Raw genomic sequence first — 57,671 nt, forward strand, 5'->3', positions numbered from 1 at the left:
AAAACATTTCCACAAGCGAAAAGAAGATTTTCTGATTGGACAAAACGTTTTCAATTTCATGCATGTGGTGCCGTTTCAAGCATCGTGAAAACCTTTGTTTCCCGTGAGAGAGCCATACTCGATACCATTTTATCGACTTTATCAACCGGGATAATGGAAGGGACAAATAATAAAATAAAACTCATCAAACGGAGAGGATATGGCTATCGAAATGATAAACATTTATTCTTGCGTATCCGCCTAGAAACAGGGTGCTAGTTTGTCAACCCCGACTTTTGATGATGATCCTAAAAAGTCTATATTAGGAAAAAAATCCAAATTTAAGTGTCGAATGACAATAAAGTTGTTTAATTTACAATAAAGTCGTTTAAAAAATAATAAAGTTGTTTAAAAGTGATCGCATAAACCCGCATTCTACCGTTTTGTGAACTACCCACCACTTAGCCCCCTTACGGGTTGCTTGAAGTGGGGGCTTCTTGGGTAATCGCCACTTTTGGTAGCTGACGAAATTGACCAAGCTAACCCTCTTGTTCCAAGAGTTTATATTTTATTAGGCGCTTGATAATAAGCGAATACCTTCTTTTTTGATGTTGAGTGCTGAATTGTAATCTCTATCAAGATTTAGTCCACAAGTACATTGATAAGTACGTTCTGATAATTTGATTTCTTTTACTGAACCGCATTTCGAACACGTTCTTGTAGAAGGGAACCATTTATCTATTTTGACAAGTTGTTTCCCTTGTTCATTTAGTTTGTACTGCAAGAAAGAAGTGAACATTCCCCAACCATTATCAGATACGCTTTTACCGAATTTAAGTGCTTGTGACATGCCTTTCATATCCAAATCTTCAATCACAACAGCATCATATTTTGTTACTAATTCTTTTGATTTATGATGAAGGAAATTCTTTCGTTGATTGGCGACTTTCTCTTGAACTTTAGCTACTCGAATACGTTGTTTATGCCAATTAGAAGAACCTTTCTTCTTACGAGATAGTTTGCGCTGTTCTTTTACTAATTTCTCAAGCATTTGTCGATAAAACTTAGGGTAATTGGCTTTCTTACCCTCACTATCGACAAACAACCCATCCATCGTAAAATCTAACCCCACTACTTTTTCGATTTTCTTGCTTTCAATCTCCATCTCGTACTCTGCCAGAATAGATATATAGTATTTTCCTGATGAAGTCATTGATAGGGTACAGGATTTGATTTTGTGTTCAAAAGGTATCTCCCTATGTTGCTTGATTTTGACCCATTTCAATTTAGGTAATTTGATATGACCATCCAACAATTGAATGTTCCCATTAACAACATTGGTTGTGTAGCTTTGTTTGTGTCGCTTACTTTTGAACTTTGGAAACTTGGCATTCCCTTTGAAGAAGGCTTTGTATGCTTTATCTAAGTTTAGTTGAGCGTTTGCTAACGCTAAAGAGTCTACTTCCTTTAGCCATTCAAATTCTTTTTTATATTTAGCAGGAGTAGGGTGTTTTAGCTTCTTCAACGCTTCTTTATCGTCTTTTAGACGTTCATACGTTTCTTTTCGCTCTGCCAACATTTTGTTATAGACAAAGCGAACACAACCGAAAGTTTTGCGTATAACCGAAGCCTGTTCATCTGTTGGATAAATTCTAAACTTGTACGCTTTATTTTGTTTAGTCATATCAAATCACCTCACTTTAACCCTTGATTTTCAATATATTTTTTCACCACTTCAATAGGTGAGCCGCCAGTCGTCAACAAACAAAAACTTCTTGACCAAAACATTTCTTTCCATAACTTTTTACGAACATGAGGAAAATCCTTTTTGATAAGTCTTGAACTGGCACTTTTATAAGCGTTGATGAATTTCGATAGTTCACTGTTAGGTTGTGCTTTGAACAAAATATGAATATGGTCAATATCGTGGTTCCATTCGACTAATGTGATGTTGTATTTTTCACTCAACGACACAAATTTATCTTTTGCATAGTCTGAAATCGTATCATCTATTACTTTCCTTCGATACTTCACAACTAATACAAGGTGGTAATACATTAAGAACACTGAATGATTGTTACTATCTAATTTCATTGTTATATCAATCCTTATTCTTTATAAGACTGATTATACCATATTGAGAAAAAAGACAAAATAAAAAAGTCTTTGGGCTTTCGCCCAACCGAAATTCATCTCCCCCTTACCGTTGGGCTACGCCCTTCACACGCTTGAAGAGGGAGACTTCTTTCGGAAGTGCGTTAAATGACTTTATTGTCACTAAACATTAAGACCCAAAGAATGCTTGTAAAATGAACATTCTTTGGGTCTCCCTTTTTTAGATTTTGGGCCGTAAATACTCCTTTTCGGACATCCTCTAAGTATCTTGAGATTAATGGGATGAAGATAATGGTCATCCATTCACATTTTATCAATCAATTATTCAGTTATTATAGTAGAGTATACCAATACCCGCATCACAAGATCGGGGATCTGCCCATCTACCAATTTCCCCCAGTCATAAATTTTGTCTGTAGGAATACTATCTTCGCGACCAATTTGAAGATAGGGTATACAGTTTAAAGTAGTTATACGTCTATGTAAATGAAAAAAAATACTGTATTGAGTTTAAAGGATTATTTCAAAATTCTGCATTAAAAGTTATTTATCAGGAACTCCGTCACTAAAAAAGCCCTCACAAGAGGAGTATTAATTCTATACTGAGGGTTAAATCAATTTTACTTTAATCCTACTCTTACTTCACCATCATGAAATATTTCAATAACATAACCTGAAGTAGGTGAAAATATCCATGTATCAAAACTTACAGCAGTAACGTCATCTATAACTTCAAATACTTTATCTAAAGTAGTTTGAATTAATGGTAATGTCCCTTCGTCCCAAATTACATAAACAACATTGCTGTATTCGTCCATGTTTTGGTGTAAAAAGGAGATTACTTCATCAACTGTATTCACTTCAGCATGATTAGACACTTTTTCCCATTCAATACGCCCCCACTCAGCAAATGGAAAAAAACTTTCAAAATTGCGTAATACTTGCTCTCTATTACATTCAGATAAGACATGTACATCCTCACCTAAAGCTTCAATACACTCAGCAAATAAACTCATCCAAATTCTCCTTATCTATTTAAATGTTTTAATAAAGATTTAAAGGTCCTTTCGTTCCCCTCAAACGGGATAGCGATTTTCCGGGCATTAGCCCCTTTACCATTTCGAAAATCTTCAATATTAATATGTGTCCCTTTGTTTGGATCATAATCTAATCTCCATCTTACTTTTCCGTCTGCAGACTGTCTACCAACAACTTGACCATACCCAGCACTTGACTTAAGAGTTCCTATATAAGGCTTTGAATTTGGACCTAAATCCCCTACTAAGTCTAGTGCTTTATTTAATGCTTGTTCATATGTCTTGACTTTATCTAAAACTTGTTCACCTTTACCTCCAATACCCTTAGTTTTTACTCTGTCACTCTTAGAAACCGAGAACATTTGCGGACTAATTTCATTCAGTTGTTTCGTTTTAAGGGTATATTTGTTTACTCCGATTCCCTCAGGTGTTACGTATCTTTCTTTTGCCACGGTAACCGGAACTTTTGTTTTGCCGATATTGTGACGTAATGAATTTAAGGCTACCTTGGCTTGGGTGAGTTTATTCGTGATATATTTTTGGCTGTATGGATAAACTTTTTTCAGGTTGACTTTGAGATTTCCTGCTACTTTTGATGGGCTTTTAGCTTTCGTGACACCTTTTACTTTCGAAACCGCTTTTAGTCCTTTGGTGGCGCCAACTCCGGATATGAAGCTTGGCAAGATGTTTCCTGTTGCATACATCATTCCGTTATGTTCTACGGAGTCTGTTATGGATTGGGCGAAGGATTCGGCGACACTTACTGGGTTTGTTATGAATTGTAGAGCAGTTTGTGTGTATTCATCAATGGTTTCATTTGCTTCATTTTTTAGAAAGTCGGGTTCGATGATGTCCGGAATCGCCCCGGATAGGGTAACCACCCCTAGGTCTGCGACGATCGTGACGACTCCTACAACGATTTCATAAACCCTAACGACGATTCCTTTTACTAGGTCCCTTGCGCCTTCTGAAACAGTTTCGACAGTATCCCATACCCCTTCAAAAAAGTTCGTATACTTACCTTTTATTTGGGCTGCTTTATGATGATAGTCATCATCCGCGTTCTCAAATTGGACGACTTTCGAATCGTACACGTCCCACAGTTCCTCCATTTTCCTCTCCAGCTTTTTCTTGGACGATTCGATTTTTTGACGGATTCTCTCTAACCTTTCTTTATTTTGACGGCTTCTTTCTTTTTCCTCGTCCGTCGGTTCCGTCAAGCGAAAAGAGAAGATGGAGGGAGATTCACCAGCTCTCGTAGCAGCTTTCGTGACATTGCCTATGATCCCAGACTCTATTTGACTTAAATTCGCCCAAATGTCATTTCGATCCACTCTCATCATCGCATCTCTGGCAATCGGTGTGATACGCTCTGTCGTAGCGGCGACATACCCTTCAAATAAGGATAAAAGATCTTTGATTTGTGCTTTATAGCTTTTTATATTTTTCTTTGAATGTTTGAGGAGTTCATCCCATGCCTCAATGCTTTCTCCTTCGCTGTTGTCAATAAAGACGGCAATATCCGAAAGGGAATCTTCCATGTTTTCTAGCGCATTTTTGTATGTATAGAGCTGTTCAATAATGTTATCAAGGATGCCGTAATTAATTTTTAAGTCCCGTTTCATTCACGTGCACCCCTGATCGATTCACCTAGTCCTTCGTCTGCATTTTTCATGTTTTTCAGCAATTCTTCTCCTGCTTGATGAATCTTATTGATCGTTTTCAATAAATCCGTATTGATATCATCGTTCATGTTGTCTAACAAAGCATCTACTTGATCGATGAAGTCTGAATGAAAACCTTTTAATTGATTTCTCGTATTTTCTCGAAACGTTGTCGTATAACTCGTAAATTCATCCATCGCCGTATCGAGTTTATTTAAAACCATTTGAAGTTCGTTCGTATCGATTTTTATGGTTGGTGCAGCCAAGCTATGGATCATCCCTTCTTTTTGAATTTAGCTAAAGTGAACGGATTGAATCGTCTCTATTAACTCGCTTAATTCCGTTACCATTTGATCGATGATCTCTTCCATTTCTTGTTCAACCGATGCATTTTCAAGGTCCATCTCCTCAAAATTTTTCTTAATTTCATGAAGTGCATCCCGTAAATGATGGATAACTCCTAAATCCCAGGTTCCATAAACGATATTATGACAAAACTCATCATCGTATAATCCCATTACGGTCACCTTCTTTTATCACTGATCGTTCTTCTTGAAGCTTCTTCATGTCAGCATCGGAAAACTCAATGGACTTCATCTCTTTATCTAAAATAAACTCTTTTTTAATTAAAAATTGATACGCTTCTTCTGTTTCATCTTTAAATCCGTGATGAATGACCTTTTTAATTAATGATGGAGTAAAATGAATTTGCGCACCGGGCTTCATTAATCCGACCGGGTAGACGATCCCTGTATACGGGAAATAAGCGTTATAACCCTTTTGGGCAATAAACCGGCCAGTTATGACAATTTTCACCGGTGACTCCCCTTGCTGTTCGAGGTTAAAATAAGTCGGATCTAATTCAACAACAGAGCCTAACGGCAATACATCTCTCATCATCTCGATCGAGTAAGCTAGCAAATCCGCATAAGCCTCTTCATGTACCGAAAATTTTTTCTCTAAAAATTGAATCGTATAAACGTCCATTTCGTTTTGATAGAATAGTTCACCATGGTGAGTATGTAAGGCTAACGATGGGATGTACTTTTTATAGGCGCGGTATAAATCTTGTAAAACCGATAAATCTTCAAGGAACAGATCAAAAAAATCTTTTATCATGAATCCGAATTCAATTTGCTTTTCCTTGTCCAAGGAACCAGTAATCTTTTCCACTTTTTCCATGGCCAACGCTTTTAATTTCTTTTTTAAGTCTTCGTTCATCAAATGTAGTCACTCACTTTCAAATACCCTTTATTCATTCTCGAGTCTTAAATCCCCTGTTCCCTCCAAAATATCCTCATCTATATCGGTCATTTGTCTTGGGCCAATGCTTAAAAAACACCTAAATAGATTACACATTAGGGTTCATTATTCCCATCCAACCCCATACTCTATAGTATAAATTTTACATATTCATAGATAAATAGGAACATTTTATCTTTTTACAATATCCTAATATGTAATCTAGCTGATAAATATAATCCATAAGGCGTGTTTAATTTGGTTATTGATCGAAGGAAGTACTTCATATCTGGCTTCCGTACCATTTACATTTGTACTCTAACATTGTTCTAATTGTGACCATGACACTTCGCTAATTGTTTTAGCTAATTTGTGGTTCACTTGGGGGTGACAAAATCCATAACTTATTAGCCATTGCAAACATTTATATTGCAAAAAATGAGGGAATTGAGGTGAATACATATTTTATAGAAATTATCACCCCCGACTTTTGGTGATAACCCCAAAATTTCTGTAATGAAGAAATTTGAGGATTGAACAAAAAAGAGCCCTCCTAGTATAGTACGAGGTGTCCGAAACTGCAGCGCAAGGACCCTTAATTTAGAACCAAGGAGGACTCAATAATGAATTATACACAAAATCAAAAAATCTCTCTCATACCTTCAATTCGATCCTTCCACGAATGTTTCTTCTTTTTAAGCACAAAATAACGACGTCCATAATAGGAGGTGAAAAGGTTGCCAAATTTAAATGATCGTAAATTTAGAAAAATCCAATCTGAAAGCCAAAAGCAAGGAAAAACCCAAGAGGAATATGCGGCAGAGCTTGCAGCAAACCGGGCTAGAAGTCAGCAAAAGAAAAAGTAATCCTAGATAAAGGGGCTGCCTAAAAAGTCTAAATTGGATAAAGCACGCCAAAATTAAGACCTAAAGAATGTTGATTTTACACCATTCTTTAGGTCTACTTTTTTAGAATTTTGGGCGTAAATACTACTTTTCGGATAGCGCTTTTTTTATTTAGCGATGTCTCTCACGCGAAGTAACCGCAATGCATTCAACGTCACAAGCAGTGTTGCTCCCATATCTGCGAAGATTGCAATCCAAAGCGTTAACCACCCAGGGACGACGAGAAGAAGTGCAAGAATTTTAATCCCGATGGAAAAGGCGACGTTTTGTTTAATAATGGCCAAAGCTTTTCGACTTAATCGAATCGTAAATGGAAGCTTCTTTAAGTCATCACCCATTAACGCTACATCCGCTGTTTCTAATGCCGTATCTGTTCCCGATGCTCCCATCGCAAACCCAACGGTTGATGCCGCTAGTGCTGGTGCATCATTGACACCGTCTCCAACCATCGCAACATCGTCAAACTTTGTTCTTAATTGTTTAATCACCTCAACTTTTTCATGAGGTAGTAATTCGCTTTTTACCTCTAATACGCCAATCTGTTTCGCTACAGCATTTGCCGTATGTCGATTATCACCTGTTAACATAATCGTTTGCTTGACACCTAATTGGTGTAATTGATGAATAATGGACTGGCTGTTATGACGAACCGTATCCGCGATCGACACAACGAGTAATAGTTGATCTTTATCCGCAAAAAGTATAACGGTATTTCCAGCTTCTTGTCTTTCTTTGATGATGGAGCGTACAGACGTTGCGTAGTTCCGCTTTAATTTTTCTTCAACAAAATTCGGGCTCCCCAGAACATATTCTTTTCCTTCTATCGTACCGACAATGCCTTTCCCAGTAATTGAGGCGAAATCCATTACTTCAATCTTTTCATATCGTTGATGTTGTTCGTGAGCATATTGGACGACTGCCTTCGCTAATGGATGCTGTGACAAGTTTTCAAGTGCTGCCATCTTCCCTAAGTCTTCCATCGTTCCTGTAAGGAAATCAATATGAGTCACTTTTGGTTTACCTTCAGTTAACGTACCTGTTTTATCAAACGCAATGGCCTGTAATTTTCCAGCCTGCTCTAAATAAATACCACCTTTCATTAAAACGCCATTACGAGCGGCATTTCCAATCGCTGTCACAACAGCTACTGGGGTTGAAATGACAAGTGCACAAGGACAACCGACAACGAGGACAGCTAACCCTTGATAAATCCACGTTTGCCAATCGGCTTGAAATAAAATCGGTGGAATGATTGCGACTAGTAAGGCAACAACCATAATAATCGGTGTATAGTACTTGGCGAAACGATCGATAAAGGCTTGAGAAGGAGCTCGTTCGGCTTGTGCTTCTTCTACAAGTTGAATCACCTTTGCAATCGTATTATCTTTCGCTGTTTTCGTTACGTTTATTTTTAAATTTCCATCTTCATTCAATGTACCAGCAAACACTTCATCGCCTACTGATTTTAAGACAGGTATTGATTCTCCTGTAATAGCCGCTTCATTTACCGTGGCAGAACCGACTAAAACCTCTCCATCCATCGCGATTTTTTCACCAGGCTTTACGTGTAAAATGTCCCCGACTTGAATATCATTGACATGAACAACCATTTCGTTATTTCTGCGGAAAATCGTCGCTTTCTTCGGAGCAATGTCCATTAATGTTTGAATCGAACGTCTTGCTCGGTCCATCGAGTACGATTCTAATGCTTCACTGATGGCAAACAATAGAACGACCGTTGCCCCTTCACCCCATTCACCGATAATGCTCGCACCGATTACGGCAATGGTCATTAACGTTTTCATATCAAATTGGAGTCGAATGAGGTTTTGAAGTCCTGCTTGAAACAGCCTCCATCCACCAATCAGAGTCGATGTGAAAAACGCTCCAATTGACAAAATGGACTGTTCCCCATTCATTAAAGAAAATACCCATCCGATACTTAAAAAGAGTGCCGAAAGAATGGTCTGTAGATGTCGTTTCCAAAACGGCTCTTTTTCTTCTTGACGTTCCTCATGTTCCGGGTATATTTTGATCTTGTCAAACGCCCCCGCTTTTTCTAACTCTGCAACTGACGCTTTCCCGTAAACGGTAATTTTCGATGCCCCAAAATTCACTTCCGCTTCTTCCACACTTTCAATGCTTCTTACATTTTTCTCAAATGTTTTCGCACAACCTGCACAAGAAAGACCTTGTACACGGTAAACAACTCTTTCTTCACTCACGAGATTGCAACTCCTTTTGATGAGTATAAGCTAAAACAATAATTTGCTGGACGTGATCATCATCTAATGAATAGTATGCAAGCTTTCCTTCTTTTCGATATTTTGCTAACCCTAAATTTCGCAGTAATCGCAAATGATGGGATGCTGTTGCGTTCGAACAACCGACGACGTTTGCCACATCACAAACACATAGCTCCTCTTCAATAACGAGTGAATAAGCAATCTTCACTCTCGTTTCATCTGCTAACGCTTTAAAAATTTTGGCCACATCTTGATGATGCTTTTGCTCTAATTCTTCTTTTACTTTCTCGACCTTGTCCGAATCAATACAAACGACTTCACATACATCTTTTTCTTTCATATACTCCCCTCTCAATCAAACGTTCAAATAATCGTTTGAATGTATTGTATGCATAAATTGGAATTTTGTCAATGAATTCGGAAATTTTGTATGTAGTTATTCTTTTTATTTGGATATGTACAAGAAAAGCGAAAGAGCCTTGTTCAATGGTCAGTTTTATTTGGGGCTCATTTTCATAAATTGGGGGTTACTTTCAATAATTGGGGCCCTATTATCATATATTGGGTTTTACTTTCATAAATTGGGCTCTAATCTTTAAGATTGGGGTTTCATGAAAAAAGATGCAAGAAATATTAAATTTTAAGAATAAAAGCGCCATAATTCGGCGCTTTTCATTACTCTGTTTTAATATCTTGTCTAAGTCGAATAAGACGATATAAGTTGATAATAATTGTTTTAGAAACCGCATACGTTGGGACAGCTAAAATCATTCCAAGTACACCTGCAATATTTCCAGCTACGAGAAGTAAAATGATTATCGTTAATGGATGTGTATCTAATCGCTTCCCAATAATTAATGGTGACATAATATTGCCATCAATTTGTTGCACAATCGTAATCACAATAATGACGATTAACGCTTTTGCTGGAGAATCAAGTAATCCAACGATAACAGCCGGGATTGCTCCAAGAAAGGGGCCAAGATAAGGAATAATGTTTGTCACCGCAATGACTAAAGCAAGGAGTAAAGCATACGGTAACTTTATTAAAACAAATCCAATAAAAACTAAGATACCCACTCCTAAAGAAACAGTCATTTGACCACGGATGTACGTAGACAACGTTTCCCCCGTTTCTTTCAATATACGAAGAACTTCGTGACGATAATCTTTCGGAAAAAATTTTACGACTGTTTGTGGGAATTTTTCTCCATCTTTGAACATGTAAAATAAAACAAATGGAACCGTTACGATAATTAATGTAATGTTTGCGATGACGCCGAAAACGACTTGAAATCCTTGAGAAACATTTTGTGTAATCGTTGACACGTAACTCGTTAATGTATTTTCGATTTTATCTAAGGAAATAAGTTCCTGTGAAACAACCCACTGAAACCATGTACTATGATACAAATCTTCAATGACAGTTCTAGATTGCGCGATATACGTTGGCATGTTTTCAATCAAATCATTAAACTGGCTCACAATCGTCGGTCCAATGGATCCTATAATTAATGAGACGACACTAATAAACAAAACGTACAAAAGGAGAATGGCTAGCGTCCTCGGTACTCTTCTTCGTTCAAAAAACACGACAACCGGATTAAGTAAAAAGTATAAAAACCCCGAGATTAAAATCGGAAAAAACAATGTTGTTGCAAAGATGACAATTGGCTTGAACAAAAAGGTGATTTTCGTACTAAAATAAATAATGAGTACGAGCAGTAAAATTTCTAATGTCCAAAAATGAACTTTCGATTTAAACACTTATTTTTCCTCCTAAATGATTCCGTTATTCACGATTTTACCCATATTATTAGATTATCATTCTTTTTTGCCTCTCACAGCATTTTTAATCGTTTCAGCTTCGTTAAAGCTATTCCTTCCCTCGTCATGTATTGAACTGTCTCTTGAAATCGAAATTTTTGATATAATTTGATGGCAGGAACGTTTTTCGTACCTGTTGTCACATAGTATACGTTTTGATCCCCCTCAAGTTTCAAAAGATATTGTATTAAATGAGAAGCTATTCCTTTCCGAAAGTATAGAGGAGAAATCATGACTCTTGTTATCGTAATCATATGAGGTTGTTTTTCATAAGCAATCGCCCCAACTAAATCGTTATTCAAAAAATATCCGTAAAAATGCTCATCAGAAAGCAGCAAAGAGCTTAATGTTTCACGGAGTGGCGGTAACTTCTCTGACCCTAAATATTCCGCTTCCACTTCATATGCTTTTTTCTGTAGACATAAAACATGTTCAGCCATTTTTTTCTTCGTTATATCTATTTTTCTAATCAACTTCATTGCCCCTAATCTAAAAATTGATTTTATCCAAAAAAAATTTCGATATAATGATAGTAGATTGATTTTGGAAGGTGATGTCGTGAATCGGTTGTTGGAATATATATCCTTAACCATTGGATCCTTAATCGTGGCTGTTGGTATTGAATTAATATTAGCACCAAATAGCTTAGTAGATGGCGGTGTTACCGCTATCGCGATTATGATGAACCATTTATTTGGAACACCAATCTTTATCATTTTTCTCGCTTTAAATATGTTAATCCTTCTTTTTACAGCAAAAGATGTTGGTAAACCGTTTGTCATTCGTACAATGTATGCCAATATTGTCACGACAATCGGCTTAATTTGGTTAACACCATTTCCGGCTATTACCGATTCAGATGTATTAATAGTCCTTTATGGAGGATTGTTAGTCGGCTTAGGAATTGGAATTGTCGTAAAGTTTGGCGGAGCAATAGACGGCACAGAAATGTTAGCGGTATGGTTTCATAACCATTTTAAAATCCCGATTAGTACATTTTTATTAGCAATTAATGCGGTCATCTTTACATTTGCTGCGTTCATTTTTTCCATTGAGCAAGCGATGTTTTCATTAGCCATCTTTTATATCGTGACGAAAATGATTGATTTTGTATTAGACGGCTTAAATCAAGGGAAATCGATTATGATTATTTCTGATAAATCCGAAGAAATCGGTGAACATTTAATGTCAAACTTAAAACTATCCATTACATACTTACAAGCAGTTGGTGGTTACTCAAATGAACGTCGCCTCATCATTTATTGCATTACAAACCGTTTTACTTACCCAAGAGTAAAGGAAACCGTCCTGAAAATGGATCCGAGTGCTGTCATTGAAGCAGCCTATGTTTCTGAAACATCGAATGTTAAAAAAACGAGCTATTTGCCGTTTTCAAAAGACTAAGAAAAGCGCAAGCGCCTTGATCATCCCGCGATGAAAAGGCGCTTTTTGCCTTTACGGCGTCACGTTTTTGACTCGAGAGGATAGGCGCTGGAGCTAGACATCGAAGAGTCCATTTACCCCTGAATACTTTCTCAAAATATAAATTCTGATCCTAAAACAAAAGGAGCTGTCTAAAAAGTCCATTTTTGTGTAAACCACGCCAAAATTAAGACATCAAGAATGCTGTAAAATCAACATTCTTGATGTCTACTTTTTTAGAATTCGGGGCGTAAATACTACTTTTCGGACAGCCCCACAGAAGATGTAACAAAGTGTCTTTCTCTCACTTTTCCCTTGATATTGTTTGAACCGTTGTAAGTAACAGAAGAGATATTAAGATCATAATTAAAACGAGTGTCCATGCGAGCGTCATATTTCCCGTATCCATTGCCACGTAAATGGCAGTTGGGATCGTTTGGGTTTTACCTGGAATATTCCCCGCAAACATTAATGTTGCGCCAAACTCCCCTAACGCTCTTGTAAAACTTAAGACAATTCCTGATAAAATGGCTTTTTTGGCCAGTGGAAACGAAATAAATCGAAATGTTTGCCACTCATTCGCCCCATCTACGCGAGAAGCTTCTTCTATTCTCAAATCAATGGACTCAAAACCTGTTTTAACCGATTGATACATGAGTGGGAATGCCACCACCGTTGAGGCAATAACACAAGCTGTCGCTGTAAACATAACAGGTTGATGAAATAGCCATTCAATCCCTTTTCCGATGATACTGTTTCTGCCAAAGACGATCATTAACAAAAAGCCGACAACCGATGGCGGCAAAACGATGGGCAATAAGAAAAACGTTTCCACTATATTTTTCCCGGGAAACGATCTTCTGGACATCCATTTACCCATGAATGTACCAACTAGGAATGCAAAGATTGTTGCGAGTGCTGCGACTTTAAAAGAAAGTATAATAGGATTTACAATTTGTTCATTTATCACGTTTCGTTCAACTCACTAAATCCGAATTTTTTTAGGATCTCAACTGACTTTTCTTCTTGGATAAAGTGTAAAAATTGCTTTGCTTCCGCTTCATGCTTTGTTGTGCTTACGACTCCCAGCGGGTAAACAATCGGAGAATGAAGTGTTTCATTTATCGGAATTGACGAAATAACATCTTTCGCTAATAATGCATCCGTTTTATAAACAATCCCTGCATCGACATTGCCTGTTTCAACATACGTTAACACTTGACGAACATCTTTACTAGTGACCACTTTAGTCTTTAATATCTCCCACAAACGAGATTGCTCTAGGGCTTCTTTTGCATATTGACCAGCTGGCACTGTTTCAGGATTGCCAACTGCAATCTGCTGAACTTTCTGCAAATCTTTTAAATCTTTTACTTCTTGTTTAACATCCTCAGAAACAATGAGTGCAAGTTGATTTTTCACCACATTGATGGTTAATTCTTTTGAAAGTAACCCTTCAGCTACTAGTTCGTTTATATGTTTTTCTCCCGCCGAAAAAAACAAATCAACAGGAGCTCCTTTTGAAATTTGTTGTTTTAAAGCACCAGATCCTCCGAAGTTTACATGAACCGTTACAGATGGATATTCTTTTTCAAAGGCTGCTATCAATTCCATCATCGCTTCTTGTAAGCTGGCTGCTGCTGAAACAGTAATTTCAACTTTTTCTTGTTTGTTTTGTTGTCCACTACATGCACTCACAAAAAGTAGTATGATAGCGAACATCGTCATTTTCTTTATTAACGACTTCACTTCAATCGTCTTCCTTTACTCGTTATTTCTTCTAATATATCATATCAAATGTTTGCATATATACTATGTTCATTTTTAAGGGAGAAATAAGAAATGGGGACACAATCGCCTTGTTTGGATAAGAAAAGCGGAAGCACCTTGCTCAACCTCAAACAAAAATGTTCTTACGATGAAAAGGTGCTCTTTACCTTTACGGTGTAAGGTTATTTGAAATGAAGAGATAGCTGGAGCTAGACGTAAACATCCCCATATCGAAACTTTAACACTTTAGCGAATTTAAACTGAAACAAAAAAACAATCCCCTTATTACCCTTTGTTTTTTGGATAATTAGGGGACGTTATTCTTTATAGTTTAAAATCGTTAAGAAGTATATAGGAGGTTTATTTTGCAAATTCATCTTTTACTCCTTTCTTTCAAAATTTTTATTACACTAAAGTCAGTTTCTCTTCTTTCTCATGGAGAATTTCCTTCGCAGCTCTTTCCCACCATAAATCTTCGTCTATAATTGGTAATTCAGGTTTAATTACATCGTATTTCGGTAATACAGCGTTTTCACCCATATCACAACAAACATCGAAAATATCATCAAAGTGAGCGAATGACATTTAAACCACCTCCCTCTCAAATACTTTGATTTCTCCGTTTATCTTAAGATTATGGGGAAGTAATCAATCAGTTAAGAAAATCGTCAGACCCTTTTCAATTAATAATATGATGGCTACCCCATTTATATGCAACATCTTCTAAACAGAGATTCTTTTTTGAGGAGAAAAGATGTTACCTTTCCTTCCTCATCTTTATTATAACACCATTTAATGGAAAGAGAGGTGGAGATATTGACAATATTGTTAACGCTTACATGATTTGGTTAAGAAGAAGTTAATGGTCTTAGTTCAAAAACATACCATTAATATTGCGAATAGCTACGCTTTTTTCAATCGTTGATGTGAGGCACTTGTGATTCACAGGATATGGGCCGTTTCCAAAGGACACTCCTGTTAAGTGTAGAATAAATGAATAAAAAAGAAAAAGCCTTGTCTCTCAGTTCTTTCAATTCCGAGTTCCGAGAGATAGGCCACGTCTTCAAATTGTATTTAGCGCGATAACTTCTCCTGTTGAGGCATTAACACCATATTGACAGTCCAGTTTTCCACACAAAATAAACTGTTTCTTCTTTTTATCATATACGTATCTTGGTTTAAGTTCGATGAATTCCTTCAATTGTTCGTATGCTTGGTCTTTATTCATTTCGAAAGGGTCAGAAGGGGCATAGTTATTGAAAAATTCTAAAAACGTTTTATTATCTATGTAATTCAAAGCTTGGAACGTTACAGGATCAATCATCACTAATAGTTTCCGTTGAAAAGCTCGATAATCTTGTTTAGTCTTTCGTAAAGTCGCCTGAATGTAACCTCTTTCACGATGTAATGTTTTAAGCATCCATTTTCCTGAGTCATCTGGAAACTCTTGGCGCAAAAACTCCTCCACAACAGCTATACACTGATTTTTCTCTTCTTTTGATATGGGCAATACATTCGGATGAGGTTGTTTGGAGAGTGCTTGCTGTATTGTAACGGTCTCTTGTAAATTTATTTCCATCCTATCGAATGTTTGTTGACTAGGTAAAAACCACTCTATCTTTTTATTGATTACCAAATAATCTCCATTATTCGCAATGAATTCAAACGAAATCGTCGATGTGCCATCATTGGTGACATAAATTTCTTCTATTACATAAACAGGAACCAACTTCTTCAGTTCGTCAGACGGAAATTCAATCAACTTCAACTGTTCTTTTGCTAAGGGTTCTATATCTTTAAGTGTAAGTGAATAACTTTCTTCCCTAACATTCTTACTTGAAGGAAATTCTCCAATAATCGAAAACATTACAAGTTTTCCTTCTTCGTCCCATTTAAATTCAATATGACCAGGTGGTGATACGATCACCCCATCGATGCTAGCTTGAAATTGAAGTTTTTTCTTTTCTTTTTTTATGAGCTGAAAATGCTCTTTATATGTTAGACCCGTTTCATTCTCTACCCATTTTATGATTTCGTCAAAATGGAGATTTTTAAACGTAACCTCCGGTGTAAACGATTTTTCTTTAACGAAAATGACACTCTTTACTTTTCCAGTATGTACATTCAACTCAATAACGGCTGTACCTTCTGGATTCACCCCTTCTTCCTTACGTGTTGTCACGAAAGATGGAAACCATTCCATTGACAATGTATACTCGGTTTCATTCAAAATCGTTACGTGCTTATTCAGTTGATAGTCAAATAAGTAATAGTTATTCAAATGGAACTTTTCTTTCGTATAGTTAACTAACCGTTCTATTTTGGCATCGATATGAATCAGCCTCCTCTAATTTTCAGGGAAAAGAACCCCATTTGTCAGCTTATGAACAGACTTATGAAAACCTATACTAGCAACTGATATCGTTACGAAAACTAAAACAATTTTAAATATGTAGCTTAGCCATTCAATGCTTAAGTACCGGTTTATCATACCACCGATGAAATGAAAAACAAAAACGCATATTCCAATATAAAGAAACAACAGTAAGAGACATCCAAGTTTTTGCCATATCTTTAACTGTTTCAGTTCTGATTCGTGGTTGCACGTAAAGAAGATTAATGCAACGATAAAGCTCAGTATACTCAATACTTCCTCCAAAAAACTCCCTCCTGGTAAAAAATGGCCTCTTTCCTCTTAATAAACGAATACAACCTCCTAAAAGTTTCAAATGACCTTGCTCTTGTAAGACATATTCCGATCTAAAATGGGAATATTAACATAAAAATGTGGAGGTGGATGTTTTTGGATACAACCATATTTCGAGCCATCAATATGCTTTCGGGCCGTTTTTCTTTATTAGATAAATGGATGATATTCATTTCTAACAAAATTCGTTATGTCTACATCCTTCTTTTACTTATGATGTGGTTTAAAAATATGACATACAAGAAAATGACAGTAAATGCCGTCATCTCTTCCTTTATCACTCTAATCCTGAATAGTTTCATTAAGTTTTTTTATTTTAAGCCACGACCATTTGTGAAGAGACGTGTAGGAATCCTCATTCCTTCAAAGCGTGACTCTTCCTTTCCTAGTAAGCACACATTGCTCGTTTTCGCGATTTCGACTTCCGTCTTTCTTTATGAACGTGTTCTTGGTTTCATCATGTTTGGGCTGTCTTTCCTTACAGGCTTTTCTAGAATTTGGGTAGGGCACCATTATCCTTCAGACATTATCGGAAGTGCCGTGCTAGGCTCTCTGACAAGCATGATTATTCACAAATTAATACGGTTTCAAACGAGTTTTGTATTTAAGTTATAATGCTAAAAAAACAACCTCTCCCTATGAAAAGGAGAAGGTTGTTTTTTTACAAAAATTTCTTATGCATTGTTTTGCCATCATAGCTAAAGACAACTGTTTTATTTTCTAATTTTGTTTCAATATGGGTATTTCTTCCCCATAGCTGGTATATATATGGAAGTACTTTTTCTAAATATTTCACATCTAGTTCAATGCCTTCATACCAATGCTTTAAATAAAGCTCACCATTTCGTAAATAATCACCGTCGTTGACCGTAATATAAGGGAATCCTCCGTTGACTCTCATGCTTACAAGCTGATCGCGAACAGCTTCCCAAGCTTTATCAACAATTTTGTAGTCGCGCCCCTGTTTTTGGAATAAATACATGTCTTCTCTCATGACTAGGTCTTTTGTTAAATAGTTACGAATAAAGGAAATATCAGATTCAATTTCGCGCACTTCAAATATTTTTTCACGCCCTGAATTCGGTTCAACTCCTTGACGCTTCATCTCTTCCGTCGGATTGTTGTACCGTTCCTCAATATCCTCAAAGATTTTAATGCCTAAATAATATGGATTGATACTTGTACGAGACGGTTGGACAACACCTGCATTTAGCTTTGCATACTCAACGGCTTCATCTGTACTTAAATCAAGCTCACGCATAATTCTTTGATGCCAATACGACGCCCAGCCTTCGTTCATAATTTTCGTTTCAAGCTGCGGCCAGAAATATAACATTTCCTCTCGCATCATCGTCAATATATCCCGTTGCCAATCTTCAAGTTCACGACTATATTCTTCAATAAACAATAATATGTCCTTCTCCGGTTTAGGCGGGAACTGTTTTCTCTTCTTTTTGATTTCTTTTGGTTTTTTCTTCTCCTCTATTGACCATAAGTCATCATAAGGGGAAATGGACTTAACTGGTTCATCGTCTACTTCATCATCGACACTCCATGCAAGCTTCGGACGTACAAGTGACGGGTCGATATGCTCTTGAATAGACAAGACAGCATCTAAAAAGGTTTCAACTTCTCGTTTTCCATACAGATGTTCATAAGATTTGACTCGCTCTGCTGTTGCTGCCATACTTTCAACCATATCGCGCTTCGTATTGCTAAATCGAATATTATTTTTAAAGAAATCACAATGGGCTAACACGTGTGCGACAATTAATTTATTTTGCACTAATGAATTCGTATCAAGCAAAAATGCATAACACGGGTCTGAATTAATGACAAGCTCATATATTTTACTTAAGCCTAAATCGTAGTGAAGTTTCATTTTATAAAATTGTTTCCCAAAGCTCCAATGCGAGAACCTTGTCGGCATTCCGTACGCACCGAATGTATAAATAATATCCGCCGGACAAATTTCATACCGCATTGGATAAAAATCTAGCCCAAATCCTTTCGCAACTTCCGTTATTTCTTCAATCGCATATTGAAGTGCTTTCTTTTCGCTTTCGTTCATCGTCATCCCCCTCCTCGTTCCCTTACAACAATTTATGAAACAAGTTCGGAGATGATGAAAAAACATTTAAAATCTTTAAGGATCCTAACAGGTGAAAAAATCATGAAGTTCGCTAAAAAATAATTTCAATCGGCTCTTCTTGCTTTCATGAAAATACTGTCTCTTGTTCCGAGGTTTGCCTTCAAGCCCTCCGCACCAATGCCAAGGTAACAGAAAATATTGAGGTAGAAGTCACAATTGACCTTAATTCTCTATTGTTTGTTGGTTTAAACTAGTCATAGAGAAGCCCCCTTGGTTTGTTTGGCTTCATCACCTATGACATTACCAAAAACGGGGCTTTTTTCATGTTTTTAGACTTTTACCTTTCTTCCTAGATTACTATTTACATAGTACTCCTTGATGGTTCAGCCTCCATGAGTTTTCGAATCAAATATCAGATTACTTTTTAACCACACACTTCTTTGGGTTAAGAAAAAACCTTGAAAGGCATATAGCCAGTCAAGATATGATAACAATAACATTATATTTTTATAAGCATCAACTACTTCACCTACTGATTTATCGGTGAGAATATCATAATTGTTTTATATATTCTTTCTAATACTATAAGGCTATTTTAAAGCAACTCCACTCCAACTTGTTTATAAAATTTAACTTTTAGTCTCTCTTCTTCCCCCACATTTATACATGCTGAACGGTGTCTGCTTCATTTTTCTCGTTATCCCTTGCGCTCTCACAAAGCTAAGGTTGTCGGTATGATCTAGTTTAAAAGCTCGAGATGTATCTTCAAGAACTCGACCGCCTTTTGCTTGGATGTCTTTCCCAACGTTCTTGAAGTCAGTGACTAGGTTGGTGGCGTCTTTTGTGACACCATCAGCACCTTTTGCCTTGATGTAGCCGGCACCTAGTCCGAGAAGTCCTTGGACGAAACTTGCTTGCCGCTGTTCTTCTGTTAATTTGTTTCCAAACATGTCATAGCCGGTGATGTATTCACCGAAGCCATTGGCACTGGCAAGGCCGTATAGGCCTATTTCTGTTTTTTGCAGAATGTCAAAGGATTTCGTTGTTTTATACGTATCGAGTGCGTGGGAAGCGGCATTGATGCCTTTTGTCGTTTTGTAAATCGCTTTTCCGCCTTTAAAAAGCTTTTCCTGCCCAACCTATGAGCGGAATGAAGCCCGCAGCTGCCATGGCGGCTGCTTTTACGCGGTCAGCCTCCGATAGTTTATCGCCGGTGATTTAATTCTAAAACGTAAAAAGCACTTGTCGCCTGTATTAGACAATCAAGTGCTTTAAGCTTGTTATCAATATATTTAAGATGTTAGTATGTTTGTATGCTTAATATATTTACATGACCAGTATGAGACTTTTTTTATTTCTTGACAAGTGTGTTTAAACCTACAAGCTTGTTCGCTCTCGTTTCTTGCTTATGTCTTTCATTACCTTGTGCACAAAAAATGTTGTCTCGCTTGTCATCCACCCTAGTATTTAAACAAAACTATATAATGGTACAGCATTTATGAGTTTTTGATTTTTCTCAAATACCAGATTCTAGTTATCTTTAAAAATCTTCTTCCCATGCTTCTTTTGCATCCAATAACCTTTGTGATAAAAACTCATAAAAGTTCTTTGCAGTAACATAGTCATCCAGTCCACCTTGTCTATTCCATGCTATTATTGGGCACTCATTATTCTCCATTTTACCTGTGTCTAAACAATAAGCATATTCTCCCAAATCTTCAATAACTACTAAATTCTCATTCATTCCTAAATTCCTATAACTCTCTGTTTCAATAATGACAGTCGCTATATTCGACTTAGCCACTCCTAAAATATCAACACCAAATAACCCACCAGAGCCATAATTAGTTAAAAACCACTTGTAACTTTCTGGTAATTCTAACCCTAAGGTTTCTTGAACATAATTAATCTTTTTTACATCTACTCCGCCAGTAAAGTCATCAGGTTCCATATTTCTCTTAATAAAATGGGTCAATTCCTCTTTATTCATTTAATATTCCTCCTTTTACAATTCATCTTGATCTATTTGTTTAGCTCTCCATCTCCAGTATTTCGATCTAAAGTTTTCATATTGCTTTTTTAACACAGGGTCATTTCTAAAGCTTCCACCATTCTCGACTAAACCGTGCAATATTCTATCATATTCCTTATGCAAACTACTTGGAAGTTCCACCATTGATCCTGGCTCTCTTTGTATTAAATGATGAAGTTCGATTTTCGTTCCATCTTTCCAAATTGGTGGTTTTCCACTTTTCATTAATTGATAATTTGTCTTACCTGTCTTAGGGTCAACTCTCTTGTAATCAATATCCAACCTTTGAAAAACCCGCCTACTAATATCTCGTACTTCTCCATTAACCTTAGTCGTTCCTGTATATTCCACAGCCTTATAGTTCTTGTATTCTTTTTCCGTACCCTTACCAAATCCCCCAACACCCTCAGCCTTCATCATTAGATGTTCTTTTGGCACGTGCTGAACGGTGTCTGCTGCATTTGATCTCGTAATCCCTTGCGCTCCCGCAAAGCTAAGGTTGTCGGTACGATCAAGTTTTAAAGCTCGGGATGTATCTTCAAGAATTCGACTGCCTTTTGCTTGGATGTCTTTCCCGATGTTCTTGAAGTCTGTTGCTAGGTTGGTGGCGTCTTTTGTGACACCGTCTGCGCCTTTTACTGTGATGTAGCCGGCACCTAGTCCGAGAAGTCCTTGGACAAAGCTTGCCTGCCGCTGTTCTTCTGTTAATTTTTTCCCAAACATGTCATAGCCGGTGATGTATTCGCCGAAGCCATTGGCACTGGCCAGGCCGTATAGGCCCATTTCTGTTTTTTGCAGAATGTCAAAGGTTTTCGTTGTTTTATACGTATCGAGTGCTTGGGAAGCAGCGTTAATGCCTTTTGTCGTTTTGTAAATCGCTTTTCCGCCTTTAAAAGCTTTTCCTGCCCAACCTATGAGCGGAATGAAGCCCGCAGCTGCCATGGCGGCTGCTTTTACGCGGTCAGCCTCGGATCGTTTTTCGCCGGTGATTTAATTCTAAAACGTAAAAAGCACTTGTCGCCTGTATTAGACAATCAAGTGCTATAAGTTATTTCAATTTCTATGTTTAATGTTTTCTATATGGACGATATGGTGCTTTTGTTTCTTTTATTCCAATGTCTTAAGATATTCTTCTAAAAACTTTTTTCCAGAGTTACTTTTAGGAACAATACCAAGATGCTTATACTTCCAAATTGTTTTTCGTTTGTGCAAATCCACATTTGAAAGATCATCATAATTATAGTCAATCTTAAACTGTCCCTCTTTGTCCAAAATAAATGTAAAGTTTGTCCAAGGCTCTTGTTCGTTGTCTTTAAACTCTCTCCAAAGTTCTTGAACAAGATCCACCAAACTATTCCATTTTTCTGAGTATTCAAGATCACTTAATGCAAAAATTTCAGTAATATCATGGCTGTAAATAGGTTTTTTATTACCTTCAGGATAATAATAGAAGTATGCAGTCTGCGAGCCTTCACCAATCTCACCGTATAGATAGACCTTAGACCATTCTTCTGGGATAGTGTCTACAACAACTTCTGCTATCTGTTGATATAATTTTCCTAATTGTTCTTCATTCATTTAACATTCCCCCCTGGAACATTATCAAATCGCCTATCTTCCCATTCATCGTCTCCGATTTTATACTTAATATGAAAACTTACTGGACGTTGCGAGTCTCCTTTATAGATTGGTGTAATTTTCACTTTTACTTCATCACCATATTCAAGTGCATTAGCCCATGTATTCTCAAGTTTTTTCCATTCCCCTTTATTTAGGTTTCCATTCATTGGAACAAGGTTATCAAGATTACCCGACCCATAAAAAATACTTGCGATTAAATGACCACCTTCATCATCTGGCAATCTATCATCTCGTCCCACTACCTTCTGCGCATATTTATTCCTTTTACCCTCGCCTACTTTAAGCGTACCTTCAGCACTTGAAATACGCCCTTGACTATCCGTTTTATAATTGTACCCTTCTTTACTTGTGTACTCTACATTTGGTTTTAATACCTTTTTACGACCATCCTTAGTATAATGCTCTCCATAGCTTACCTTTTTAGAAGTATTCCCCGTACCCTTACCAACTCCCCCAACACCCTCAGCCTTCATCATTAAATGTTCTTTTGGCACACTCTGAACGGTGTCTGCTTCATTTGATCTCGTAATCCCTTGCGCTCCCGCAAAGTTAAGGTTGTCGGTACGATCAAGTTTTAAAGCTCGGGATGTATCTTCAAGAACTTGACCGCCTTTTGTTTGGATGTCTTTCCCGACGTTCTTGAAGTCAGTGGCTAGGTTGATGGCATCTTTTGTGACACCGTCTGCACCTTTTACTGTGATGTAGCCGGCGCCTAGTCCGAGAAGTCCTTGGACAAAACTTGCCTGCCGCTGTTCTTCTGTTAATTTGTTCCCAAACATGTCATAGCCGGTGATGTATTCGCCGAAGCCATTGGCACTGGCAAGGCCGTATAGGCCCATTTCTGTTTTTTGCAGAATGTCAAAGGTTTTCGCTGTTTTATACGTATCGAGTGCGTGGGAAGCGGCGTTGATGCCTTTTGTTGTTTTGTAAATCGCTTTTCCGCCTTTAAAGGCTTTTCCTGCCCAACCTATGAGCGGAATGAAGCCCGCAGCTGCCATGGCGGCTGCTTTTACGCGGTCAGCCTCGGATAGTTTTTCGCCGGTAATGGGGTCGATTCCTTCTTTTGTTCTCTTATAATCATAATACCCGGTGAACTCACCTGTAAAGGTCGCAATGCCATCCCACGTTTTTTCGTACCAAGGTTTGTTCGCTTCTTCCTCTACTTGCTGTTTCAGGTCACGGACTTCCGCTTGCTCTTCTTTCGCCTTTATGTATGCTTCGGTCGCTTGGTCCACTTCATCTTTTACTTGGTAAATGTCACTGCGATGATAGGCCTTTTCATCAAAATACATGGGGGAAGCTACGCCACCTTTTGTCGTTGCGTTCATCAGCTCCCGATATAAGTTGATGACAAGCCCTTGATTTTTTTCCGATACGGCATATTCATGTAGCCATTGTTGGTCAAGCTCCCCCACCTGATGAACGGTTTCCTTTTTTTCTTTTTCCGCTTTCTCGATCTTTTCTTCAAACGATTGCGTGGAATACAGCTTGAGATCGACCAAATCCTCGATATTCGATAAAATGTTTTGGATGTCTTCCTTTTGTTGGGCGACCATTTCTTTAGACTGATTAAGCTTATTCGTTACTTCATGATCGACAAAAGAGGTAGAAACAACCGTCCCCTCTCCTAGGTCTGCCTCTTCCATGTCTCCTTCGATCCCTTGCAAAAAAGCAATTTGAACATCGATAAAGTCAAGCCAACCATCCATGACATCTAGTTGTGCCTCGTAAAAATCTTTAATGGCATCGGCTCCTTTCCCTTGAAAGGCTTGATCTAAATCAGCGACTCTTTTACACGCTTTTTTCACTTCTTCTAACTGTTCTTTCAATGACTGATACTGTTTCACCCGTGTTTTTACTGCTGAAACAAGTGTATGTGCTTCGTATAGTAAATCTTCCATGATTGCGAGAAGCCCTTTCTCTTTATTTTTTCACCATCGCTTGATCTTGCTCTTTCAATAAATTCACATTCGCCTTCGTATCCTCCACATTTTTTACAACGGCCTCTTTGCATTGAGAGACCAGTTGATGAATCTCATGTTCACGTTCGATCCATTTCTTCGTAAAATTCAACTTGTTATTCCCTACCGATTCTTCTGGTAAAGAAGGAAATGTCAGCTTTTCAATTGCTCTCTCTATGTCGTTTAAATGACTCATGACCGTCTCATAATCAAGCTTAATCGTCGCCATTACAATAACCTCTTTCGTATCTCTGTAAATTTGTGCTCGATCGCTGCATAGGCCTCCTCGCCTTTATGTAATAAATCACCCGCTTCATGACTTAAGTAGCTTGCAACTCTTAAGGCCTCTCGCTGCATCTCTAACAGATTGATCTTTTGTTGGATTTGATTAGTGTATTGTTCAACTTCCTCATGAAAAGTTTGTTCAATCTCCTTTTTGGCCCCACGCCTCGCTTTGTCAAAATGATCAGCACGATTCCCCGTCCAGCTTTGACCTAAATCCGGATCTAGTATTTTTCCCCATTCATTCTCTACTGCATGTTGTTCATTTATTAAATCCTTTTTCGCTTTCTTTAGCCTTGCTATTTTTTCATCGACATCTGCTGACTGACTCGATATGGTCTGAGACAAAGAGTAAAGAATATCTGAATAGCTCATGCGGACACCTCTGTATGTAAGATTACATTCCTCTATGTTATAGTATAAATTTGGAAGTACATAAGCTAAATAGGGAAAAATTCTCTTTTAGAATAAATAATGGATGGAAGAAAAAATGACTATTGTCGTTTACCAAGATCATTTATAGGATAAAAGATACATAACCTAAAGGTTCGAAATACTCAAAAAGAAACATTATAATGAATGTAACCAATTAAAGATAGTTTCCTTTGTATAACGAATCACATAAACGAAAAACGAGTAAATCTAATTTGGAATCGTCACGATCACCATAATGGGAAAGAACCATTTTTAGAGGGATTTGAGACGTTTCTTGAAGAACATGATGACGATGATGCGACAGAAACTAAACTTGTTATCAACGTAGACGGTGCTTAGTGGATTCGAGCGTGTCAGGATTATTTTCAAGATCAAGGTTTTTACTGTCTCGATCGTTTTCATATGGCAAAAGCCATTCGTGAATTATTCTGAAACCATCCTCGTTACCGAGAAATTAGAGTCGCCTTATGCTTACACATATTTACAAACGAAAAAGTGCATAAAAAGAGACATAAACAAACTTTCTTAGTAGAATAAAAGCGCCAACCCGTATCCTACAAAGCAGTGTTTATGTCTCATGAAAAAGTTAGCACATCATCAAGAAATCTACAATACGCTTTTATGGATTTAGGATTGAAGCTCTATTACTCGCAACCCGTTTTGAAACATTTGGTTCACTTTGTGGGCAGCATTTTGACGAAAGGCTTTCCTACTTTCAAGCGAAAATACATATCTTTTTTAAATATATAGACGAGATGAACAGAATAACGAAACACCAACCTGCCAAAAATTACAAAACAGCAAGTTTATTTGGCGTTTCCGTAGACTCAGTGAATGATTGTTCTTTATACAGAAATTAAAACAGCCGTACAACATATAAAAGAAATATATTAAAATGAATAAAGATACAAACGTCACTGATTTAGGAAGAATAATAAAAAGGAATTAATTTTCTTTGACTATGTTAAAATCTTCAAAAAAGAAAAGAGATGAAAAATGGGTATATACTACACAAACCAAACAATTGAAGCTTATCAAGAATTTAAGAAAAAAGGATTCTTCATTGGGAACGAAAAGTTTGTTTGGGAGGAATTTAAAGATCCTTATGGTTGGATGATTCAACAAATGAATAAAAGAATTAATCACGATGGTTCTTATCCAGTGTGGTTATGGACAAAAAAGCCTGATTTAAAGGCAGAAGGTCATTTTGCAAAAGGAACAAAAGCCGTATGTTTGACCGTGGAAATTCCGGATGAAAAAGTACTTCTTTCAGATATTTTCGCTTGGCATTGTGTATTAAGCGATATGTATTGTGGACTTACAGAGGAAGAATATGACTTATTCGATCAAGGGAAAAGTAAAATCTCTAAAGAGGAAAGCTGGGAAAATATTTTTCGTTTAGACGAATTAAAAAAATCTGAAATGTGGGGAATTAATGAACCACACATTCAAGGGGTTACTGGAAAAATTAGCTTAGCACAAATAGTGGATGTTGAATTTTTTATTGCTAAATAAATGATATACATATTAAATACAATCGGCATGAGTCGATTGCTTTTTTCATTTGTAGTTTTCGAATAAATTATTGTTAGGCGGACAAAGGACCCATTAAATCAAATTAAAGCACTTTCGTTTATATATTCCGCTAAATCACTAGTTGAAACCCCTGCACCAAATATTTTACTAAATCCTCTATATAGAGCGGCTAACATTTTATGATCCAAATCATCCAATGTAGCTGATAGCACATAATAGGTAAGAAAATCATGAAGTCCCGCTGAGCGAAACCGTTTTCATTTTTAAAAATCATAACATTTTGCCCTTCTTATTGTTAATCACATGGAAATCACAGGCGTAAAAAGCAATAATTGCACCACTCTAAGGAACAATTGCACGAACTTACACCTTAATTGCACGAATTTCAAAATAATTGCACCTAAAAATGATTTTTTGCACCTTTCCTCCTTTAATTGCATCTCAAATCCCTTATTTGCTTATAAATTTCCGCAATTGCACCTCCGTCATCGTATTGTAAATACAAAAAGAACACCTTCTTAAATAGGCAAGAAGGTGTTCTCCAAGTTTCCATTATGATTGTGCAGTCACCGTTTCGTTTTCATCCATTTGTTCAAGTGTTAATGCAGGACCGAAAAATTCATAGTGAATACGATCAACATCTACATTGAGGTCTTGTAATGAATGAATCATGGCGTTCATGAACGGAACAGGGCCACAAATATAGTAATCAGCATCAGCCATTACAAATTGTGATAAAATTTCTTTTGTGATAAAGCCATCACGGTCAGCATAAGAAATGAATGATTTTCCGTTTTGTAATGTTTCCATTGCTTCTTTCACTTCATTTTGGAACGCATGAACCGCTTCATTTTTCGCAGAATGAATAAATGTAACAGGTCGAGTTGCATGTTCTTTTGTAATCGTACGAAGCATGCTGATCATTGGCGTTACACCGACTCCACCACTAATTAAAACAACTGGTGTTTCCTGTGTAACATCTAGTATAAAGTCTCCAGCAGGTGGACTTAACTCCACTTCATCTCCCACATTTACTTTATCGTGCAACCAATTCGATACTTTCCCTTTCGGATCAGAATCCGCTTCACGCTTTACAGAAATACGGTAATAATCATGACCCGGAGCATCTGATAAACTATATTGGCGATTAAGTAAATATTCCTCTCCATCAATACTTACGCGAATCGTAATATATTGTCCTGGTAAATAGGATGGTAATGGTTCTTGATCTTTCGGTTTTAAATAAAAGGACGTAATGACATCGCTTTCTTTCACTTTATCTGCAACGATAAACGGTTTAAAATAGCGCCAACCGCCTTCTTCATTTTCCACTTCTTGATACATTTCTTCTTCCACGTCGATAAATACGCCAGCAATGACTTGATAAGCCTCTTCCCATGCTTTTAATACTTCATCTGTTGCTCCGTCTCCTAACACTTCCTTCATAGCAACTAATAAATTTTCACCGACTATTGGATAATGTTCTTTTTTAACACCTAAGCCTCGATGCTTGTGAGCGATTTGCTTCACGGCAGGAAGTATTTTTTCTAACTGATCAATATGAATAGCTGCTGCATATAGTGCATTGGCTAATGAAGTTTGCTGTCTGCCTTGATGTTGATTTGCATGATTGAATATATTTAAAAGCTCTGGATGCTTTGAAAACATTCTTTTATAAAAATGACTCGTAATCTCTTGTCCTCTTTCTGCTAATATAGGTGCAGTTGACTTAATAATTTCCATTGTACGCTTTGATAACAAACTTCCCACTCCTTTTAAATTTTTAAAAAGATGTATTTTACTTACATCTTTAAAGATACAATTCTTAATGATAAAAAGCAATATTTAAAATACATCTTTAACAAAGGTGTCACATTTCATTATTTGCTATTAAAAGGTGTATAATGTAAAGAATAGAAACAAAGTGAGGGAACAATACGATGCGTCTAACAAATTACACAGATTTCTCATTACGCGTTCTCCTATACGTTGCGACGAAAAAAAATGATGAGCTTTCGAACATAAAAGAAATTGCCGAAGTATATGGCATCTCAAAAAACCATTTAATGAAAGTGATTTATGAGCTCGGCAAAAATGGTTACATTGAGACAATTAGAGGAAGAAATGGAGGAATTCGCTTAGCACGTCCGGCTTCTGAAATTAACATCGGAGAAGTTGTCAGAAGAACAGAGGAAGATTTCCACCTCGTCGAATGTTTTGATTACGAAAAAAATCAATGTGTCATCACGTCTGTTTGTGGATTAAAGCATGTGTTAAACAAAGCATTGAAAGCCTATTTCAATGTATTAGATCAATATACGTTAAAAGATTTAGTCGGTAACCAAAAACTTTTATATTCTATATTACATAAGGGAACTGATTAAAGTCCCTTATGTTTTCTTTTTCATTTCAATGGAAAGGATTTTGTCTGTTTTCTCATTAAACGTAACTTCAATATAGAGGATAAATGGTCGTTCTGTTTCGCTCTCGACTTGCACTTTAAAGATATCTTTTTTCTTTTCTTCGTTTATTTTTTCCCTTTTTACATATTCAAAATCCGTTAGCTTTCGCGATGGAAACTGTTTTTTCACTTCCATGAATGCTAATCTACTCCATTTTTCATCCCCATTTTGTTGCTCTCCATATACATTAATCGTGAAAAGGCCTGTAATTAAAATACTGCATAAAGCGACAATTAAAACTAATAACCGTTGATAGTTCATGTTGCCCTCCTTGACGCCAATTTGCTTTCATCTTCCCCTCTGATTTGTAAAATTATGTAACATTCAGTAATTTTTTTTGATACTGTGAGCAAGACCAACATTTACAGTGTTTTAACAAATCGTATTTCCATACACTATCGATAACTCCTATAAAGTGAAACTCCATTTAGTGGGGTTTGTACCGTTACGGGCAGTTATCCCTTTTTTTACAACAAGGGACTTACTTCCGTTTAGGGTGGAACGAAGGAGGCATGAAAATGAATACAGTTGATTACGATAAAGCGTTGTATTATACGCATCGATCACAATGGGATAATTTACTCATTTTAATGGTGCGAACAGAAGATGATCTGTTATCAAAACGAATTGAACATTTCTTGCATGCATACAACTTTGAGCATGACTACCGCATGATTGAACAAAAGTTATATGCATTGTTACGATATATCGACCATGCATCTCATCAAAGTATTGAGCAAGAAGCTGCGATGATGTATACGTAAAAAGGACCGAATAACCGGTCCTTTTTAATTCATTTTTTTGTATAATTGTGCATACATTTTTAGCTCTTTCATCACTTCATCCACTTTTTGAGCCATTTCTTCTACAACAGCTTCAGACTCATAATCAAAATGGTTTGGATCTAAAATGAGTTGTTTTGGAATGACATTAGCGTAAACACCTCGCATAACCGTTCTCATATTTGTTAAAGCATTCATGCCACCTTTTCCGCCCCCAGCGACTGCTAGAAGGGCAACAGGCTTATGTGTGAATTCAGTTGAACTTAAAAAATCTAACATATTTTTTAACGCTCCACTCATACCGCTGTGATACTCGGGAGATAATAAAATGACACCATCAGCATTTGTAATCGTTTCTTTTAATTCCTTAATCATCGGAAGTTCATACTGTTCAGCTTCACCATTATATAACGGGAACATGTGCTCACTTAAATCAATGAGTGTCGTATTGTATTTCGTTGAAATAAATTTTGCGGCTATTCGTGTGCGCCCCTTTTTTCTCGGTGTACCATTGATAACGACAATATTCATATTTATCAATCCCTTTCGTTAATCTAAACCGTTTTTAACAGCAAAAAGAGCTGCCTGTGTTCGATCAGATACTTCTAATTTTGCCAATATATTTGAGACATGTGTCTTAACCGTTTTCTCTGTAATAAATAGGGAAGAAGCAATTTCTTTATTACTTTTTCCACGAGCAATTTCTTTAAGAACTTCTTTTTCACGTTTCGTTAACTCATATACTTTTGCTTTATAGCCCGCTTCATTCGATACAAATTGTGTCATAACGTGTGATGTAACTTTCGGGTGAAGAGAATTTTCCCCGTTCATGACTTGACGAATCGTTTTCACTAATTCATCTGGCTCAATGTCTTTTAATTGATATCCAGAAGCCCCTGCCTTTAAAGCTGGAATCACATGGTCTTGATCAGCAAAGCTTGTTAAAATAATGACTTTCACATTAGGGAAGCGAACCTTTATTACTTTCGTTGCTTCGACACCATCCATCTCTGGCATCATTAAATCCATTAATACGACATCCGGTTGTAATGTTTCCACAAGTTCGATTGCTTCTTTCCCATTTTTGGCTTCTCCAATAACTTCCACATCACTTTGGGTTTTTAAGAAAAACATCAGACCCCTTCGAACCATATGGTGGTCGTCAACAATGAGAACGTTTATCGTCAACTAAGATCCCTCCTTCGGTATCGGAATCGAAACGTGAATTGATGTTCCATTGCCTACTTTTGTTGTAAGGGTAAACGTCCCATTTAATTTTTCTGCCCGCTCTTTCATACTTGTTAATCCGAGTGACGGTAAAGATGATAATCCATCGTACGTAAAGCCATGACCGTTATCAGAAACGATCATTTCCACGCGACTTACACACCGTTGGATCGAAATGCTAACTTCTTTACTTCCAGAATGACGCTTACAATTGTTTAGCGCTTCTTGAGCAATCCGCCATAATGCTTCTTCAATATGATTCGGGAGTCTTTTCACTCCTGAAATTTCCATATGAAGTTCAAGGTCTAACATTTTTCCATATTGATCTAATGCAACAGCGATACCATCTTCTAAGCCCTTCGGACGAAGCTGCCATATTAAGGCACGCATTTCTGCTAACGCTTCTCGAGATAGGTCTTCTACATACGAAAGCATTTGAGAGACATTTTCTTCCTTTGTCATCTCTTGTGCTGCTCGAGCCGTTAAAGTTAACGAAAATAAAAGTTGGTTTACTGAATCGTGAAGGTCTTGCGCCAATCGATTTCGTTCTGCAATAAGTGCGAGCTTCTGTTCATTTTCTGTTAGTTTTATTCGTTTAATCGCGGTCCCAATTTGAAACGCTACCGATTCTAATAATGCAAGTTCTTCATTCGAAAAATGCGTTTTATTGGGAGAGGCAACATTTAAAAGCCCAAATTTTTCATCTCCTGCTCGAAGCGGTACTGTTGCATGATGCGAAATGTTCCAGGTGTCTCCCCACTTATAATTTTCTGCATCTTCTATTCGTTTACAGCTTATAATATTGACTGCTCGGTCAAGACGCCCATCTTGATACCGATCTAGACACCAACAATCCCCTTCACACATCGGCTTTTTATTCTCCCAACTTAATGCCGGTGGCAAATCATGATGGGCCGCGAGCTTATATTTTCCTTTTTGATCAATTAAGAAAATCCACCCTGTTTGTAATCCGGTAACATGTAAAAGCTTTTGTAGCACATCTCCCAGCATTTTTTCTAAATCATTTGCTTTATTTAATGTTTCAGCAATCGTTTTTAACGTCGTTAGTTCATCAATATGTTTATCATCCAATGCTATCTCACCCTTTGTTATCGACAAGGTCTTATCTTTATTTTATCAATTATTTGCAGTCGAGACGCTTCACAATCCGTCTGATTTTTTCTCCTACTAAAGTCTGAAATTATTACATTCAAGGTGTGTTGGCCATTCTAAAAAAAAATAAAAAGATAACAAAAACTGAAAGAGCCTTATGCTCTTTCAGTTTCCTTTAACATTTCATTTACTTTTTCCATGACGGCGCTTGTTAACTCTTCTAATGCCTTTTCACTATTTTCTAGTGAATCCGCTTGAACGGCAAAATAGAATTTCACTTTCGGCTCAGTTCCGGATGGACGAATACAGAACCATGAGCCATCTTCTAAGAAATATTTCAATACATTTGATTTCGGTAATTCAATCGCTTCTGTTTTATTCGTTTCTATAAAAGTACGTTCACTTATTTGATAATCTTCTTTCACAGTGATTTTCTTACCCGCCATTTGTTCAGGTGTTTGTTCGCGGAACTTTGTTAAAATGCCTTGAATTTGTTCCGCACCGTCTTTTCCTTTTAACGTTAACGATTTTAACCCTTCACGATAGAAGCCGTATTTATTGAAAAGTTCAAGCAAGCCTTCATACAACGTCATTCCTTTTTTCTTGTAGTATGCACACACTTCAACAGCTAAAATCGCCGCTTGCACCGCATCTTTATCACGGGCAAAATCTCTAATTAAATAGCCGTAGCTTTCTTCATACCCAAATTGGAATTCGTATTGTCCTGTACGCTCATATTCCTTAATTTTTTCACCGATAAATTTAAAGCCTGTTAACGTATCGATCGTATCTAACCCAAATGATTTTGCAATAGCACGACCAATTTCAGATGTAACGATTGTTTTTAATACAACGCCGTTTTGCGGTAGAGTGCCTTTTGCTTTCTTTTCAGATAAAATGTAGTGAAGCAATAATGCACCTGTTTGGTTACCTGTTAACACGACGTATTCACCTTTATCATTTTTCACTGCTACACCTAACCGGTCAGCATCTGGATCTGTTGCGATTAAAAGATCAGCATCTATCTTTTCCCCTTCTTGAATCGCTAACTCAAATGCTGCATGCTCTTCAGGGTTTGGTGACTTGACTGTTGAGAAGTTCGGGTCCGGTAATTCCTGTTTTGAAACAACGGTTACATTTTCGTAACCAAGTGCCGCTAAGCCACGACGAACCGGTTTGTTTGCCGTTCCGTGAAGCGGTGTGAAAACAACTTTCACATCAACTTCGTTTGCTAGCTCTGGATTTAAAGAGATAGTCGTTAATTTCTCCGTATAAACATCGTCAATTTCTTCGCCAATCACCTTAATGAGCCCCTGTTGTTTTAACAACTGTTCACTTTCTACTTGGACTTCCAGCTCGTTTTCTACTTCGTATACTTTCTCAATCACTTCATCAGCTTGTTTTGGCGGTAGCTGTCCACCGTCTTCACCGTACACTTTATAACCGTTATATTCAGGTGGGTTGTGACTCGCTGTAATAACAATCCCTGAGAAAGCATGTAAATGACGGACAGCAAACGATAATTGTGGTGTTGGACGAAGCTCATCAAACACGTATGTTTGAATCCCGTTTGTCGCAAGTGTTTTGGCTGCCTCCATCGCAAATTCTGGTGACTTATGCCGGGAATCAAAAGCGATGACAACACCGCGTTTTTTCGCTTCTTCTCCAAAAGATTCTATGTATTTCGCTAAACCATATGATGCTTTTCGAATCGTGTATATGTTCATGCGGTTCGTACCCGGCCCGATTTCACCGCGCATTCCACCTGTACCAAATTCTAAGTTTTTGTAAAAACAATCCTCGAGTTGTTTTTCATCTTTTGTTATATCTGTTAATTGCTGTTTCAACTCTTCATCTAGATTTGTTGCTTGATTCCAACGCTCGTAATTCGTTTTCCAGTTCATGAAATTAAAAAACCTCCTACGTTGTTTTTGCTCATTTTTATTATACTAGAGCAAACATCTTCTTCCTCCTAAAGAAAAACGACAACCTTAAAATATTTTAGCATATCTTGTTGAAAAAAGTAGAAAACCGTTTAACAATGAATTTTAAAGCCGTCACAATTTATGTGACGGCTTTTTCGTTGTATAGGTAATGATAAAATTCACGACTTTTGGTCAACGTTGTTCATAGTTGCTTGCGGCTAGCAAACTTCCCATTTCATCCGTACGAAAAACGTCGCCCGAGTTTCTTTATATCCTACTGAAATGGACAGTTTGTACGTATGTCGCTTAAGAAAACTCCCTACGCTTTTGTTCTGTTTAGGATGCAGATTTTGATGATTGGTCAACGGTTTGATCTTTTGGCATAACAGCGTCATGAATCTGTTCTTGTAAAGCTGTTTCATGGCGCCTTCTTTCCTCTTTGCTCCACCCGAAGCGATCCGCCATATAATTTATAACCGCTTCTTTCCACTTTCTTGCCCATTGGATATGAAAGAATACAGCGCCCGTTCTTCTCACAAAGAAGTCGACTGGTGTTGTTGTCATTTCTGATACAATACTGTACTCTACTTGAGCTAATAAGGAAGCGGGTACTTGGCGTTTTTTTGCTTCTTCCACTAATGATTGTGTCAATGCGAACACCTCATCCACATTAGAGCCGTACATTTTAGCAAAAGAACGTGCCTCTTCCTCCGATAGACCTATGTCCATTCCTTCCTTTGTTTTTTGTTCAATAAATGAAGGGAGCTTATTAGACCCTCCAACATGTCCTCCTGAAATTGGAAGGTTTTTCGTTCTACATGGCTCAAAAACTAACCCTTCCTCTTCTTTTAGCCGTTTCGCTACTAAGTCGACGACCATTTCAGCCATTTTTCGGTATCCTGTTAATTTCCCACCCGCAATCGTGATGAGACTAGAATGTGACGTCCAAATTTCGTCTTTACGCGAAATTTCGGATGGATCTTTCCCTTCTTCATATATTAAAGGACGTACACCTGCCCAACTAGATTCAACGTCATCTTCCGTAAGCTTTAAATCTGGGAACATAAAATGAATCGCACCAAGAACGTACTTCCGATCTTCAAACGTCATTTTTGGATTTGCTGTATCCCCTTTGTACACAGTATCGGTTGTACCAACGTATGTTTTTCCGTCTCTTGGAATCGCAAACACCATTCTCCCATCTGGTGTATCAAAATAGATCGCTTGCTTTAATGGAAATTTTGTTTGATCAAATACTAAATGAATGCCCTTCGTTAACTGCAGTTGCTTTCCTTTTTTTGAGTTGTCTTTTTCCCTAAGCGTATCAACCCACGGCCCTGCTGCATTAATAATTTTTTTCGCATAAATTTCGTATGTTTTGTTTGTTAACATATCTTTAACTTTGACCCCGACTACTTTTCCGTTTTTGTAGAGGAATTCAGTGACTTTCGCATAATTAACAGCATCAGCACCAAATTTCACTGCTTCTTTCATCACTTCAATCGTGAGACGTGCATCATCCGTTCGGTATTCAACGTAATATCCTCCGCCTTTTAACCCTTCCTTCTTTACTAGCGGCTCTTTAGCTAACGTTTCGGACGCATTTAACATTTTACGCCGTTCACTTCTTTTTACTGCTGCTAAATAATCATAAACTAAAAGACCGATGGAGGTTGAAAATTTACCGAATGTTCCTCCTTTATGAATCGGAAGAAGCATCCATTCAGGGGTCGTCACATGCGGACCATTTTCATAAACAACAGCACGTTCTCGCCCAACTTCTGCGACCATTTTCACTTCAAATTGTTTTAAATATCTAAGCCCACCATGCACAAGTTTTGTAGAACGGCTCGATGTACCGGCCGCAAAGTCTTGCATCTCACATACTGCTACTCTCATTCCACGTGTCGCAGCATCTAAAGCAATCCCTGAACCTGTAATGCCTCCACCAACCACCAATACATCGTACGTATCGTTTGTCATTTTATTTAAGATACCTTCACGGTTTAAACTTGAAAAACTCATCAACTTCTCGCCTCCAGTTATGATATAGAAAAGCGCAAGCACCTGATCCGCCTCAGACAAAAATGTTTTTACGACGAAAAGGCCCTTTTTCCCTTTACAACGTAAAGTTATTTTCCATCGAGGAGTAGGGGCTTTCGCTTGACGATAAAAACCACATACAAAAATTTATATTTATCTTTAAACAAAAAGAGACCACAACGAATCTAAAGCAATATGCACACGAATTGCTTTAGCGTTGTGGTCTCTCCATGTCTCCAACCGAATATTAACTTATCTTTATTGTAACATATTTCAAAAAGTTCGTAAATGATCCGTTTATTTAAACGCCATCGCAGCTCTGACAGCTTTTTTCCAGCCATCATAAAGCTCTTTTCGTTTCTCTTCCGCCATTGTTGATTCGAATTGTTTGTCAACATTCCACTGTTTTTTAATTTCGTCACGGTTTTTCCAATAGCCAACGGCAAGACCTGCTAAATAAGCAGCTCCGAGTGCTGTCGTTTCATTAACGGATGGTCGTTCTACTGGCACTCCTAAAATATTGCTTTGAAATTCCATTAAGAAATTGTTTTTAACCGCTCCGCCATCAACACGTAATGTTTTTAATGTAATCCCTGAATCCTTCTCCATTGCACGTAAAACATCTTTAGTTTGATACGCTAAAGATTCAAGTGTAGCGCGAATGAAATGTTCTTTTTGCGTACCACGCGTTAAACCGAACACAGCCCCTCTTACATCACTGTCCCAATACGGCGTTCCAAGCCCGACAAATGCAGGGACAACATATACACCGTCTGTAGATTCCACTCTTGAAGCATAATCTTCACTATCCTTAGCGTCTTTAAACATCCGCAAGCCATCTCGTAACCATTGAACCGCTGAACCTGCTACGAAGATACTTCCTTCAAGCGCATATTCAACTTTACCGTCAATGCCCCATGCAATCGTTGTTAATAACCCGTGCTCGGATTTAATCGCTTTTTCCCCGGTATTCATCAGCATAAAACAGCCTGTTCCGTACGTATTTTTTGCCATTCCTTTTTCATAACACGCTTGACCAAATAGGGCTGCTTGTTGATCCCCAGCCGCTCCTGCAATCGGCACTTCCTGTCCAAAGAAATGATAATCTACCGTATTCGCATATACTTCCGAGGAAGGACGTACTTCTGGAAGCATGTTAGCAGGTATTCCTAAAATGTCTAAAATCTCTTCATCCCATTTTAATTCATGAATGTTAAACATTAATGTACGAGACGCATTGGAGTAATCCGTTACATGTGCTTTTCCACCAGAAAGTTTCCAAATGAGCCATGTGTCAATCGTTCCAAATAGTAATTTCCCTTGTTCTGCTTTTTCTCTCACACCGTCAACATTGTCTAAAATCCACTTTACTTTTGTACCAGAAAAGTACGCATCGATTAATAATCCTGTTTTGCTTCGGAATAACGGGTCGTATCCAGCGGCTTTTAACTCGTCACAAATTTCTGCTGTTTGTCGTGATTGCCAAACGATAGCGTTGTAAACTGGATTTCCTGTTTCTTTATCCCAAACAACTGTCGTTTCACGTTGGTTCGTAATGCCAATACTAGCAATTTGTTCAGCCTTCACATTCGCCTCAGACAAACACGATGCGATAACAGCTAAAATAGAGCCCCAAATTTCATTCGCATCATGCTCGACCCAGCCTGGATTTGGAAAATGCTGCGTAAACTCCTTTTGTGCGATATGTACGATCTCTCCTTTTTGATTGAACAAAATCGCACGTGAGCTCGTCGTTCCTTGATCAAGTGATAAAATAAATTTTTCCATCATTCTACCTCCATTTATTCTAAATTGAAAACCTTTACAAAAAATTGGTTAGTAAACGACTTTTTTCGCTTGTGAAATGGTATGTTCCTCTTTTTTGCTCATTACATACATAATGGCCAACACGACCACTAAGACGACGCTGCCAATCCAAAAATATTGACCATTTTCTCCTTTAAAAATGTATTGATAGAAGAGACCGCCAAAAGAACCACCTAACATTGGGCCAATAACTGGAATCCACGCATACTCCCAATTGGAACGACCTTTGTTCGGGATAGGTAGAACGAAATGAGCAATTCGCGGACCTAAATCCCTAGCTGGGTTAATGGCATATCCTGTCGTTCCTCCTAATGATAAACCGATACTAACAATTAAAAAACCGACGATAAGGGGATTTAAACCTTCTGTAAATTCATTTGCTCCAATCGCTAAGATGCCTAAAACTAATATAAATGTACCAAAAACTTCGCTAAAAAAGTTGGCAAATCGGTTCGAAATAGCAGGACCCGTTGAAAAGACGCCTAATTTAACACCTGGATCTTCTGTTTCCTTCCAGTGAGGTAAATAATGAAAATAAATGAGAACAGCACCTATAAACGCTCCGATCATTTGGGCAACAATATAAGATGGTACTTGCCCCCAAGAAAATTCACCTACAAAAGCAAGCCCAAGTGTAACGGCTGGATTTAAATGGGCTCCGCTAATCCCTCCAACAGCATATACCGCCATAGCAACACCTAATCCCCATCCGAATGTAATGACAATCCATCCAGAGTTATGTGCTAACGACTTTTTTAAGCTGACACCAGCGCACACACCTGCTCCTAAAACAATTAATATCATCGTACCTATTAATTCTCCCATAAAAGCTGACATCTATCTTCCCCCTATTCAATAATTTTAGTGTAATGGAGTTCAAGAACAAAAGCGCGAGAGCTTCATTAAAGCGGCGTACAAACTGTTCCATTTCAGTAGGAGATAAAGGAAACTCAGGCGAGTATGTGAGTCGATGTTGACTTATCGTACGGATGGAATAGGAAGTTTGCTAGCCACTAACGCCGAAGCTAGACGCAAAACACTATGAACAAAGTTGTCCACAGTTAGGAAATTTACAATTTCCTAAACAACGACAAAAAAGATCCACAACAAATAACCCCCTATAATTAGGAAGGAACTTGTTGTGGATCTCCTTTTCTCCATCACAACTATTAACTTGATAGAATAGTATCATAATTATGAAAGCGTTGTCAACACTCAAAATGGAAGCCACAAATCTTCTCTCGATGTTGTAACAGCAGTCGCTCCAGCATTTAAGGCATTTACAACATCCTCTTTGGAACGAATTAACCCTCCAGCAAATATCGGAATACCTGTTTTCTCTTTAATTTCATCGATTAATGATGGAATAATACCAGGCATCACTTCGATAAAATCAGGCTCATACTTTTTGATCAGCGCTAAACTTTTCTCCAGTGCCCCAGTATCGAGTAAGAAGATTCGTTGAATCGCATATACCTTTTTTTGCTTCGCTTTTGCAATAACGGAAGACCTTGTTGAAATGAGCCCATCCGGTTTAATCTCTTGACATAAAAATTCAGTAGCATACTCATCATGTTTTAACCCTTGAATTAAATCAACATGGATAAATAATTTCTTCTTTTTCGATTTCGCTTCATTGACTAAGCCTTTCAATTGCCCTAAATGACTATCAAGCAATACTCCGTATGCATAGTCACTCTTTAAAAACCGGTCGAACTGCTTCATACTTCGTAAAGCTGGAAGAACGGATTGCCCATGAAAACTCAATAGTAGTCACTCCTTCTTATTCTAACATCCCTTCTCCCTATTATAAGTAGCTCTTCATCATTTTCAACGTTTGATTTCCGCACAGCTTTCGCATTTAATGAATTGGTGGAGGATAATCATTTTCTACACAATAGACCGCTCAGAAAGCAATTGTTTTAATGATCTTTAGCAAAAGATCGTAGCAGGAAGCCTTTTGTTCCTATAAAATATTTTACGCCAGATGATTTCATATAAGATCGTTTGGCGTAAAATATTCACAATCTAGCTTTTTGAACTCCTTATGATCCCACGTTAATACTGGAACGTTTCTTCTTTATTTATCACAAAGTAATGCATCAGCAAAATCGACATTCTTTTCTGAATATAATCTTAACACATCTATTACATTATCCTCTTCTAGTTCGACATTTTCTGATTCTATAATATCAATGAGATATTCAGTAACTAATTGTTTTTCCAGTTTAAAAAATGTCTTTAATAACCAACAGCATTCAGCAATGACTATTGTAGGAATAATTAAAGTCACTTCATTGTTATCAACTTTTTCAACTAGCTTTACAACCGTACTATATTTCAATTCGTCATCTTTAACTATTAATCTTATTAGACGAGGGCCCGTTCCTTCTTCGAACGCACCTTTCCCAAACCGGTCAATGACAACGATTGCGACGTTCTCTAACTGCATGTTGTGCTGTTGAACAAGGGTTTGGAAGTGTCTAAGACAGACGAGATCGCTTTCAATAAATAGTCGCTGTTCTCGTTCATTTTTGATGAAGGTATAACCGTTCTTTTCCAAAGCTAGGCACCATTTTCGTAAGGTGCTATCACCAATCCCTAAGGTATGGCTCACTTCTTTTGTACTGTAAGCTCGTTCTTGCGATTCCATTTATTCAACCTCCTCATGGACAACCGTTTTGAGTGGGATGAGACGGGATGTAGAGCGTTCATTTATCCGTTTTAGAAGCATTCGACGGACAACAGGAGTGACTTACCTGTTTCATAAGGATAAAAAGGTCCAAGAGGACTGCATAAAATCCCCCTTTTTTATGCAAGATTCAATGTATCAGAAAAGGGGAAAACCCTTGATCCATCAACGATGTATAAAATCCTGCATAAACGAGTCCAAACGAAAAACCGCCGATTCCTTGTGGGGCAAGGGATGGGCGGTTTTCATGACTTCCTATCATTGGCCTTATGTTAACTAGGTTTGTATGAATTTTGTATAAACTAACAGACTGTTTTTATTGCAAGTCCCATATTTCATTGGCTTTAGAAATCATTTTTTCAATTTCAACTTTATGTTCCTCTAACTGTTGGATAGCAACTGAATCATCTACATTTATTGGATTCATATTTTCATCGACGTAGATCTCATATACTTCTCCATCATTTTGTAGTCTGATACCATATTCAAATCCACCAAATAATAATGGCCAAATGATTAAGCCATTCATACTTTCTTTTTTACTAACACCTAGGTTACCGGTAAAGCTTAAATATCCTGGTTTTTTTACGTTATAGAGATATCCATCCTCTTCTTTAATATAGACACCATATTCATTTTTCGGTATTGCTTCTGTAAATTTATTATATTTAATTGCTGTTATTAAAAACCAAGCAATATTCCAAATTAGAAAAATTGAAATGACAATTAATAGAATCTTTTTAATACTTATTTTCTTACTAGGACTTTCTTTTATACTAGTTTCTTTCATAAACTTACCACCACCCCTCCTTGCTTTTTTATTTCTTCATCGTGTGTAACAAGTATAATTGTTTTACCTTGTTCATTTAGTTGCTTTAAGATTCTTAAAACTATATTGGCATTATTCTTATCAAGGGAACCTGTAGGTTCATCAGCTAGGATAATATCACATTTTTTGAGCATTAATCTGGCTAAAGCTACTCTTTGTTGTTCTCCACCTGATAATGTATAAACTTTTTTGTTTAATTTATTCTCTAATCCCACAATACTTAAGGCTTCTTCTATTGATAATTCAGTTTTACAGTCCTTACGAATCAGCTTTAAATTTTCTTTAACGGTTTTACCGTCAATAAGTGCGAAATTTTGAAATAAAAATCCTATTTTAGTTCTAAAATAATTTAAATGATTCCTTTTGTTTTTTATGTCAATACCGTCAACGATGATGTCTCCTGCATCTATTTTTTCAATAGCTCCAATCATATTCAGTAATGTTGTTTTTCCACAACCACTAGGACCTGAAAAAATGACAAATGACCCATCATCTATTGTTAAATTGAAATTTGAAAATAAAATTTTATCATCGAACTTCTTAGTTAAGTTTTTAATTTCAATCATATATTCCCTCCTTTAAGTATTTTCTGAATTTTACCTTTTTCAGTTTTGTGAATATAAAACAAAATTAGAAAATACTCTAGAAATAAAATAATCATTCCTGCAAGGATTAGATAATAAAATTTGTTAAATTCAATGAGCCAAGCAATAATAACGGAAGTTAAAATACTCAATATTGTAGTTACTATTGTGATTAAAATAATTTTTCTATGCTTTTCGAATATACTGTGTCCTATGACTTTCTTAATAGCAAGTTCAATTGCGTTTACTTCATATTCTAATTTAATAATTGAATTTATAATAATAAATTCTAAAGCTAAGACTAAAATACTAAAAACAAAATTCATATATAAGATTCTCTTAGCAATAATCCATTTGTTTTCATAGTTTTCAAAAACATTTGTTTTACTAACAATTTGATTAGTTAAATTATGATCAGCAACAAATTTATTAAATTCATCATCTGATATTTTATACATAATATCATGTACATAGTTTATTTTTTGTGAATCGTCTGGTTGTTTTTCAAGTATATCTATTGACATATTATTATAAAGAATGACTGGATTCTTTACTAAATCACTTCGGTATACATAATTTTCATCGATGCTGATGATTTCTATGTTTTCGTTGTAGTAAATGATTTCATAATTATAGATTAGAGAATCTCCTTCATAAAAATTGATTGCTTCTTTTAACTCTTGAATAATCAGAGAATCATTTTTCATTTTTTGAGGCAAAATAAAATAAAAATCCTTGTTTAGATTAATTTCATTCAACTTCTTGATTTTTCCTGATAAATAATCATAAGAATTTTTATTTGCTAAAATTCCTTCTGTTTTTGAAAAGTTAGAGATATTAACTAGTGAAATTGCATTAAATTTTTTAAAGAATTCCCTGTAAAAATTCGCCTGTACTTTTGCGCTTTCTGTAAGTGTATTATGCAATGAACTATCACTATTAGGGGTAGGTTTATACTCTAATCTAGTATAATAATAGTCGTCATGCTCCTGAAAAAAGGACTTTTGTTTGTACAGATTATAGGAATCAAGAATGAAAACTAGATTGCTAGAGATAATGAGAGTTGTAAGCACGGATGTGATTAACTTTAAACTATAATTAAGTGACAATAACTTTTTAGAACCTATGCTATTGGAAAAAACTTCTTTAATATTGTAAAAATACAAATTTAGATAAATGAATGAGTTTGATATTAATAAAATAATGAAAGCAATCAGGGAAATATCAAATCTAAAAAACACATGTGTATATTTTGATAATATGTATATTATTGTTAAAAAAATGGATACTAACACAAAGGAATCAATAAATATATTCTTCCAGAAGATTATATTTATTGATTCACCCATTGAGATTCTAATCAGATTTTCCTTTTTTTGAAGTATGGCATCATAAAATGTTAGTAATAAAATTATGCTTATAATAAGGAACCAAATAAAAATAATATTGTTTCTTATATCATTCCGTTTATAACCTTCTTTTGGGTGATTACCAGCATATTTATCGATTAGCTCCATTTTAAATTCGTTAACTTTTTCTTTTTCACCAATGACATAGAAGTCATTAATATTTTCCATATCAGGTATTGTTTTAAATTCGTTAAATTCGAATCTAATATTACCTAAAAACAGACTTTTATATTCTTGATTAAATATATTTAAATTCTTATTTATGTATTTTTCTACCCCGTTAGATCCATAAATTTCAAACTCAGTAAGAAAAGTACTACGGAGAGTTTTAGTGAAAGTGAATACTTCAACTTCATTATTTTGAGCTGAATTAAGTATATCATTTACCATCTCTTCATCCGTTATATTTGGTTGTAAATACAGAGTTGTATTGTGAAATTGAGTATAAAAGTTATTTAAACGAAAGATATGACTTTCACCAATAATTAGCATACCGATGAAGAGAATACAAAAACTAATAATATACTTGATTACTTTCAAAAAAATCCCTCCGTAGTTTGAGTAGCGTGTTTACATAATATATATTGTTAATTCCAAATAGTATAGAATCAGTATGGAATTTAATATGATATGCTGTATTGGATATATGATCCACTATGTCTAACTTCTATTTTTGCCCATGCTCCATCACTAGCATTTTTAGAATAAGCACCATTTCCATTGCTGACTGTTGCAGTATGATCATATACAGAATGTGTTGTATGAGTATAATCTTCGTCAATCCAAGCAGTATTAAATCCATATCTCATTAACCAGTTAGTACCACTAGCAGTAAGTTCCCAAGATTTTGAAAAGGATTGCCCACTACTACTTTTGGTGTACGTTGTTGCATCTGCAGGTGTTATTGAAGAACCTAATAAACCCAAAGCTAATGCAGTACAAATTAATAGTTTTTTCATAGATTTTTCCCCCTTTAATTTCCTAAAAAGATTTTTATGATACAACTAAATACAATTAAACTAACCACTCATCACCTCACAAGATTTATGTATTGACAGCGCTATCGCTATTAATATTTCTACATCAAGGTATAAAATCCTTTATTTTCCTTATTTTTATTATATTATTTGACATTACTACCAGTTATTGCGCTGTAATTTCAAGAGGAATTTTTTGGTTTATTTCATCATTCCCTACCTTTCAAGCTCCATACTTTTGTATCGTTGCTTGGATTTCCTTTTTCGTTTGGTTGGTTGTTGCTGCTGACGTTTTCGTTCTCTGGTCATTTCCACTGTGGCTTGCTCTAATCCTTTTAGAACGGCATCCAATAAACCTAATCCTTTTTCAAGCGATTCGATTTGGCTTTTCCATTCAGGTACTCTCGCTTCCATTTTGTCGAGCTGATCCACTTGTTTTTCAAAGTCAACTCTTCCAGAAACACCTTCCTTCTCCATGTAGTATTGAGAACGGTCACGGGCCGCAACCGCATCTTCATATTCTTGCTTGATGGACTTGGAGAAAAGCATTTTTCCTCTCAAGAATGGGTTATGTTCATATTTCTCGACAATGGCTTGGTGCTTCTCGTAATCACGTAGGTAATCTTCTGCTTGCTCTAAACGTGACCGGTTCTGATCCACACGTTGAATTTCTCCTTGTAGTCTTTGGATTTCCTGTTTTCGATGATGGAACGTTTCTTCGATGTTCTCAATCGGAATTTTTCTTCCTTCTCCGTATTGGGTATTCAGTTGGACAATCTTCATGGCTGTTTGGAAGCTCATATAACGCATTTCAGGGCGTTTAGGATATAAAAAGGACAAAAGCGTTTTTATGGGCATTTTCAGCCTTCTGAAGCACATCTCGTTCATAGTGGATTTGTTGACGAGCTTTTTGATTTTTCGCCAAGAGTTCTGGACGCTCGGTTTCATATTGATGTTTGATGTCCTCAAATTCCGTTTCGCTGTGGAAGTCAAGCTTCTCACGGTGATAATGAAGCTTTTCCTCACGGAGCTGGATTTCACTTTTGGCTCTTGAAATCGTCTGTTCAGCTCGCTCTTTCGTGAGTCGATTTTCCTTTAATTTCGACGGATTGAGCCATTGAATGGTTTCGATTTGTTTTTCAGCTTCTTGAATCGTGTTATCTTTCCAACGGATATATTGGCTATTCTGATCCAATCGCTTTTCCCATTTATCAAGTTGCTGACGTCTTTCCTGAATCTTGGCCAGACTCGGTTCAGCTTTTAAGAGTTTGGAAGCCTTTTGTAACTCAACAGGCTCGGTATCTGTATAAAAACACTCGACGTTTCGCTTTTCTTCCTGTTTCCGAGCCATTTCTTGCTCTAGCGCTTGTTTTTCTTCCCGATACTTTTGAAGCTCCACAACCGTTTGATTATATGCTTGGCGTTCACGATTCAGATTCCCACGTTCCGTCTGAATGCCCCGTTTTTCCATTTCATGAGCGACATGGCCAAGATGAACCGTTGGCAAGGTTTCCAGTCCACGTGCTTCATGCGAAAGGTGCGAAATACGCTCGTTGATATCAGCTCTTTCTAACGCACGATTGGCATAATTCGCCCATTCTGCACGCCAAGATTCTAACTGTTCTTTCTTATTCCAGTCACGATTTTTTGGACCGAAACCATCAGCTGTCACTTCTCTTGTGGTCAGCATGACATGCGCATGAGGATTGTTTGGATCATCGCGATGAATCGCAATATCGGCAATCATCCCTTGATGAACAAAAGTTTCTTGAACATAATCACGAATTAATTCTTCTTGTTCGTGGTGGTTCAATTCTCTTGGTAGCGCAATATTGATTTCTCTAGCCAAACGAGCGTCTTTTCGTTTTTCAGCATGCTCCACTTCATTCCAAAGAAGCCCTCGATCATAGACCCATTCCTGGGCATTCGACAATTAGGTATACCTATATTGCAAAGTAATACTTACAGAATATTCAATATCACTATTATGGATCATTCACTTCATTGATAACATTACATCTTAAACGACCACTTGCTAAAACAGGTGGATTTAGACATAAATGTCGACGACTAAAGTCGTTACCTAAGACTGAAGTCATCTTAAAGCATTTATGCTTAAGCACACTAAACTTGACTAAACTCATTCCTCAATTCTGAAGATGTCGTTCTTTTCATCACGAAATTGATTGGCGATGTAATTTCGAATGATTTCCTCTGTCACGGTTCCCACTGTTGCACAAAAATATCCCCTTGCCCATAAGTGCTGACCCCAATATTTCTTCTTCAGTGCTGGAAATTCATCTTGCAATAACCTTGATGACCTATCTTTTAAGTACTGCATGATTTTACTCGGGGCAAGACTTGGGGGACATGACAAAAGTAAGTGAATATGTTCTTTTCCGATACTTCCTTGTAGAATGGTTATTCCACGAGCTTCACACCCTTGCCTGATGAGCTCTCTTGTTCTTATAGCGATGGGACCGCGTAACACTTTATATCGATATTTTGTTACCCAGATAACATGGTATTTTATATCAAAAACAGCATGACTATTTTTCTTATATCCGTCCATACTCTCACCTCTTCATTTAGTATGGACACATCCATATAAGGCTAAAAGCGTATACCGTCTAAAGACGGTGGAGTTAGACCACGCATCTGTAAGTTAAACGATTTTTTACCTGTTTACGTTTATCCATTCAATGGTTACAATACAAACTAGGTAGGTGAGCTTATGACATATGAATTGGATACCATTTTAATTACAGAAGAAGAGTTGAAGCAAAAAGTAAAGGAAATCGGCGCTCAGATTCGGCAAGATTATCAAGATGAAACAATTGTATTCATTATTGTTTTAAAAGGAGCATTTGTGTTTGGAGCTGACTTAATCCGAGAGCTAGAAGGAAAAGTGTCCGTTGACTTTGTCGCGGCTTCGAGTTACGGCAATCAAACGGAAACGACAGGAAAAGTACGATTGTTAAAAGACATCGATGTGAACATTACAGGTAAAAATGTCGTTCTTGTGGAGGATATCATCGATTCAGGCTTAACACTTAGCTTTTTAAAAGAGCACTTTCAGCTACATAATCCAAAATCGTTAAAAATATGTACATTGCTTGATAAACCTGAGCGCCGAAAGATTGACTTAAAAGCGGATTACGTTGGGTTTGTTATTCCAGATAAATTCATAGTCGGATATGGTATTGACTATGCGGAAATGTACCGGAACCTTCCATATATTGCTTCTGTGAAGGAAGTATAAAGTGGACATCTTATCGTATTAAATAAACCAGCCTTGATCAGGCTGGTTTTTATAAACTAAAAGGTTTGATTTTGTTGAGAAATATTAGTTAGTGCTTCTCCAGCAGATTCGTTGGACATTTGATTTGTAGCTAAATCACCTAACGCAACATATCCGACTAATTGATTGTTTTCTACAATTGGTAAGCGACGAATTTGATTTTGTGCCATTAATTGAGATGCTTCTTGCAGGCTCATGTTTGGATTACCTGAAACAATGTTTGTCGACATCACTTCGGATACTGGCGTATTTCCATCCATCCCTTGCGCGGTTGTTCGAAGCGTAATATCTCGGTCGGTTAAGACCCCTTTTAATTGCCCATTTTCAACAACAGGAATCGAGCCGATATTATGTTGACTCATTAATTGTGCTGCTTCTTGAACAGTTTGATTGGACGAAACACAAACAACATTCTTACTCATAATGTCTTGAATCGTATTCATAAATTGTTCCACTCCTTTCGTACATAGTTTAAACGGGTGTCAGCAATTTATTATTGGAAATAATTAACGATTATATCATTCACAAATTGTTTAATAAAGTTTATGTTCAATTCTTTTACAATCTAATAAAAAGTGTACTATAATGTCCATGTGTGTATGAAAAAGACTAGTACCGTAAATTTTACTGCTTTTTTCATTGAGAAAGAAGAGTGATATGACTTGATCCAATCACTTCTCTCAAGTATGTAAAGCAACAACAAAAATACGATTATAAAACAGATAAATGAGGGAAATTATGAACGAAAACAAAAAAGAAAACATACTTTTAATCGCATGGGCCGCATCTCTTGTTTCTACTTTAGGAAGTCTTTATTTCTCAGAAGTCATGAAATTTATCCCATGTGATTTATGTTGGTATCAACGAATTTTTATGTATCCACTTGTCTTCATTCTTGGTATTGCAACAATTCGAAAAGATACTAATGTTGCGATGTATTCGTTAATTCTTTCGGCCATTGGCGGAGCTATATCGATTTACCATTATTCTATACAAAAAATCTCATTTTTAAGCAACAATGCTCCTGCTTGTGGGCGTGTTCCTTGTACTGGCGAGTACGTGAACTGGTTTGGATTTATTACCATTCCACTTTTAGCTCTAACAGGATTTACCATTATCTTCATTTCAAGTATCATGATTCTACGACAAAAAGGTTAGGTGAAAACAGTTGAAAAAAATTTTACTATTTGGCGGAATTATCGTTCTATTATTCGGCCTATTAGCATTCATTACGAATTATCAAAATGAGCAAAAGTTAGCTGGCGTTGAAAACAACCCATATAATAAAAATGATTTAGACCCTGCTACGATCGAATTATTAGAGGATCCAAATTATCAAAACATTATACTTCCTGAAGAGCTTGAAGAAAAAGTGAAAAACAAAGAAGACATGATTGTTTATTTCTTCAGTTCAACATGTATACATTGTAAAAATACAACACCTGTCTTAATGCCGATTGCAGAAGAATTAAATATGGATATTAAACAGTACAACTTGTTGGAGTTTGAACAAGGATGGGATCAATACAATATTAACTCAACACCAACACTTGTCCAATTCAAGGATGGGAAAGAAGTGAACCGTGTTGAAGGCTATCAAGAGGAAGCCTTTTTTAAAGAGCTACTAACAGAATGGAAATCTTAACGGTCAAAACAAATCCGAGTGATGATAATGGAGTCGTCACTCGGATTTTATTTTTGAAAAAAGCATTGTTTTTAAGTTACTATCTCCACATTTTTTTAGTTACACCTATTTTATTCGTCACTTTAATCGCATTTTTTCATCACTTACACGATTTTTCCCATCACTATCTGGCATTTTTCCATCACTTCTAACACTTTTTCATCACTTTCTCACGTTTTTCCATCACTTCTATTAATTCGGTATATAAAAACCCACAAACCATTATCGTTTGCGGGCTTCCGGATTCTATATAATCCACTTATTCGCAGGCTTTATATACCGACTAAAGACTTCTTCCCTCGTTGAAACAGATAGAAATTGATCATAAGATAGGGGAAATTTATACCCATATTGTTCTAACGTACGCAAATTCTTTTCAAACATCTCTCTATACTTTTCTTTATTTCTCTCTGCTTCTTGTACATTTTCTAGTAGTGCAATAAGTGCTTGTAGACTGGACATAATTTGAAACGCCTCTTTTAATGTACCGTTATAGTCCGCAGAATCATCCGGTTTTAATACAGACATCTCTTCCAATTCCTCAACCTTTTTGTCAGGAAAGTACATCGGAAAGATTTCGGTAAACATTTGTTGTACAAGTTCCTCAATATATTTTTCTTGCTCCTCTGTACTTGCAACGACAATTTTCAACGATTACTCACCCTTTTACATTTCGTTACTTACATAAGAATACCATAGCTTCTTTCATCATTTTAGAGGTAAGTGTTTCCGTCATTTTTGTTGTATACTGGGAAAAGACAAAATGAAAGGTGATGAACATGAAGCGAAACGGTGACTGGATGGAATGGACCATCCATGAAGAATGGACAAAAATTCCATTACAAGAATTATTAAAAACAACATTAAGAGCTCCTAAAGCCCTCTTGCACGAATGGAGAATGAATAAACAAGTAAAAGTGAATGACGAAAATCCAAATTGGATGAAGCCGTTACAAGTTGGAGATAAGTTATCCATTGAGCTTTTTGAAAAAGAAACCGATCCCGTTATATGTGAAAAACACCCGATAGATATTCTATTTGAAGATGACCATGTCATTATTTTAAATAAACCGATACAGATGAACACACACCCGAATGAAAAGGGAGAGACTGGGACTTTAGCCAATGCTTTAGCCTATTACTATCAAAAAAATAGGAAAAAGATAAAAACTCGGCACGTTCATCGGCTTGATAAAGACACATCAGGCGCTGTCGTTTTTGCGAAGCATCGTCTTGCCCATTCGATTTTAAATCAAGACCTAATCGAGAGAAAAATGAAGCGTACTTATGTAGCCATCGTTCATGGCAAAATGAAGAAAATTACCGGAACCATCAATGCACCGATTGGCCGAGACCGTCATCATCCAGTTCGGAGGCGAGTGTCAAAAGCTGGGCAACAAGCCATTACACACTACGAAGTAATCAATTACTGTAAGGAGCTTGATTGCACTGTTGTAAAATTAACACTTGATACAGGGCGAACGCATCAAATCCGTGTGCATTTATCTTCCATCGGTCACCCGATAATGGGGGATAAACTATACGGTAGTAAAAACGGTCATATAAAACGGCAAGCACTTCATGCTGAAAACGTGACATTTATTCACCCAATAACAGGAGAAAAACTAGAGATTCATGCTCCTTTCCCTAACGACATCAAAAACTTACTTTCTACATGTTAAAAGAGGCCGTTCCTCTTGAAAGGAACGGCCTCTTATTATGATACTCGTTTCGCATACATAATGTAGCGTTCTGGCGCATTTCCAATATATGAAAAAGGATAACATGTCGTCACGATAAGCTCTTCTTCTTTATTTTGCAATGTAATAATGCTCGTATCGTCTGCATCTACAATTTTTGTTTTGACCATTTCATACGTAAAGGAGCCATATGGTAATTCAACAACAAATGTATCCCCTATTTCTAATTCTCCTATTTTCCGAAAGACCGTATCGCGGTGTCCAGATAAAATAATTTGCCCATTTTCATCCGGGTAGTAACTCCCTTTATAATGACCGACCCCTTTATCCAAATCATCTGGATCGGTTCCTTCTATGATCGGAAGCTCTGCTTCTAAACGTGGGATGGATAAAAGACCGACTGCCTCTCCTTCGTTTGGTAAAAACCGATCTGAACCTTTTCTTTCATCACTTGCAGGTATATTTTCAATTCGCTCTTTTGCTTTTACGATTGATTGATTCGTTTCATAATGGGTATAGACCAATTTCCCTAAAGCCAAAACCATAAATCCAATACCAGAGACGATTAATAGCCAAGATAACCATTTCATCTGTAAACGAACCACTTCTTTCCTTTTTCTTTATTATACTAATTTTTTCCTTGAATCTCTATATACAATACTGTTAAAGAAAAGGTTTTGGAAAAAAGGAGGCGTGAAATGTTTCAAGACACTATCAATACAGAGAAAGAATTAAGAGAAATACTAAGTGAGCCCAGAAAACTCGTTAAAAGGAAATCGATCAACATTGTCAACAATTCATTCAAAAATCCCCATTTCTTTTAATCGGGAGTGCCAATCAGGATGGCTTGTGTGACGTATCACCACGAGGGGACCAGCCAGGGTTTGTCCATATTTTAAACGAAAACTATTTACTCATCCCTAATTTAGGAGAAACGTTAAGAGTAAACGGGATTGCCACGATTATTCGTGATAAACACTTATTACAAAAGATGGCTGTAAGAAACAAAATGCCGCTCGTTGCAATCGCAGTGAAAGTAGAAGAATGTTTTATTCATTGTGCAAAGTCGATAAAGCGCTAAAAAATTATGGAACTCCGAAACGTGGTTTGAAACGGAACAGCTTCCAAAACCAGCAAAAATACTAGCCGACCACGCTAAGCTCCCAAGTATAGATGAGCAAAACCTTTAATTAAATAAATTCTATTGCCATTATAAGAGTATTCAAAAAAAGTTAGTTCACTTTAAACCTAGCACGTTCACAACAGTTCTTCCTCTTATTTTTCCTTGCAAGATGTCAGATAACGTTTCGGGTAAATCTCTTAATGATATTTCATTTTCAATTGTTCCCAAATCTTCTGGCTTTAGGTCAGTTGCCATTCGGTTCCATAAAGTTTCTCTTAAATCTTTGGGACAATAAACAGAATCTATTCCCAATAAATTTACACCTCTAAGGATAAAAGGGAAAACAGTTGTTGGTACTTCTGCACCTCCAGTTAATCCACTTACAGCAACAGCTCCTCCATATTTTGTATTACTTAAAATAGAAGCTAATGTCTTACCACCGACTGGGTCTACAGCACCTGCCCACCGCTGATTTCCAATAGGACGAATTTTTTCTGGTGTAACATCTGCACGCGATACAATCTCTTTTGCTCCTAATTTCTTTAAGTAATCATATTCAGATTCTTTCCCTGTACTTGCTGTTACATGATAATTTCGTTTGGCAAGCATTGAAATCGCCATGCTTCCTACGCCACCAGTTGCCCCTGTAACTAAAATAGGACCACTTTCTGGTGTTAGTCCATTTTTTTCTAATTCATGGAAAGAAAGAGCAGCTGTAAATCCTGCCGTCCCAAAGACCATCGCTTCCTTTAAGGTTAAATTATCTGGCAGAGGTACTACCCAATCCGCTGGAACTCTTGCATATTCACTATATCCACCATAATGAGTAACACCTAACTCATAGCCTGTCACAATAACCTTGTCACCCTCTTTATAGCGAGAATCATTTGATGAAGTAACTGTTCCTGCAAGATCAATTCCAGGAATAAAAGGATATTTTTGAACAATCTTTCCGTTTGGAATACTTGCTAAACCATCTTTATAATTTACGCTTGAGTAATGAACTCTTATCGTCACATCTCCTTCGGGTAAGTCATCAAAAGATAATGATTCGATATTGATTGAAAAACCTTCTTCCGTTTTATTCACGACTAGAGCACTAAATTCCTTTGGCATCGAAATTTCTCCTTTCAAATTCGTTATTTTATCATACTGTAAATTTATCGTAATACATTTTATACTGACCGGTCAATATATTTCATCCAGTCAGTATAAAACCTCGTATAAATTGATAATATTTTATATAATATTGTTAGGTTTCAAATGGAGGTTGGATCGAATGGCTAAAAAAGCTGAACAAAGACGCAAACAAATACTAAAAGCAGCATTTCAAGTTGCCTCTGAAAAAGGTTATGAGTCTGTAACATTACAGGATATTGCAGATTATGCGGGGGTAAGTAAAGGGGTAACAAACTATTATTTTAAAAATAAAGCAGATGTATTTGCACACTTATTTGAATGGATTACAACGAGAATTTATGAAAAAGAAACAGAATCTATTGATGAAAAAGAAACAGCAATTGAAAAACTAGAAGCATATATAAACCAGGTCTTCATCAGTCCTACAGAAAATAAGACTTTCTATCGTGTGTACTTAGATTTTTTAGCACAGATGAAAAATAATAGCCGGTATAAAGAAATTAACCAACAATTTTATCAAAACTGTTTCTCTATCGGTAAAAAGATTATCACACAGGGAATCGAAGAGAATGTATTTAAAGTTGATAATATCGAGCAATCTGCCATTAGTATACGTTGTATGATTGATGGTAGCATCATTCAGTGGCTAATGATGGACGATGACAGCTTACATAATTATTACCGAACTGTATGTTACGAATCAATTCTTCAAATTCTAAATTTTAAAAAATGAAAATGGATGAATAAAAAAAGCAAACGGGTATGGTGTTTCCTTTAAACACTTATTCCACTATTTGTCCCTTAACAGGGTAACGTGTCTAGCATTTATCATCATCCCTATTGTAAAATGTTAACATCTTCATTTCCATTCAACCTGGAGGTTCTTTTTATGGATCGTCTTCTGTGGGTAATAGGGATTGTCGTTTTTGTGATTAGCTTCATCTTTTTTGCGATGAATTTTATAGGGGAATTTAGCGAAACGGTGCTACTTGTCTCATTGTTCGGAATGTTTAATGCTATAATCGCGATGGCGGTAGGAGAAATCTTACAAAAAATTAAGTTTCTTATCAGAAGTGAACAAAAAACAAAACGCTAGAAAAATATTCTAGCGTTTTACAAGCTTCATTAAAAATCAAAGTTGTCTGGGTCAGGACCTACGCGCTCATCTCTATTTAGTGCATCAATACGATCCATCTCCGCTTTTGTTAATTCAAAATCAAAAATGGATGCGTTTTGAATAATGCGTTCTCTTTTCGTTGATTTTGGAATCGTCACAATACCAGATTGTACATCCCAACGAAGAATAATTTGGGCTGGCGTTTTCCCATATTTCCTACCAATTTCGACTAATACTTCATGATCTAATAATTTTCCTTGCATAAGAGGTGACCATGCTTCTATTTGAATTTGGTGCTTTTCACAAAATTCGCGCAGCTCTTTTTGAATGAGACGAGGGTGCAACTCTACTTGATTGACCATTGGCTTAATTTCAGCATCTTTCAGCAAGTCTTCCAAATGATGAATATGGAAATTACTTACCCCAATCGCTCGTACTTTTCCCTCATTGTATAAATGCTCAAGAGCCTTCCATGTTTCTTTATATTTGCCGGCAACCGGCCAGTGGATTAAATATAAATCTAAATAATCTAAACCAAGACGATCTAAGCTTGCTTGAAACGCTTCTAAAGTAGATTCGTAACCTTGATCACTGTTCCACACTTTACTTGTCACAAAAATTTCTTCACGCGGGACACCTGATTTGCGAATTCCTTGTCCTACACCTTCTTCATTTTTATACACCGCTGCAGTATCGATGCTACGGTACCCAACCTCTAAAGCTGTTTTCACAGAATGAATGGCTTCTTCCCCATCTTCGACTTTAAAAACACCTAGTCCAAACCAAGGCATTTTCACACCATTATGTAAAGTTGTACAATCTTGAAGACTTGTAAGCATCCTTTCATCTCCTCTCAAAATTCCTTCATCCTACATTATGAAGAAATGATGGAAGAAATGAAAATGATTTGCTTCATACAGTTAAGAATATGGTTATAACATCTCAATAATATCTTCCACTTCCTTTAACATATCTTTTCGCGATTGATCATCGATATACGGAACTGAATAAAAAAATTTATGCGCGATCGTTTCAATTCCACAAAATTGCAAAATCCCAACATCGATTATTGTTTCAATAGCTGTAATGAGTTGAAGTGATTTTAATTTGTCTTTTGGATTCGCAGTCGTTTGAAAAATGAGTGCCTTCTTATGAGTCAATAATCCTTCCGATCCTTCATCCTGAAATTCAAAGGCAAAACCGTTCGTAAATACGCGATCAAAATAGCCTTTTAATATGGCAGGCATTCCCCCCCACCATGTTGGAAAAATAAAAATTAAATTTTCCGCCCAATTTATATGCTCTTGCTCTTCCCGTACAGTCGAGGGTGCTTTCTCTTGTTGCGGTACCGTAAACGAATCCTCTTTTAATACAGGGTTGAAACTCATTTCATATAAATCACGAACTCGTATTTCATGGTTCTTTTCTTCCAACTTTTGAATACACGTTTCAACAATAGACTTATTAAAACTTGATGGACTAGGATGAGCAACAATGATTAACGTCTTCATTTACGTCCTCCAAACAACGTCTTTTCACTTATTATGGAAAATCTGCTCATTTTCATGCATTCACTCAGATACTTTAACACGATAAAATCTCATGGCAAAATAAAACCCTTTCATTTTTTTCAATATTAAAAAGCAATAAATATTTTCATAAAGGGTTGAAACCATTTATGAAATTGGTAAAATAGCGATAGTCACATTCTTCGTAAAGGATGGGAGAAACGTGTTAACGAAAAAGAAACCATGTCGTTACGTCATTAATGCGACGGGAAAAAATGGAGAAACGTACTTAATGACTTGCGATAATAAACAAGAAGTAAAGCAATGGATTAAAGCCAATAATTCAAAACTGAATCTAAAAGAGTTAAAAATTATCGATAAGCATAAGAAGCTTGTTTGGACAAAAAATCTTTTACTGTTAACAACAGCGGCATTTATCATTGTTGAACTTTTCATGTTTATGTAAATCATTTAAAATAATCCCCACCTTATAACAGGTGGGGATTTTTAATACCCTCAAAATTTCCACTACATATACTTCATACTAAACCATCTAGTTCATTTCGAACTTCGTATCCTATCGTTCAATATAAAGTGAAACTACTTCATTCAGTGGGGTTTTTTTCATCCCCCACTGAATGTTAGTTGAACCAATCGGACCTTTACGGGCAGTTTTGTCCCCCACCTAACTTCTTTGCTTTACTACAGAATCTTGAGGTGGGGGTCTTACTGCCCGTTAAGAGTGGGATCAAAGTAATCTAATGAATAATTTTGCTTTTCTTTGCCATTTTCGTTACCCTCTCCGTTGATTTACTTAACGGTTTCTTTAACACAACACCAAGTAAAAATGCGCTACAAAGGAACAAGAATAAGCAAATCACATCTTTTCTTACAATACCAGCCACCATGCCTCCTACCGTTTCTCTCATTAAGCTAATACCGTATGTAAACGGCAAAAATGGATGGATTGCTTGAAATAATGGCGGTGTGACTTGAACAGGAAAAGTCCCACCTGAAGCTGATAATTGTAAGACGAGCATAACAATGGCAAATGCCTTTCCAATGTTTCCAAATACAGAAACAAATGTATAAACAATCGTCATAAACACGATGCTTATGAAAATGCTAGAGAGAACAAACCAAACCGGTTCTGCGACATATGCACCGAGAATAAACATATCTCCTAACGATACAATCAAAGCTTGAAAAAACCCGATCGTCAAAAATGTTAAGAGCCTTCCAAAATAAATATGGTGGCTATTGTACATTCCATTTGCATCCTCAACATCAAAACGAAGCATGGAAACAAGTAAAAGAGCGCCAACCCATAAAGAA

General features: G+C 36.7%; 63 protein-coding genes and 2 pseudogenes (1 of these 65 running past the window's edge). 16 read left to right on the forward strand and 49 right to left on the reverse strand.

The genetic code is table 11. The annotated features are described in order from the left end of the window. Positions 1 to 258 (forward strand): transposase (locus MLD65_RS10650; RefSeq protein ID WP_243291854.1); only part of this gene is annotated, 258 nt, incomplete at its 5' end. A 292-nt stretch (positions 259 to 550) separates the two neighbouring features. On the opposite strand, the gene MLD65_RS10655 is transcribed toward MLD65_RS10650, so the two are convergent. The 7 genes from MLD65_RS10655 to MLD65_RS10685 form a co-directional block, all read right to left on the reverse strand. Continuing rightward, positions 551 to 1,663: a transposase gene (locus MLD65_RS10655; RefSeq protein WP_243291855.1), complete on the reverse strand. Its 1,113-nt coding sequence runs from the start codon at positions 1,661 to 1,663 to the stop codon at positions 551 to 553. Positions 1,664 to 1,674: 11 nt separating this feature from the next. Then, a complete protein-coding gene (tnpA, locus tag MLD65_RS10660; protein ID WP_243291856.1) occupies positions 1,675 to 2,073 on the reverse strand; it encodes an IS200/IS605 family transposase in 399 nt (132 codons plus the stop codon). A 641-nt stretch (positions 2,074 to 2,714) separates the two neighbouring features. After that, positions 2,715 to 3,110 carry a CDI toxin immunity protein gene (locus tag MLD65_RS10665; protein WP_243291857.1) on the reverse strand — a complete coding sequence of 132 codons (396 nt, stop codon included), beginning with the start codon at positions 3,108 to 3,110 and terminating at the stop codon, positions 2,715 to 2,717. A gap of 11 nt (positions 3,111 to 3,121) precedes the next feature. Further along, positions 3,122 to 4,756 carry a hypothetical protein gene (locus MLD65_RS10670; protein ID WP_243291858.1) on the reverse strand — a complete coding sequence of 545 codons (1,635 nt, stop codon included), beginning with the start codon at positions 4,754 to 4,756 and terminating at the stop codon, positions 3,122 to 3,124. Beyond that, a complete protein-coding gene (locus tag MLD65_RS10675; protein ID WP_243291859.1) occupies positions 4,753 to 5,061 on the reverse strand; it encodes a YwqI/YxiC family protein in 309 nt (102 codons plus the stop codon). Before MLD65_RS10675 ends, MLD65_RS10670 begins: the two co-directional genes overlap by 4 nt. A gap of 27 nt (positions 5,062 to 5,088) precedes the next feature. After that, positions 5,089 to 5,313, reverse strand: coding sequence for a hypothetical protein (locus tag MLD65_RS10680; RefSeq protein ID WP_243291860.1), 225 nt, complete (start codon positions 5,311 to 5,313; stop codon positions 5,089 to 5,091). Continuing rightward, positions 5,297 to 6,016: a DUF4176 domain-containing protein gene (locus tag MLD65_RS10685; RefSeq protein ID WP_243291861.1), complete on the reverse strand. Its 720-nt coding sequence runs from the start codon at positions 6,014 to 6,016 to the stop codon at positions 5,297 to 5,299. Before MLD65_RS10685 ends, MLD65_RS10680 begins: the two co-directional genes overlap by 17 nt. A gap of 758 nt (positions 6,017 to 6,774) precedes the next feature. Between MLD65_RS10685 and MLD65_RS18100 the strand changes: the two genes are divergently transcribed. Beyond that, on the forward strand, positions 6,775 to 6,903 hold the full coding sequence (locus MLD65_RS18100; RefSeq protein WP_279326040.1) for a hypothetical protein: 129 nt from the start codon (positions 6,775 to 6,777) through the stop codon (positions 6,901 to 6,903). A 146-nt stretch (positions 6,904 to 7,049) separates the two neighbouring features. Here MLD65_RS18100 and MLD65_RS10690 read toward each other — a convergent pair whose 3' ends face one another. The 4 genes from MLD65_RS10690 to MLD65_RS10705 form a co-directional block, all read right to left on the reverse strand. Continuing rightward, complete coding sequence (locus MLD65_RS10690) at positions 7,050 to 9,167, reverse strand: heavy metal translocating P-type ATPase (protein WP_243291862.1); 2,118 nt, start codon at positions 9,165 to 9,167, stop codon at positions 7,050 to 7,052. After that, on the reverse strand, positions 9,160 to 9,528 hold the full coding sequence (locus tag MLD65_RS10695; RefSeq protein WP_243291863.1) for an ArsR/SmtB family transcription factor: 369 nt from the start codon (positions 9,526 to 9,528) through the stop codon (positions 9,160 to 9,162). The genes MLD65_RS10690 and MLD65_RS10695 overlap by 8 nt, the downstream gene beginning before the upstream one ends. 335 nt (positions 9,529 to 9,863) lie before the next feature. Further along, positions 9,864 to 10,955 carry an AI-2E family transporter gene (locus tag MLD65_RS10700; protein WP_243291864.1) on the reverse strand — a complete coding sequence of 364 codons (1,092 nt, stop codon included), beginning with the start codon at positions 10,953 to 10,955 and terminating at the stop codon, positions 9,864 to 9,866. A gap of 74 nt (positions 10,956 to 11,029) precedes the next feature. After that, positions 11,030 to 11,488 carry a GNAT family N-acetyltransferase gene (locus tag MLD65_RS10705; RefSeq protein WP_243291865.1) on the reverse strand — a complete coding sequence of 153 codons (459 nt, stop codon included), beginning with the start codon at positions 11,486 to 11,488 and terminating at the stop codon, positions 11,030 to 11,032. An 85-nt stretch (positions 11,489 to 11,573) separates the two neighbouring features. Between MLD65_RS10705 and MLD65_RS10710 the strand changes: the two genes are divergently transcribed. Continuing rightward, entirely contained in the window at positions 11,574 to 12,419 is an 846-nt protein-coding gene (locus MLD65_RS10710) for a YitT family protein (RefSeq protein ID WP_243291866.1), read from the forward strand. 322 nt (positions 12,420 to 12,741) lie between these two features. Here MLD65_RS10710 and modB read toward each other — a convergent pair whose 3' ends face one another. The 5 genes from modB to MLD65_RS10735 all read right to left on the reverse strand — a co-directional run bounded on the left by modB (position 12,742) and on the right by MLD65_RS10735 (position 16,866). Continuing rightward, positions 12,742 to 13,404, reverse strand: a complete 663-nt coding sequence (gene modB / locus MLD65_RS10715; protein ID WP_243291927.1) for a molybdate ABC transporter permease subunit — start codon at positions 13,402 to 13,404, stop codon at positions 12,742 to 12,744. Beyond that, positions 13,404 to 14,186: a molybdate ABC transporter substrate-binding protein gene (gene modA / locus MLD65_RS10720; protein WP_243291867.1), complete on the reverse strand. Its 783-nt coding sequence runs from the start codon at positions 14,184 to 14,186 to the stop codon at positions 13,404 to 13,406. The genes modB and modA overlap by 1 nt, the downstream gene beginning before the upstream one ends. 426 nt (positions 14,187 to 14,612) lie before the next feature. After that, positions 14,613 to 14,792 carry a hypothetical protein gene (locus MLD65_RS10725; protein WP_243291868.1) on the reverse strand — a complete coding sequence of 60 codons (180 nt, stop codon included), beginning with the start codon at positions 14,790 to 14,792 and terminating at the stop codon, positions 14,613 to 14,615. 478 nt (positions 14,793 to 15,270) lie between these two features. Beyond that, positions 15,271 to 16,488: a hypothetical protein gene (locus tag MLD65_RS10730; RefSeq protein WP_243291869.1), complete on the reverse strand. Its 1,218-nt coding sequence runs from the start codon at positions 16,486 to 16,488 to the stop codon at positions 15,271 to 15,273. Positions 16,489 to 16,554: 66 nt separating this feature from the next. Then, entirely contained in the window at positions 16,555 to 16,866 is a 312-nt protein-coding gene (locus tag MLD65_RS10735; RefSeq protein ID WP_243291870.1) for a hypothetical protein, read from the reverse strand. 144 nt (positions 16,867 to 17,010) lie between these two features. On the opposite strand from MLD65_RS10735, the gene MLD65_RS10740 reads away from it, so the two are divergent. Beyond that, entirely contained in the window at positions 17,011 to 17,529 is a 519-nt protein-coding gene (locus MLD65_RS10740; protein WP_243291871.1) for an undecaprenyl-diphosphatase, read from the forward strand. Positions 17,530 to 17,575: 46 nt separating this feature from the next. On the opposite strand, the gene MLD65_RS10745 is transcribed toward MLD65_RS10740, so the two are convergent. The 8 genes and pseudogenes from MLD65_RS10745 to MLD65_RS10790 all read right to left on the reverse strand — a co-directional run bounded on the left by MLD65_RS10745 (position 17,576) and on the right by MLD65_RS10790 (position 25,297). Then, positions 17,576 to 18,985: a SpoVR family protein gene (locus tag MLD65_RS10745; protein WP_243291872.1), complete on the reverse strand. Its 1,410-nt coding sequence runs from the start codon at positions 18,983 to 18,985 to the stop codon at positions 17,576 to 17,578. An 896-nt stretch (positions 18,986 to 19,881) separates the two neighbouring features. Continuing rightward, positions 19,882 to 20,224 (reverse strand): annotated as a pseudogene (locus tag MLD65_RS18410) (pre-toxin TG domain-containing protein); the annotation flags it as partial. A gap of 322 nt (positions 20,225 to 20,546) precedes the next feature. Next, a complete protein-coding gene (locus tag MLD65_RS10760) occupies positions 20,547 to 20,996 on the reverse strand; it encodes an SMI1/KNR4 family protein (RefSeq protein ID WP_243291873.1) in 450 nt (149 codons plus the stop codon). A gap of 15 nt (positions 20,997 to 21,011) precedes the next feature. Beyond that, positions 21,012 to 21,980 carry an HNH/ENDO VII family nuclease gene (locus MLD65_RS18415; RefSeq protein WP_481748518.1) on the reverse strand — a complete coding sequence of 323 codons (969 nt, stop codon included), beginning with the start codon at positions 21,978 to 21,980 and terminating at the stop codon, positions 21,012 to 21,014. A gap of 165 nt (positions 21,981 to 22,145) precedes the next feature. Beyond that, on the reverse strand, positions 22,146 to 22,616 hold the full coding sequence (locus tag MLD65_RS10775; protein ID WP_243291874.1) for an antitoxin YezG family protein: 471 nt from the start codon (positions 22,614 to 22,616) through the stop codon (positions 22,146 to 22,148). After that, a complete protein-coding gene (locus tag MLD65_RS10780; protein ID WP_243291875.1) occupies positions 22,613 to 24,580 on the reverse strand; it encodes a T7SS effector LXG polymorphic toxin in 1,968 nt (655 codons plus the stop codon). Before MLD65_RS10780 ends, MLD65_RS10775 begins: the two co-directional genes overlap by 4 nt. A gap of 22 nt (positions 24,581 to 24,602) precedes the next feature. Next, on the reverse strand, positions 24,603 to 24,869 hold the full coding sequence (locus MLD65_RS10785; RefSeq protein WP_243291876.1) for a YwqI/YxiC family protein: 267 nt from the start codon (positions 24,867 to 24,869) through the stop codon (positions 24,603 to 24,605). Next, positions 24,869 to 25,297, reverse strand: coding sequence for a YwqH-like family protein (locus tag MLD65_RS10790; RefSeq protein WP_243291877.1), 429 nt, complete (start codon positions 25,295 to 25,297; stop codon positions 24,869 to 24,871). The genes MLD65_RS10785 and MLD65_RS10790 overlap by 1 nt, the downstream gene beginning before the upstream one ends. A gap of 637 nt (positions 25,298 to 25,934) precedes the next feature. On the opposite strand from MLD65_RS10790, the pseudogene MLD65_RS10795 reads away from it, so the two are divergent. Both MLD65_RS10795 and MLD65_RS10800 read left to right on the forward strand, forming a co-directional pair. After that, positions 25,935 to 26,065 (forward strand): annotated as a pseudogene (locus MLD65_RS10795) (IS701 family transposase); the annotation flags it as partial. Positions 26,066 to 26,353: 288 nt separating this feature from the next. Then, positions 26,354 to 26,872, forward strand: a complete 519-nt coding sequence (locus MLD65_RS10800) for a DUF3841 domain-containing protein (protein WP_243291878.1) — start codon at positions 26,354 to 26,356, stop codon at positions 26,870 to 26,872. 573 nt (positions 26,873 to 27,445) lie between these two features. Here MLD65_RS10800 and hmpA read toward each other — a convergent pair. Beyond that, positions 27,446 to 28,654 carry an NO-inducible flavohemoprotein gene (hmpA, locus tag MLD65_RS10805; protein WP_243291879.1) on the reverse strand — a complete coding sequence of 403 codons (1,209 nt, stop codon included), beginning with the start codon at positions 28,652 to 28,654 and terminating at the stop codon, positions 27,446 to 27,448. 179 nt (positions 28,655 to 28,833) lie between these two features. On the opposite strand from hmpA, the gene MLD65_RS10810 reads away from it, so the two are divergent. Then, the gene (locus tag MLD65_RS10810) at positions 28,834 to 29,277 is read left to right on the forward strand and encodes an Rrf2 family transcriptional regulator (RefSeq protein WP_243291880.1); all 444 of its coding nucleotides are present in this window, start codon (positions 28,834 to 28,836) and stop codon (positions 29,275 to 29,277) included. Between the two features lie 6 nt (positions 29,278 to 29,283). Here the strand turns inward: MLD65_RS10810 and MLD65_RS10815 are convergent, their stop codons facing one another. Beyond that, complete coding sequence (locus MLD65_RS10815; protein WP_243291881.1) at positions 29,284 to 29,616, reverse strand: DUF3889 domain-containing protein; 333 nt, start codon at positions 29,614 to 29,616, stop codon at positions 29,284 to 29,286. 257 nt (positions 29,617 to 29,873) lie between these two features. Between MLD65_RS10815 and MLD65_RS10820 the strand changes: the two genes are divergently transcribed. Further along, positions 29,874 to 30,119 (forward strand): YhdB family protein, encoded by a 246-nt coding sequence (locus MLD65_RS10820; protein WP_243291882.1) that lies wholly within the window; start codon positions 29,874 to 29,876, stop codon positions 30,117 to 30,119. A 24-nt stretch (positions 30,120 to 30,143) separates the two neighbouring features. Here the strand turns inward: MLD65_RS10820 and MLD65_RS10825 are convergent, their stop codons facing one another. The 16 genes from MLD65_RS10825 to tnpA (MLD65_RS10900) all read right to left on the reverse strand — a co-directional run bounded on the left by MLD65_RS10825 (position 30,144) and on the right by tnpA (MLD65_RS10900) (position 47,335). Further along, positions 30,144 to 30,668 (reverse strand): NADPH-dependent FMN reductase, encoded by a 525-nt coding sequence (locus MLD65_RS10825; protein ID WP_243291883.1) that lies wholly within the window; start codon positions 30,666 to 30,668, stop codon positions 30,144 to 30,146. An 18-nt stretch (positions 30,669 to 30,686) separates the two neighbouring features. After that, positions 30,687 to 31,325: a response regulator gene (locus MLD65_RS10830; protein ID WP_243291884.1), complete on the reverse strand. Its 639-nt coding sequence runs from the start codon at positions 31,323 to 31,325 to the stop codon at positions 30,687 to 30,689. After that, a complete protein-coding gene (locus tag MLD65_RS10835) occupies positions 31,326 to 32,462 on the reverse strand; it encodes a GAF domain-containing sensor histidine kinase (RefSeq protein WP_243291929.1) in 1,137 nt (378 codons plus the stop codon). A 170-nt stretch (positions 32,463 to 32,632) separates the two neighbouring features. Beyond that, positions 32,633 to 34,381, reverse strand: coding sequence for a phospho-sugar mutase (locus MLD65_RS10840; protein ID WP_243291885.1), 1,749 nt, complete (start codon positions 34,379 to 34,381; stop codon positions 32,633 to 32,635). A gap of 357 nt (positions 34,382 to 34,738) precedes the next feature. Beyond that, positions 34,739 to 36,427, reverse strand: coding sequence for a glycerol-3-phosphate dehydrogenase/oxidase (locus MLD65_RS10845; protein ID WP_243291886.1), 1,689 nt, complete (start codon positions 36,425 to 36,427; stop codon positions 34,739 to 34,741). Between the two features lie 315 nt (positions 36,428 to 36,742). After that, on the reverse strand, positions 36,743 to 38,233 hold the full coding sequence (gene glpK, locus MLD65_RS10850) for a glycerol kinase GlpK (RefSeq protein ID WP_243291930.1): 1,491 nt from the start codon (positions 38,231 to 38,233) through the stop codon (positions 36,743 to 36,745). A 48-nt stretch (positions 38,234 to 38,281) separates the two neighbouring features. Next, positions 38,282 to 39,109 carry an MIP/aquaporin family protein gene (locus MLD65_RS10855; protein WP_243291887.1) on the reverse strand — a complete coding sequence of 276 codons (828 nt, stop codon included), beginning with the start codon at positions 39,107 to 39,109 and terminating at the stop codon, positions 38,282 to 38,284. 378 nt (positions 39,110 to 39,487) lie between these two features. After that, positions 39,488 to 40,039 carry a glycerol-3-phosphate responsive antiterminator gene (locus MLD65_RS10860; protein WP_243291888.1) on the reverse strand — a complete coding sequence of 184 codons (552 nt, stop codon included), beginning with the start codon at positions 40,037 to 40,039 and terminating at the stop codon, positions 39,488 to 39,490. A gap of 313 nt (positions 40,040 to 40,352) precedes the next feature. Then, the gene (locus tag MLD65_RS10865; protein WP_243291889.1) at positions 40,353 to 40,925 is read right to left on the reverse strand and encodes a MerR family transcriptional regulator; all 573 of its coding nucleotides are present in this window, start codon (positions 40,923 to 40,925) and stop codon (positions 40,353 to 40,355) included. A gap of 355 nt (positions 40,926 to 41,280) precedes the next feature. Next, positions 41,281 to 41,754 carry a hypothetical protein gene (locus MLD65_RS10870; RefSeq protein ID WP_243291890.1) on the reverse strand — a complete coding sequence of 158 codons (474 nt, stop codon included), beginning with the start codon at positions 41,752 to 41,754 and terminating at the stop codon, positions 41,281 to 41,283. After that, positions 41,751 to 42,359 carry an ATP-binding cassette domain-containing protein gene (locus tag MLD65_RS10875; protein WP_243291891.1) on the reverse strand — a complete coding sequence of 203 codons (609 nt, stop codon included), beginning with the start codon at positions 42,357 to 42,359 and terminating at the stop codon, positions 41,751 to 41,753. Before MLD65_RS10875 ends, MLD65_RS10870 begins: the two co-directional genes overlap by 4 nt. Continuing rightward, positions 42,356 to 44,326 carry a DUF1430 domain-containing protein gene (locus tag MLD65_RS10880; RefSeq protein ID WP_243291892.1) on the reverse strand — a complete coding sequence of 657 codons (1,971 nt, stop codon included), beginning with the start codon at positions 44,324 to 44,326 and terminating at the stop codon, positions 42,356 to 42,358. Before MLD65_RS10880 ends, MLD65_RS10875 begins: the two co-directional genes overlap by 4 nt. A gap of 80 nt (positions 44,327 to 44,406) precedes the next feature. Beyond that, a complete protein-coding gene (locus MLD65_RS10885; protein WP_243291893.1) occupies positions 44,407 to 44,745 on the reverse strand; it encodes a mediterrocin family bacteriocin in 339 nt (112 codons plus the stop codon). Between the two features lie 234 nt (positions 44,746 to 44,979). Beyond that, positions 44,980 to 45,621: a hypothetical protein gene (locus tag MLD65_RS10890; protein ID WP_243291894.1), complete on the reverse strand. Its 642-nt coding sequence runs from the start codon at positions 45,619 to 45,621 to the stop codon at positions 44,980 to 44,982. Further along, positions 45,584 to 46,696, reverse strand: coding sequence for a MobA/MobL family protein (locus MLD65_RS10895; protein WP_243291895.1), 1,113 nt, complete (start codon positions 46,694 to 46,696; stop codon positions 45,584 to 45,586). Before MLD65_RS10895 ends, MLD65_RS10890 begins: the two co-directional genes overlap by 38 nt. A 207-nt stretch (positions 46,697 to 46,903) precedes the next feature. Beyond that, a complete protein-coding gene (tnpA, locus tag MLD65_RS10900) occupies positions 46,904 to 47,335 on the reverse strand; it encodes an IS200/IS605 family transposase (protein ID WP_243291896.1) in 432 nt (143 codons plus the stop codon). 162 nt (positions 47,336 to 47,497) lie between these two features. On the opposite strand from tnpA (MLD65_RS10900), the gene hpt reads away from it, so the two are divergent. After that, positions 47,498 to 48,025 carry a hypoxanthine phosphoribosyltransferase gene (gene hpt, locus MLD65_RS10905; RefSeq protein ID WP_243291897.1) on the forward strand — a complete coding sequence of 176 codons (528 nt, stop codon included), beginning with the start codon at positions 47,498 to 47,500 and terminating at the stop codon, positions 48,023 to 48,025. Between the two features lie 56 nt (positions 48,026 to 48,081). On the opposite strand, the gene MLD65_RS10910 is transcribed toward hpt, so the two are convergent. Continuing rightward, a complete protein-coding gene (locus MLD65_RS10910; RefSeq protein WP_243291898.1) occupies positions 48,082 to 48,507 on the reverse strand; it encodes a CBS domain-containing protein in 426 nt (141 codons plus the stop codon). Between the two features lie 295 nt (positions 48,508 to 48,802). Here MLD65_RS10910 and MLD65_RS10915 point away from each other — a divergent pair, with 295 nt between their 5' ends. Both MLD65_RS10915 and MLD65_RS10920 read left to right on the forward strand, forming a co-directional pair. Then, positions 48,803 to 49,222 (forward strand): disulfide formation protein C, encoded by a 420-nt coding sequence (locus MLD65_RS10915; RefSeq protein WP_243291899.1) that lies wholly within the window; start codon positions 48,803 to 48,805, stop codon positions 49,220 to 49,222. A 10-nt stretch (positions 49,223 to 49,232) separates the two neighbouring features. Next, entirely contained in the window at positions 49,233 to 49,709 is a 477-nt protein-coding gene (locus tag MLD65_RS10920) for a thioredoxin family protein (protein WP_243291900.1), read from the forward strand. Between the two features lie 285 nt (positions 49,710 to 49,994). Here MLD65_RS10920 and MLD65_RS10925 read toward each other — a convergent pair whose 3' ends face one another. After that, the gene (locus MLD65_RS10925) at positions 49,995 to 50,399 is read right to left on the reverse strand and encodes a DUF5365 family protein (RefSeq protein WP_243291901.1); all 405 of its coding nucleotides are present in this window, start codon (positions 50,397 to 50,399) and stop codon (positions 49,995 to 49,997) included. 122 nt (positions 50,400 to 50,521) lie between these two features. Here MLD65_RS10925 and MLD65_RS10930 point away from each other — a divergent pair, with 122 nt between their 5' ends. Then, a complete protein-coding gene (locus MLD65_RS10930) occupies positions 50,522 to 51,430 on the forward strand; it encodes an RluA family pseudouridine synthase (protein WP_243291902.1) in 909 nt (302 codons plus the stop codon). Between the two features lie 35 nt (positions 51,431 to 51,465). On the opposite strand, the gene MLD65_RS10935 is transcribed toward MLD65_RS10930, so the two are convergent. Then, the gene (locus tag MLD65_RS10935; protein ID WP_243291903.1) at positions 51,466 to 52,038 is read right to left on the reverse strand and encodes a class D sortase; all 573 of its coding nucleotides are present in this window, start codon (positions 52,036 to 52,038) and stop codon (positions 51,466 to 51,468) included. A 257-nt stretch (positions 52,039 to 52,295) separates the two neighbouring features. Here MLD65_RS10935 and MLD65_RS18420 point away from each other — a divergent pair, with 257 nt between their 5' ends. Next, positions 52,296 to 52,529 (forward strand): PNPOx family protein, encoded by a 234-nt coding sequence (locus MLD65_RS18420; RefSeq protein WP_481748519.1) that lies wholly within the window; start codon positions 52,296 to 52,298, stop codon positions 52,527 to 52,529. A gap of 156 nt (positions 52,530 to 52,685) precedes the next feature. Here MLD65_RS18420 and MLD65_RS10945 read toward each other — a convergent pair whose 3' ends face one another. Further along, on the reverse strand, positions 52,686 to 53,687 hold the full coding sequence (locus tag MLD65_RS10945) for an NADPH:quinone oxidoreductase family protein (protein ID WP_243291904.1): 1,002 nt from the start codon (positions 53,685 to 53,687) through the stop codon (positions 52,686 to 52,688). Positions 53,688 to 53,850: 163 nt separating this feature from the next. Between MLD65_RS10945 and MLD65_RS10950 the strand changes: the two genes are divergently transcribed. Then, complete coding sequence (locus tag MLD65_RS10950) at positions 53,851 to 54,444, forward strand: TetR/AcrR family transcriptional regulator (RefSeq protein ID WP_243291905.1); 594 nt, start codon at positions 53,851 to 53,853, stop codon at positions 54,442 to 54,444. Between the two features lie 156 nt (positions 54,445 to 54,600). Next, positions 54,601 to 54,807 carry a hypothetical protein gene (locus tag MLD65_RS10955; RefSeq protein ID WP_243291906.1) on the forward strand — a complete coding sequence of 69 codons (207 nt, stop codon included), beginning with the start codon at positions 54,601 to 54,603 and terminating at the stop codon, positions 54,805 to 54,807. A gap of 29 nt (positions 54,808 to 54,836) precedes the next feature. On the opposite strand, the gene MLD65_RS10960 is transcribed toward MLD65_RS10955, so the two are convergent. Together MLD65_RS10960 and MLD65_RS10965 are read right to left on the reverse strand one after the other, a co-directional pair. Next, the gene (locus MLD65_RS10960) at positions 54,837 to 55,667 is read right to left on the reverse strand and encodes an aldo/keto reductase (RefSeq protein WP_243291907.1); all 831 of its coding nucleotides are present in this window, start codon (positions 55,665 to 55,667) and stop codon (positions 54,837 to 54,839) included. Between the two features lie 93 nt (positions 55,668 to 55,760). Then, the gene (locus tag MLD65_RS10965) at positions 55,761 to 56,339 is read right to left on the reverse strand and encodes an NAD(P)H-dependent oxidoreductase (RefSeq protein ID WP_243291908.1); all 579 of its coding nucleotides are present in this window, start codon (positions 56,337 to 56,339) and stop codon (positions 55,761 to 55,763) included. Positions 56,340 to 56,559: 220 nt separating this feature from the next. Between MLD65_RS10965 and MLD65_RS10970 the strand changes: the two genes are divergently transcribed. Further along, positions 56,560 to 56,802 carry a hypothetical protein gene (locus MLD65_RS10970; RefSeq protein ID WP_243291909.1) on the forward strand — a complete coding sequence of 81 codons (243 nt, stop codon included), beginning with the start codon at positions 56,560 to 56,562 and terminating at the stop codon, positions 56,800 to 56,802. 292 nt (positions 56,803 to 57,094) lie between these two features. Here the strand turns inward: MLD65_RS10970 and MLD65_RS10975 are convergent, their stop codons facing one another. Continuing rightward, positions 57,095 to 57,671, reverse strand: the end of a protein-coding gene (locus MLD65_RS10975; RefSeq protein WP_243291910.1) for a YhgE/Pip domain-containing protein. It continues 2,105 nt past the right edge of the window; the window shows 577 of its 2,682 coding nt (coding positions 2,106–2,682); its start codon lies beyond the right edge, outside the window — the gene reads right to left on this strand; it ends in the stop codon at positions 57,095 to 57,097.

This window comes from Bacillus sp. FJAT-47783, from assembly GCF_022808615.1.
Classification (GTDB): domain Bacteria; phylum Bacillota; class Bacilli; order Bacillales; family Aeribacillaceae; genus Bacillus_BZ.

Bases quoted from the DNA above. Each gene is read 5' to 3' on its own strand.
- MLD65_RS10665 (WP_243291857.1), bottom strand. From the start codon at position 3,110: ATGAGTTTATTTGCTGAGTGTATTGAAGCTTTAGGTGAGGATGTACAT.
- MLD65_RS10870 (WP_243291890.1), bottom strand. From the start codon at position 41,754: ATGAAAGAAACTAGTATAAAAGAAAGTCCTAGTAAGAAAATAAGTATT.
- MLD65_RS10775 (WP_243291874.1), bottom strand. From the start codon at position 22,616: ATGAATGAAGAACAATTAGGAAAATTATATCAACAGATAGCAGAAGTT.
- MLD65_RS10855 (WP_243291887.1), bottom strand. From the start codon at position 39,109: ATGTCAGCTTTTATGGGAGAATTAATAGGTACGATGATATTAATTGTT.
- MLD65_RS10935 (WP_243291903.1), bottom strand. From the start codon at position 52,038: ATGAAATGGTTATCTTGGCTATTAATCGTCTCTGGTATTGGATTTATG.
- MLD65_RS18415 (WP_481748518.1), bottom strand. From the start codon at position 21,980: ATGGCAGCTGCGGGCTTCATTCCGCTCATAGGTTGGGCAGGAAAAGCT.
- MLD65_RS10840 (WP_243291885.1), bottom strand. From the start codon at position 34,381: ATGAACTGGAAAACGAATTACGAGCGTTGGAATCAAGCAACAAATCTA.
- MLD65_RS10655 (WP_243291855.1), bottom strand. From the start codon at position 1,663: ATGACTAAACAAAATAAAGCGTACAAGTTTAGAATTTATCCAACAGAT.
- MLD65_RS10945 (WP_243291904.1), bottom strand. From the start codon at position 53,687: ATGCCAAAGGAATTTAGTGCTCTAGTCGTGAATAAAACGGAAGAAGGT.
- tnpA (WP_243291896.1), bottom strand. From the start codon at position 47,335: ATGGACGGATATAAGAAAAATAGTCATGCTGTTTTTGATATAAAATAC.
- MLD65_RS10695 (WP_243291863.1), bottom strand. From the start codon at position 9,528: ATGAAAGAAAAAGATGTATGTGAAGTCGTTTGTATTGATTCGGACAAG.
- MLD65_RS10725 (WP_243291868.1), bottom strand. From the start codon at position 14,792: ATGTCATTCGCTCACTTTGATGATATTTTCGATGTTTGTTGTGATATG.
- MLD65_RS10950 (WP_243291905.1), top strand. From the start codon at position 53,851: ATGGCTAAAAAAGCTGAACAAAGACGCAAACAAATACTAAAAGCAGCA.
- MLD65_RS10845 (WP_243291886.1), bottom strand. From the start codon at position 36,427: ATGAGTTTTTCAAGTTTAAACCGTGAAGGTATCTTAAATAAAATGACA.
- MLD65_RS10745 (WP_243291872.1), bottom strand. From the start codon at position 18,985: ATGAACGAAAGCGAAAAGAAAGCACTTCAATATGCGATTGAAGAAATA.
- MLD65_RS10825 (WP_243291883.1), bottom strand. From the start codon at position 30,668: ATGAATATTGTCGTTATCAATGGTACACCGAGAAAAAAGGGGCGCACA.
- MLD65_RS10815 (WP_243291881.1), bottom strand. From the start codon at position 29,616: ATGAACTATCAACGGTTATTAGTTTTAATTGTCGCTTTATGCAGTATT.
- MLD65_RS10680 (WP_243291860.1), bottom strand. From the start codon at position 5,313: ATGGGATTATACGATGATGAGTTTTGTCATAATATCGTTTATGGAACC.
- glpK (WP_243291930.1), bottom strand. From the start codon at position 38,233: ATGGAAAAATTTATTTTATCACTTGATCAAGGAACGACGAGCTCACGT.
- tnpA (WP_243291856.1), bottom strand. From the start codon at position 2,073: ATGAAATTAGATAGTAACAATCATTCAGTGTTCTTAATGTATTACCAC.
- MLD65_RS10885 (WP_243291893.1), bottom strand. From the start codon at position 44,745: ATGAAAAAACTATTAATTTGTACTGCATTAGCTTTGGGTTTATTAGGT.
- MLD65_RS10955 (WP_243291906.1), top strand. From the start codon at position 54,601: ATGGATCGTCTTCTGTGGGTAATAGGGATTGTCGTTTTTGTGATTAGC.
- MLD65_RS10865 (WP_243291889.1), bottom strand. From the start codon at position 40,925: ATGGAATCGCAAGAACGAGCTTACAGTACAAAAGAAGTGAGCCATACC.
- MLD65_RS10960 (WP_243291907.1), bottom strand. From the start codon at position 55,667: ATGCTTACAAGTCTTCAAGATTGTACAACTTTACATAATGGTGTGAAA.
- MLD65_RS10780 (WP_243291875.1), bottom strand. From the start codon at position 24,580: ATGGAAGATTTACTATACGAAGCACATACACTTGTTTCAGCAGTAAAA.
- MLD65_RS10820 (WP_243291882.1), top strand. From the start codon at position 29,874: ATGAATACAGTTGATTACGATAAAGCGTTGTATTATACGCATCGATCA.
- MLD65_RS10910 (WP_243291898.1), bottom strand. From the start codon at position 48,507: ATGAATACGATTCAAGACATTATGAGTAAGAATGTTGTTTGTGTTTCG.
- MLD65_RS10965 (WP_243291908.1), bottom strand. From the start codon at position 56,339: ATGAAGACGTTAATCATTGTTGCTCATCCTAGTCCATCAAGTTTTAAT.
- MLD65_RS10915 (WP_243291899.1), top strand. From the start codon at position 48,803: ATGAACGAAAACAAAAAAGAAAACATACTTTTAATCGCATGGGCCGCA.
- MLD65_RS10810 (WP_243291880.1), top strand. From the start codon at position 28,834: ATGCGTCTAACAAATTACACAGATTTCTCATTACGCGTTCTCCTATAC.
- MLD65_RS10685 (WP_243291861.1), bottom strand. From the start codon at position 6,016: ATGAACGAAGACTTAAAAAAGAAATTAAAAGCGTTGGCCATGGAAAAA.
- MLD65_RS10875 (WP_243291891.1), bottom strand. From the start codon at position 42,359: ATGATTGAAATTAAAAACTTAACTAAGAAGTTCGATGATAAAATTTTA.
- MLD65_RS10890 (WP_243291894.1), bottom strand. From the start codon at position 45,621: ATGCCCATAAAAACGCTTTTGTCCTTTTTATATCCTAAACGCCCTGAA.
- MLD65_RS10760 (WP_243291873.1), bottom strand. From the start codon at position 20,996: ATGAATAAAGAGGAATTGACCCATTTTATTAAGAGAAATATGGAACCT.
- MLD65_RS10670 (WP_243291858.1), bottom strand. From the start codon at position 4,756: ATGAAACGGGACTTAAAAATTAATTACGGCATCCTTGATAACATTATT.
- MLD65_RS10785 (WP_243291876.1), bottom strand. From the start codon at position 24,869: ATGGCGACGATTAAGCTTGATTATGAGACGGTCATGAGTCATTTAAAC.
- hpt (WP_243291897.1), top strand. From the start codon at position 47,498: ATGACATATGAATTGGATACCATTTTAATTACAGAAGAAGAGTTGAAG.
- MLD65_RS10790 (WP_243291877.1), bottom strand. From the start codon at position 25,297: ATGAGCTATTCAGATATTCTTTACTCTTTGTCTCAGACCATATCGAGT.
- MLD65_RS10800 (WP_243291878.1), top strand. From the start codon at position 26,354: ATGGGTATATACTACACAAACCAAACAATTGAAGCTTATCAAGAATTT.
- MLD65_RS10930 (WP_243291902.1), top strand. From the start codon at position 50,522: ATGAACATGAAGCGAAACGGTGACTGGATGGAATGGACCATCCATGAA.